The organism is Amycolatopsis iheyensis, from assembly GCF_024703995.1.
Taxonomy (GTDB): domain Bacteria; phylum Actinomycetota; class Actinomycetes; order Mycobacteriales; family Pseudonocardiaceae; genus Amycolatopsis; species Amycolatopsis iheyensis.
In genome coordinates this window covers 1-56420 of the sequence record NZ_JAMXQV010000031.1, presented here as the reverse complement: position 1 = coordinate 56420, position 56420 = coordinate 1, and the positions used below count along the sequence as shown (strand labels likewise).

At 70.8% G+C, this 56420-nt stretch carries 54 protein-coding genes, 4 tRNA genes and 1 pseudogene (1 of these 59 running past the window's edge); 22 read left to right on the top strand and 37 right to left on the bottom strand.

Annotated features, from left to right (window positions below):
• The 3 genes from pdxT to M8542_RS41200 form a co-directional block, all read right to left on the bottom strand.
• Nucleotides 1–204: the 5' portion of a pyridoxal 5'-phosphate synthase glutaminase subunit PdxT gene (pdxT, locus tag M8542_RS41210; protein ID WP_257925816.1), read on the bottom strand. 408 nt of this gene lie to the left of the window's left edge; 204 of the gene's 612 nt are visible here — the first part of the coding sequence; it begins with the start codon at nt 202–204; its stop codon lies off the left edge, out of view.
• A 190-nt stretch (nt 205–394) separates the two neighbouring features.
• Nucleotides 395–715 carry an AzlD domain-containing protein gene (locus M8542_RS41205; RefSeq protein WP_257925815.1) on the bottom strand — a complete coding sequence of 107 codons (321 nt, stop codon included), beginning with the start codon at nt 713–715 and terminating at the stop codon, nt 395–397.
• Nucleotides 715–1407, bottom strand: a complete 693-nt coding sequence (locus M8542_RS41200) for an AzlC family ABC transporter permease (protein ID WP_257925814.1) — start codon at nt 1405–1407, stop codon at nt 715–717. Before M8542_RS41200 ends, M8542_RS41205 begins: the two co-directional genes overlap by 1 nt.
• 69 nt (nt 1408–1476) lie before the next feature.
• Between M8542_RS41200 and M8542_RS41195 the strand changes: the two genes are divergently transcribed.
• Nucleotides 1477–2040 (top strand): helix-turn-helix domain-containing protein, encoded by a 564-nt coding sequence (locus M8542_RS41195; protein WP_086675259.1) that lies wholly within the window; start codon nt 1477–1479, stop codon nt 2038–2040.
• The gene (locus tag M8542_RS41190) at nt 2041–2859 is read left to right on the top strand and encodes a hypothetical protein (RefSeq protein WP_257925813.1); all 819 of its coding nucleotides are present in this window, start codon (nt 2041–2043) and stop codon (nt 2857–2859) included.
• A gap of 136 nt (nt 2860–2995) precedes the next feature.
• On the opposite strand, the gene pdxS is transcribed toward M8542_RS41190, so the two are convergent.
• The 3 genes from pdxS to M8542_RS41175 all read right to left on the bottom strand — a co-directional run bounded on the left by pdxS (nt 2996) and on the right by M8542_RS41175 (nt 6466).
• Nucleotides 2996–3919 carry a pyridoxal 5'-phosphate synthase lyase subunit PdxS gene (pdxS, locus tag M8542_RS41185; protein WP_257925812.1) on the bottom strand — a complete coding sequence of 308 codons (924 nt, stop codon included), beginning with the start codon at nt 3917–3919 and terminating at the stop codon, nt 2996–2998.
• A 90-nt stretch (nt 3920–4009) separates the two neighbouring features.
• Entirely contained in the window at nt 4010–4993 is a 984-nt protein-coding gene (locus M8542_RS41180; protein WP_257925811.1) for an ArsR/SmtB family transcription factor, read from the bottom strand.
• Nucleotides 4994–5023: 30 nt separating this feature from the next.
• Nucleotides 5024–6466 carry an FAD-binding oxidoreductase gene (locus tag M8542_RS41175; RefSeq protein ID WP_257925810.1) on the bottom strand — a complete coding sequence of 481 codons (1443 nt, stop codon included), beginning with the start codon at nt 6464–6466 and terminating at the stop codon, nt 5024–5026.
• A 130-nt stretch (nt 6467–6596) separates the two neighbouring features.
• On the opposite strand from M8542_RS41175, the gene M8542_RS41170 reads away from it, so the two are divergent.
• Nucleotides 6597–8705: an elongation factor G-like protein EF-G2 gene (locus M8542_RS41170; RefSeq protein WP_257925809.1), complete on the top strand. Its 2109-nt coding sequence runs from the start codon at nt 6597–6599 to the stop codon at nt 8703–8705.
• 127 nt (nt 8706–8832) lie between these two features.
• Here M8542_RS41170 and M8542_RS41165 read toward each other — a convergent pair whose 3' ends face one another.
• The 14 genes from M8542_RS41165 to M8542_RS41100 form a co-directional block, all read right to left on the bottom strand.
• A complete protein-coding gene (locus tag M8542_RS41165; RefSeq protein WP_257925808.1) occupies nt 8833–9342 on the bottom strand; it encodes an XdhC family protein in 510 nt (169 codons plus the stop codon).
• A gap of 13 nt (nt 9343–9355) precedes the next feature.
• On the bottom strand, nt 9356–9616 hold the full coding sequence (locus M8542_RS41160) for a hypothetical protein (protein ID WP_257925807.1): 261 nt from the start codon (nt 9614–9616) through the stop codon (nt 9356–9358).
• Between the two features lie 32 nt (nt 9617–9648).
• Nucleotides 9649–9906, bottom strand: coding sequence for a hypothetical protein (locus M8542_RS41155; RefSeq protein WP_257925806.1), 258 nt, complete (start codon nt 9904–9906; stop codon nt 9649–9651).
• The gene (locus M8542_RS41150; protein WP_257925805.1) at nt 9903–10172 is read right to left on the bottom strand and encodes a hypothetical protein; all 270 of its coding nucleotides are present in this window, start codon (nt 10170–10172) and stop codon (nt 9903–9905) included. The genes M8542_RS41155 and M8542_RS41150 overlap by 4 nt, the downstream gene beginning before the upstream one ends.
• 1 nt (nt 10173) lies before the next feature.
• The gene (locus M8542_RS41145; RefSeq protein WP_257925804.1) at nt 10174–10656 is read right to left on the bottom strand and encodes an NUDIX hydrolase; all 483 of its coding nucleotides are present in this window, start codon (nt 10654–10656) and stop codon (nt 10174–10176) included.
• On the bottom strand, nt 10653–11798 hold the full coding sequence (locus M8542_RS41140) for a glycosyltransferase family 4 protein (RefSeq protein ID WP_257925886.1): 1146 nt from the start codon (nt 11796–11798) through the stop codon (nt 10653–10655). The genes M8542_RS41145 and M8542_RS41140 overlap by 4 nt, the downstream gene beginning before the upstream one ends.
• Before the next feature lie 17 nt (nt 11799–11815).
• Nucleotides 11816–12733 (bottom strand): phosphatidylinositol mannoside acyltransferase, encoded by a 918-nt coding sequence (locus M8542_RS41135; protein WP_257925803.1) that lies wholly within the window; start codon nt 12731–12733, stop codon nt 11816–11818.
• Nucleotides 12730–13356: a phosphatidylinositol phosphate synthase gene (pgsA, locus tag M8542_RS41130; RefSeq protein ID WP_257925802.1), complete on the bottom strand. Its 627-nt coding sequence runs from the start codon at nt 13354–13356 to the stop codon at nt 12730–12732. The genes M8542_RS41135 and pgsA overlap by 4 nt, the downstream gene beginning before the upstream one ends.
• An 89-nt stretch (nt 13357–13445) precedes the next feature.
• Nucleotides 13446–13967, bottom strand: coding sequence for a MarR family winged helix-turn-helix transcriptional regulator (locus M8542_RS41125; protein WP_257925801.1), 522 nt, complete (start codon nt 13965–13967; stop codon nt 13446–13448).
• 63 nt (nt 13968–14030) lie between these two features.
• On the bottom strand, nt 14031–14573 hold the full coding sequence (locus tag M8542_RS41120; RefSeq protein WP_257925800.1) for an HIT family protein: 543 nt from the start codon (nt 14571–14573) through the stop codon (nt 14031–14033).
• On the bottom strand, nt 14570–16597 hold the full coding sequence (thrS, locus tag M8542_RS41115) for a threonine--tRNA ligase (RefSeq protein ID WP_257925799.1): 2028 nt from the start codon (nt 16595–16597) through the stop codon (nt 14570–14572). Before thrS ends, M8542_RS41120 begins: the two co-directional genes overlap by 4 nt.
• A 133-nt stretch (nt 16598–16730) precedes the next feature.
• Nucleotides 16731–17345 carry a malonic semialdehyde reductase gene (locus M8542_RS41110; protein WP_257925798.1) on the bottom strand — a complete coding sequence of 205 codons (615 nt, stop codon included), beginning with the start codon at nt 17343–17345 and terminating at the stop codon, nt 16731–16733.
• 222 nt (nt 17346–17567) lie between these two features.
• The gene (locus M8542_RS41105; RefSeq protein WP_257925797.1) at nt 17568–19097 is read right to left on the bottom strand and encodes a sugar transferase; all 1530 of its coding nucleotides are present in this window, start codon (nt 19095–19097) and stop codon (nt 17568–17570) included.
• Between the two features lie 732 nt (nt 19098–19829).
• Nucleotides 19830–19904: transfer RNA gene (locus M8542_RS41100), tRNA-Val, on the bottom strand.
• Between the two features lie 390 nt (nt 19905–20294).
• Between M8542_RS41100 and M8542_RS41095 the strand changes: the two genes are divergently transcribed.
• From M8542_RS41095 to M8542_RS41080, 4 genes are all read left to right on the top strand, one after another.
• Nucleotides 20295–20720 carry an SsgA family sporulation/cell division regulator gene (locus M8542_RS41095; protein ID WP_033293569.1) on the top strand — a complete coding sequence of 142 codons (426 nt, stop codon included), beginning with the start codon at nt 20295–20297 and terminating at the stop codon, nt 20718–20720.
• A gap of 112 nt (nt 20721–20832) precedes the next feature.
• Nucleotides 20833–20905: transfer RNA gene (locus M8542_RS41090), tRNA-Gly, on the top strand.
• Nucleotides 20906–20926: 21 nt separating this feature from the next.
• Nucleotides 20927–20997 (top strand) — tRNA-Cys (locus tag M8542_RS41085).
• A 1-nt stretch (nt 20998) separates the two neighbouring features.
• Nucleotides 20999–21073 (top strand) — tRNA-Val (locus tag M8542_RS41080).
• A gap of 56 nt (nt 21074–21129) precedes the next feature.
• On the opposite strand, the gene M8542_RS41075 is transcribed toward M8542_RS41080, so the two are convergent.
• Nucleotides 21130–21747: a site-specific integrase gene (locus tag M8542_RS41075; RefSeq protein ID WP_257925796.1), complete on the bottom strand. Its 618-nt coding sequence runs from the start codon at nt 21745–21747 to the stop codon at nt 21130–21132.
• A 542-nt stretch (nt 21748–22289) separates the two neighbouring features.
• On the opposite strand from M8542_RS41075, the gene M8542_RS41070 reads away from it, so the two are divergent.
• Both M8542_RS41070 and M8542_RS41065 read left to right on the top strand, forming a co-directional pair.
• On the top strand, nt 22290–22778 hold the full coding sequence (locus M8542_RS41070; RefSeq protein WP_257925795.1) for a beta-class carbonic anhydrase: 489 nt from the start codon (nt 22290–22292) through the stop codon (nt 22776–22778).
• Between the two features lie 333 nt (nt 22779–23111).
• Nucleotides 23112–23882 (top strand): DinB family protein, encoded by a 771-nt coding sequence (locus M8542_RS41065; RefSeq protein ID WP_257925794.1) that lies wholly within the window; start codon nt 23112–23114, stop codon nt 23880–23882.
• Between the two features lie 715 nt (nt 23883–24597).
• Here M8542_RS41065 and M8542_RS41060 read toward each other — a convergent pair.
• From M8542_RS41060 to M8542_RS41050, 3 genes are read right to left on the bottom strand one after another with little or no spacing between them, the layout of a single operon-like run.
• Entirely contained in the window at nt 24598–25311 is a 714-nt protein-coding gene (locus M8542_RS41060) for a hypothetical protein (RefSeq protein WP_257925793.1), read from the bottom strand.
• Nucleotides 25312–25369: 58 nt separating this feature from the next.
• Nucleotides 25370–26710 (bottom strand): sensor histidine kinase, encoded by a 1341-nt coding sequence (locus tag M8542_RS41055; RefSeq protein WP_257925792.1) that lies wholly within the window; start codon nt 26708–26710, stop codon nt 25370–25372.
• A gap of 8 nt (nt 26711–26718) precedes the next feature.
• Nucleotides 26719–27396, bottom strand: coding sequence for a response regulator transcription factor (locus tag M8542_RS41050; protein WP_257925791.1), 678 nt, complete (start codon nt 27394–27396; stop codon nt 26719–26721).
• A 190-nt stretch (nt 27397–27586) separates the two neighbouring features.
• Between M8542_RS41050 and M8542_RS41045 the strand changes: the two genes are divergently transcribed.
• Complete coding sequence (locus M8542_RS41045; RefSeq protein ID WP_257925790.1) at nt 27587–28834, top strand: bifunctional glycosyltransferase family 2/GtrA family protein; 1248 nt, start codon at nt 27587–27589, stop codon at nt 28832–28834.
• On the top strand, nt 28831–30984 hold the full coding sequence (locus tag M8542_RS41040) for an ArnT family glycosyltransferase (protein WP_257925789.1): 2154 nt from the start codon (nt 28831–28833) through the stop codon (nt 30982–30984). Before M8542_RS41045 ends, M8542_RS41040 begins: the two co-directional genes overlap by 4 nt.
• Nucleotides 30985–31118: 134 nt before the next feature.
• Here the strand turns inward: M8542_RS41040 and M8542_RS41035 are convergent, their stop codons facing one another.
• Genes M8542_RS41035 through M8542_RS41000 form a run of 8 tightly spaced genes read right to left on the bottom strand, consistent with a single transcriptional unit; the run spans nt 31119 to nt 38496 of the window.
• Nucleotides 31119–31793, bottom strand: coding sequence for a GntR family transcriptional regulator (locus tag M8542_RS41035; protein WP_257925788.1), 675 nt, complete (start codon nt 31791–31793; stop codon nt 31119–31121).
• Nucleotides 31790–32638 (bottom strand): amidohydrolase family protein, encoded by an 849-nt coding sequence (locus tag M8542_RS41030; RefSeq protein ID WP_257925787.1) that lies wholly within the window; start codon nt 32636–32638, stop codon nt 31790–31792. Before M8542_RS41030 ends, M8542_RS41035 begins: the two co-directional genes overlap by 4 nt.
• 10 nt (nt 32639–32648) lie before the next feature.
• On the bottom strand, nt 32649–33605 hold the full coding sequence (locus M8542_RS41025; RefSeq protein ID WP_257925786.1) for a substrate-binding domain-containing protein: 957 nt from the start codon (nt 33603–33605) through the stop codon (nt 32649–32651).
• A gap of 10 nt (nt 33606–33615) precedes the next feature.
• A complete protein-coding gene (locus tag M8542_RS41020) occupies nt 33616–34419 on the bottom strand; it encodes a substrate-binding domain-containing protein (protein WP_257925785.1) in 804 nt (267 codons plus the stop codon).
• A 1-nt stretch (nt 34420) separates the two neighbouring features.
• The gene (locus M8542_RS41015; protein ID WP_257925784.1) at nt 34421–36064 is read right to left on the bottom strand and encodes a thiamine pyrophosphate-binding protein; all 1644 of its coding nucleotides are present in this window, start codon (nt 36062–36064) and stop codon (nt 34421–34423) included.
• Nucleotides 36061–37101, bottom strand: coding sequence for an amidohydrolase family protein (locus M8542_RS41010; RefSeq protein ID WP_257925783.1), 1041 nt, complete (start codon nt 37099–37101; stop codon nt 36061–36063). The genes M8542_RS41015 and M8542_RS41010 overlap by 4 nt, the downstream gene beginning before the upstream one ends.
• On the bottom strand, nt 37098–37958 hold the full coding sequence (locus tag M8542_RS41005; protein WP_257925782.1) for an HpcH/HpaI aldolase family protein: 861 nt from the start codon (nt 37956–37958) through the stop codon (nt 37098–37100). Before M8542_RS41005 ends, M8542_RS41010 begins: the two co-directional genes overlap by 4 nt.
• Entirely contained in the window at nt 37942–38496 is a 555-nt protein-coding gene (locus M8542_RS41000) for an SRPBCC family protein (RefSeq protein ID WP_257925781.1), read from the bottom strand. The genes M8542_RS41005 and M8542_RS41000 overlap by 17 nt, the downstream gene beginning before the upstream one ends.
• Nucleotides 38497–38817: 321 nt before the next feature.
• On the opposite strand from M8542_RS41000, the gene M8542_RS40995 reads away from it, so the two are divergent.
• The 5 genes from M8542_RS40995 (at nt 38818) to M8542_RS40975 (ending at nt 44536) form a co-directional block, all read left to right on the top strand.
• Nucleotides 38818–39696 (top strand): substrate-binding domain-containing protein, encoded by an 879-nt coding sequence (locus M8542_RS40995; protein ID WP_257925780.1) that lies wholly within the window; start codon nt 38818–38820, stop codon nt 39694–39696.
• Between the two features lie 32 nt (nt 39697–39728).
• Nucleotides 39729–40577 (top strand): amidohydrolase family protein, encoded by an 849-nt coding sequence (locus M8542_RS40990; protein WP_257925779.1) that lies wholly within the window; start codon nt 39729–39731, stop codon nt 40575–40577.
• A 5-nt stretch (nt 40578–40582) separates the two neighbouring features.
• Entirely contained in the window at nt 40583–41644 is a 1062-nt protein-coding gene (locus M8542_RS40985) for an ABC transporter substrate-binding protein (protein ID WP_257925778.1), read from the top strand.
• Nucleotides 41645–41745: 101 nt separating this feature from the next.
• Complete coding sequence (locus M8542_RS40980; protein ID WP_257925777.1) at nt 41746–43419, top strand: ABC transporter permease; 1674 nt, start codon at nt 41746–41748, stop codon at nt 43417–43419.
• A gap of 7 nt (nt 43420–43426) precedes the next feature.
• Nucleotides 43427–44536, top strand: a complete 1110-nt coding sequence (locus tag M8542_RS40975) for an ABC transporter ATP-binding protein (RefSeq protein ID WP_257925776.1) — start codon at nt 43427–43429, stop codon at nt 44534–44536.
• On the opposite strand, the gene M8542_RS40970 is transcribed toward M8542_RS40975, so the two are convergent.
• A complete protein-coding gene (locus tag M8542_RS40970) occupies nt 44533–45210 on the bottom strand; it encodes a GntR family transcriptional regulator (protein WP_257925775.1) in 678 nt (225 codons plus the stop codon). The two genes, M8542_RS40975 and M8542_RS40970, sit on opposite strands and share 4 nt — an antisense overlap.
• 191 nt (nt 45211–45401) lie before the next feature.
• Between M8542_RS40970 and M8542_RS40965 the strand changes: the two are divergent.
• Nucleotides 45402–45630, top strand: a pseudogene (locus M8542_RS40965) (enoyl-CoA hydratase/isomerase family protein); the annotation flags it as partial.
• 4 nt (nt 45631–45634) lie between these two features.
• A complete protein-coding gene (locus M8542_RS40960) occupies nt 45635–45976 on the top strand; it encodes an enoyl-CoA hydratase-related protein (RefSeq protein ID WP_276587807.1) in 342 nt (113 codons plus the stop codon).
• A 48-nt stretch (nt 45977–46024) separates the two neighbouring features.
• On the opposite strand, the gene M8542_RS40955 is transcribed toward M8542_RS40960, so the two are convergent.
• The 3 genes from M8542_RS40955 to M8542_RS40945 form a co-directional block, all read right to left on the bottom strand.
• Complete coding sequence (locus tag M8542_RS40955; protein ID WP_257925774.1) at nt 46025–47899, bottom strand: Calx-beta domain-containing protein; 1875 nt, start codon at nt 47897–47899, stop codon at nt 46025–46027.
• 1292 nt (nt 47900–49191) lie between these two features.
• Nucleotides 49192–51813, bottom strand: coding sequence for an ATP-binding protein (locus tag M8542_RS40950; RefSeq protein ID WP_257925773.1), 2622 nt, complete (start codon nt 51811–51813; stop codon nt 49192–49194).
• A gap of 559 nt (nt 51814–52372) precedes the next feature.
• Nucleotides 52373–52540 carry a hypothetical protein gene (locus M8542_RS40945; protein ID WP_257925772.1) on the bottom strand — a complete coding sequence of 56 codons (168 nt, stop codon included), beginning with the start codon at nt 52538–52540 and terminating at the stop codon, nt 52373–52375.
• A 421-nt stretch (nt 52541–52961) separates the two neighbouring features.
• On the opposite strand from M8542_RS40945, the gene M8542_RS40940 reads away from it, so the two are divergent.
• From M8542_RS40940 to M8542_RS40925, 4 genes are all read left to right on the top strand, one after another.
• Nucleotides 52962–54011 (top strand): type III polyketide synthase, encoded by a 1050-nt coding sequence (locus M8542_RS40940; protein WP_257925771.1) that lies wholly within the window; start codon nt 52962–52964, stop codon nt 54009–54011.
• 128 nt (nt 54012–54139) lie between these two features.
• Entirely contained in the window at nt 54140–54733 is a 594-nt protein-coding gene (locus M8542_RS40935) for a hypothetical protein (RefSeq protein ID WP_257925770.1), read from the top strand.
• Nucleotides 54734–54857: 124 nt separating this feature from the next.
• Nucleotides 54858–55364, top strand: a complete 507-nt coding sequence (locus M8542_RS40930; protein WP_257925769.1) for a VOC family protein — start codon at nt 54858–54860, stop codon at nt 55362–55364.
• A 172-nt stretch (nt 55365–55536) separates the two neighbouring features.
• On the top strand, nt 55537–55791 hold the full coding sequence (locus tag M8542_RS40925; RefSeq protein ID WP_257925768.1) for an alpha/beta hydrolase family protein: 255 nt from the start codon (nt 55537–55539) through the stop codon (nt 55789–55791).
• Nucleotides 55792–55897: 106 nt separating this feature from the next.
• On the opposite strand, the gene M8542_RS50175 is transcribed toward M8542_RS40925, so the two are convergent.
• The gene (locus M8542_RS50175) at nt 55898–56191 is read right to left on the bottom strand and encodes a hypothetical protein (RefSeq protein WP_276587806.1); all 294 of its coding nucleotides are present in this window, start codon (nt 56189–56191) and stop codon (nt 55898–55900) included.
• Nucleotides 56192–56420: the final 229 nt, after the last annotated feature.

Genomic DNA, 56420 nt, shown 5'->3' with positions numbered 1-56420 from the left:
GAGCGGCTCCAGCAGCTCGAACGTCTCGAGCAGCTTCGACATGGTCGTCGACTCGCCGCCGGGCAGCACGAGACCATCCACTTCGGACAGTTCACTCGCTCGCCGCACCGGCTTGGCACGCGCACCGGCTTCTTCCAGCATGGCGACGTGCTCGCGCACGGCACCCTGCATGGCGAGCACACCGATGACCGGCTCAGACGACACCCGACCTCCCGAAAGACCTTCCCACCAGCCTAGACGCACTCCCCCGCCGCCTCCCCGGCAGGTCAACCCCGGTCCCGAGCGCCCCAATGTGGCCTTGGTTGCGTCCGGCGCACCCAATGTGGCCTTCGGTGCGTCTCACGCACCGAAGGCCACATTGGGGCGCTGGCAACTCGCCAACAGCGCGGGCCGGTCAGGGCACTCCGGCCAGCCTCAGCAAGGCCGCCGTCGCCGCCGCGGCGACCACCACCAGGACGAACGGCGCTTTGCGCCACGCCAGCACCCCCGCGACCAGCACCCCGGCCGGCCGCGCGAAGCCGGCGAAACCGTGCCCCTCGGTCAACGCGCTGACCGCGACCAGCGCCGCCAGCAGGACCACCGCCGCCAGTGCCATCAGCCGTTCCGCCCGAGGAGACAATTTCACCCGGCTGCGCAGCACCGGCCCGGCGAACCGGAACGCGAACGTCCCCAGCGCCAGCACCGCCGTGCCGACCAGCAGTTCCACCCCGTCCATCAGGCCACCTCCTGCAGTTCGGGTTCCTTCGCCAGCGCACCCACGACGACGCCGGCCAGGGCGAGCAGCACCGGCAGCCCGGCGGGCAGGAACGGCGTCGCCGCCAGCGCGACCACCACGCCCACCACCACCGGCAGCCGGGCCGCGCGGTCGCGCAACGACGGCAGCACCAGCGCCAGCAGCACCGCCGGGAAGGCGGCGTCGAGGCCGAAGACGTCGGTGTCCTTGATGACCGAGCCGGCGAACGCGCCCGCGACCACGCCGACGTTCCAGCAGACGAACAGGCCGAGACTGCACGCCCAGTACGCCGCCCGGCGGCGGTCGGCCTCGCGCTGGGCCAGTGCGAACGCCACCGATTCGTCGATCATCAGGTGGCTGCCGGCCAGCCGGGCGGGCCACCGCTTGCCCAGGACGTCACCGATCGCGAAGCCGAAGGGCAGGTGCCGCGCGTTGGCCAGCAGCCCGGCGAGCACGGCGGCGAACGGGTTGCCGCCGGCGGCCACGATGCCGATGAACATGAACTGCGACGCGCCGGCGAAGACCAGCAGCGACATCAGCATCGGCAGCCACAGCGGGAAGCCCGAGCTCACCGCGATGGCCCCGTAGGACACGCCCACGAGACAATCGGCCAAGCAGACCAGGCCGATGTCACGGGCGAGGCCCCGATCGAGTGTTCGCCATATCGAACGCATGTGTTCTATGGTGAACACAGGCACCCGTGTTCGTCAAGGCGAACAGAACGACCGATGGAGCGAACAGCAATGTCGCAGGAAACGACGGGCGCACCACTGGAGATCATCGCGGCGTCCCTGCGCCGCGAGCGCACCCGCGCGGGCTTGTCCCTGACCGAGGTCGCCCGCCGCGCAGGCCTCGCCAAGTCGACGCTCTCCCAGCTGGAGTCCGGCACCGGCAACCCGAGCGTCGAGACGCTGTGGGCCCTCGGCGTCGCCCTGGACGTGCCGTTCTCCCGGCTGGTCGAGCCGGAGCGCCCGAAGGTCCGCGTGATCCGCGCGGGCAAGGGCCCGACGGTGTTCGCCGAGCACGCTGACTACGCGTGCACGCTGCTGTCGGCATGTCCCCCGTCCGCGCGCCGCGACATGTACCTCATCCGAGCGGAGCCGGGCACACCGCGACGGTCGGACCCGCACATGACCGGCGTGATGGAGCACATCGTGCTGTGCGCGGGCCGCGCCCGGGTGGGCGTGCTGGAGGCCCCGGAGGAGCTGAACCCCGGCGACTACATCTCCTACCCGGGCGACGTCCCGCACATCTTCGAAGCCCTCGAGCCGGGTACTTACGGTGTCGAGATTTCGGAGTACGTCTAGGTGGTCACCAGCCGCGCTCGGCGGGGCGGTGCGCCTACCGCGAACGAGAGACGAGAGTCCATGACACCGACGCCCGCCGAACCCCGGTCAGCGCTGCACCCCGCCCTGTCCGCGCGCCAAGGTTTCGCCCTCCTCGAAGAGTCGGAGGCTGCGCGAAACCTGATGCGCGACTCGATCCGCGCCATCAGGGACATGCGGCACGTGCGCACCGATGGCGACACAGTCTTCTCGCTCGGGAGCATCGGCACCGAGAAGACGATGAAGGTCATGCTCGGGTGCAAGGCCGTCGAGGACGAAGACAGCTGGCCCACGAACGACCAGCTCAGGCGCTGGGGCCATGACATCGAGAAGCTGAATGCGCTCATGCTGGCAGCGATCAGCGACGGCATGGAGCGATCGGGGGCCCCCGGGGACTCCGCCCGGCTCGGGGAGCGCATCACGGCGAGCAAGGTCATCCCCCTCGTCTTCGCGGTGTTCGCCCGGTACGGGAAGTCCGGGCGCTTCCACCACCTGAACATCCTCGCGACCGACGAGCCCGGCGAGCTCGATCAGCCATCCGAGTACTGGGACCGAGTGGAACTGCACGTCAGGGAAACCCGACCTGAGTTCCAAGAGATCCCGTTCGGCGACGACCGGGCGTTCAACTCCTACCAGGAGCGGCTTCGCGGATTCATCGCGAATGAACTGGACGCCTGGTGGTTCTGCGTCCACCGGCTTGGCGTCCAGGGCTGCTTCGGCGAGCTGGGAAAGATGATCGGGCGGGAGATCTGGGAGTCCGGGCGACCCGAGCCGAGCGCCGTGCGGTACCGGGCCACCTAGTCCTAGTTCCCATACGAGCTCATCGACCTCGTCACGCCCGACCGGATCGATCCCGACCGCGCCGCCGAAACAACCGGGCCCGCGCCGCCGAAGTTCGGCGGCGCGGGCCCGGAAATCGTTTCGCTACAGCAAGAACTCACCAGCCGCGCTCGGCCAGCCGGTGCGGCTCCGGCAGCTCCTCGACATTGATCCCCACCATGGCCTCACCCAACCCACGCGAAACCTTGGCGAGCACATCCGGGTCGTCGTAGAACGTCGTCGCCTTCACGATCGCCTCCGCGCGCTGGGCCGGGTTGCCCGACTTGAAGATGCCCGAGCCGACGAACACGCCCTCCGCGCCCAGCTGCATCATCATCGCCGCGTCCGCCGGGGTGGCGATGCCGCCCGCCGTGAACAGCACCACCGGGAGCTTGCCGTTGGCAGCCACCTCGCGCACCAGCTCGTACGGCGCCTGCAGCTCCTTCGCCGCGACGAACAGCTCGTCCTCGGGCAGCGACTGCAACCGCCGGATCTGGGCGCGGATCTGGCGCATGTGCGTCGTCGCGTTGGAGACGTCGCCCGTGCCCGCCTCGCCCTTGGAACGGATCATCGCCGCGCCCTCGGTGATCCGGCGCAGGGCCTCGCCCAGGTTGGTCGCGCCGCAGACGAACGGCACCGTGAACGCCCACTTGTCGATGTGGTTGGCGTAGTCGGCCGGGGTGAGGACCTCGGACTCGTCCACGTAGTCGACGCCGAGGGACTGCAGGACCTGCGCCTCGACGAAGTGGCCGATGCGAGCCTTGGCCATCACCGGGATCGAGACGGTCGAAATGATGCCGTCGATCAGGTCGGGGTCGCTCATCCGCGCGACGCCGCCCTGGGCGCGGATGTCGGCCGGGACGCGCTCCAGCGCCATCACCGCGACCGCGCCGGCGTCTTCGGCGATCTTGGCCTGCTCGGCGGTGACCACGTCCATGATCACGCCGCCCTTGAGCATCTCGGCCATGCCGCGCTTCACCTTGGCGGTGCCGGTGACGGACTGGACGGTGCCGTTCGAAGGAGTGGTCTGCTGCTCGGACACGACGGGGCCTTTCCACACGGAGAACAGGAGGTGACGAATCCGAGCGTAGGTCGGCGGTGGACCCTTCAAGCAGGCCAGTACGCGGGTATCTCAGCAGTCCACTTCGCCGGTGCCCGCGACCAGGGCTTCCGCGAGCCGGGTGCGCCCGTAGAGCACGTGACGTCCGGCACGGTGGCCGCTGACCAGGCCCGCCGCCTTCAGCGCGCCGAGGTGCTGCGACACCGCGCCCGGGGTCAGCCGGGTGCGGCGGGCCAGCTCCGCGGTGGACGCCGGCGCGGCCAGCTCGGTCAGCAGCATCGCGCGGCCGCGGCCCACGACGGCGGCCAGCGCGGCGGGCGCGGTGGCCGTGCCGGTCTCCCACAGCGTGGCGATCCCGCGCGGCGGATAGCGCAGCACCGGCTGCCAGCGCGGGTCGGTCTTGGAGAACACCCGCGGCCAGACGAACGCCGAGGGCACCAGCACCAGGCCGCGCCCGTCGAGCGGCACCGCCGCGTGCAGGTGCCGGTGAGCCACCGTGAGCGTGCCGCCCTGCCAGCGGACCAGCGGAGTGAGGTCGTTGAACAGCTCGGCGGCGCCGCCCTGGGCCAGCAGCCGGGACCGGTGCAGCACGTCGGCTTCGAGCAGCGCTCGGATCCGCGGCCAGTCGGGCGCCAGGACCAGCTCCCAGTACCGCTCCATCAGCGTCGCGAGCCGCTCGAGACCGGCTTCGGGGTCGCGGTGGAAGCGGTTCAACGCGGGTGAGCGCGGCCCGCTCATCGCGTCCAGCTCGCGCCGGACCAGTCGGCCGGGCACGTCGCGCAGGTCGGCGAGCTCGTCGGCCAGCTCCGGCAACGGCGTCGACGGCGTCCCGGCGAGGAAGCCGGGCAGGTGCCGCAGCGGGACGAGGTCGCGCAGCAGCTCGATGTCGAGCCCGGCCTCGTCGAGCGCCGCGGTGGCGCGTTTGACCCACGGCAGGTGCAGGGCGTGCTCCCCCGGCTGGTTCAGGACGCGGACGCTCGCCACGATCTCCCACGCCGGGGAGAACGCGAACCGGGTGTGCGCCAGGTCCTCTGTGGAGAATGCCAGGTCGAGCACGCGCTGCCTCTCTGCCGGGTTCGGGGCAGTCTAGGTTGCTCCGATGTGGACAGTCGAGCGGGGCGTGGAAAGTCCTTGCGGGAAAGCGAAAATCCCTCGCGGGTCATACTTTCGGGCGACAGCGCGCAACCGCGGCAGGTTCACCCCGTAGTACGCCCGCGCCCAGTCCGGCATCTCCGGGTCGAGGTAGTTGACGTACCCGGTCGCGCCGAACTCCGGCCCGAGCCCGTCACGCACGGCGGCCAGCGAACGCCGCGCCCCGGCTTCGCCGCCGCTCTCCGGCTCCGCGCCGTGCAGGAACTGGAGGCTCGCCAGCGCCGACCGGTACGGGAACGCCGTCTCGCGGGCGCCGACGCGCGCGATCGCGCCGCCCGCCGAGTCGACGATCGTGCGGACCAGCGGGTCGCGGGTGAGCACCTCGACGACCGCGCCCGGGTCGTCGAGCCGCCGGGTCAGCATCCGCGACGTCCCGATGTAGGTCCCCCGGCCCGCCGCGGCCGACGGCCGGGAGTCGTGGTCGTCGAACGTCCGCATCGCGCTCAGGTGGTCCGACACCCGCTGCCGCTGCTCGATCGGCGGGGTGCCGACCCGGCGGACCAGGTCGTCGAGCAGCTCCTTCAGCCGCGATTCGGGCCCGAGGAACGTGCCGCCGAGCGACGCCTCGTTCGCCGCGAGGCCCATCCCCGACCACAGCTCGTCCGGGCCGGTCGGCTGCCACTCCTGCCAGGCGGCGAGCAGGTCGGCCCCGGCGGCCGGCGGGAAGTACAGCTGGAAGCTCGCCACGTCGGCGATCGGCACCGTGCGGAAGGTGAACCCGGTGACGATCCCGAAGTTCCCGCCGCCCCCGCCGCGCAGGGCCCAGAACAGGTCCGGCTCCGCCGTGGCCGAGACCGTGCGCACCCGGCCGTCCGCCGTGACGACGCGCGCCGCCACCAGGTGGTCGCACGTCAGCCCGTACTTGCGGTCGATGACGCCGACACCGCCGCCGAGGGCCAGCCCGGCGATGCCGACCGTGCCGCAGCTGCCCGCCGGCAGCACCCGCCCGGCCGCGGCGAGCGTGGTCGCGATCGGGCCCAGCTGGGCACCGGCGCCGAGCACCGCCTGGCCGCCGGAACGGACCTCGATCCCCGAGAACCGGCTGAGCTCCACCACGATCCCGCCGTCCACAGTGGAGTAGCCGGGATAGCTGTGCCCGCCGCTGCGCGCCGCGATCGGCAGGCCGTGCCGCGCCGCGAAGCCGACGGCCTCCTGGACGTCTTCGACGCGGGCGGCGCCGACCACGGCCGCCGGCATCCGGTCGTCGTACATCGTGAAAAAGCCCTGCTTGGCTTCCGGGTAACCCGCGTCGCCCGGCCGGAACAACGGCCCGCTCAGCCGCCGGCGCAACCGCTCCCAGTCGTCCGGTGGCGGCCACCCGGCCAAGCCCGCCACCGGGACCGCTCCGGAAACCCGCAAGAACGTCCGCCTGTCCATGACACTCCCCCCGCCCCGTGCGCCCCCGGGCATTCGGCTGGTCCCGGGAGCCCTGCCTTGCCGTGACCAGGGTAGCGGGTGTGTGATCGAGGACACATCCCGTACACCAGCCGTTCGCCGAGGAGTCGTCATGGCAGACAAACAAGCCAGGAACGCCGACACCGGGGCCGCCGTCGCTGTGGACGACCCCGCGAAGGTCCGCAACGTCGTGCTCGTCGGCCCGTCCGGCTCCGGGAAGACGACCCTCACCGAGGCCCTGCTCGCCGCGTCCGGCACGGTGCCGCGCGCGGGCTCGGTCGTCGACGGCACGACGGTGTGCGACCACGACCCCGCGGCGGTCCGCCAGCAGCGTTCGGTCGGCCTGTCGGTCGCGCCGGTGCTGCACTCCGGCCACAAGATCAACCTGATCGACACGCCGGGGTACGCCGACTTCGTCGGTGAGCTGCGGGCCGGGCTGCGCGCGGCCGACGCGGCGCTGTTCGTCGTCTGCGCGGCCGAAGGCGTCGACGCGGCGACAGTCGCGGTGTGGGAGGAGTGCGCGGCGGTCGGCATGCCGCGCGCGGTCGTCGTCTCCCGGCTCGACCACCACCGGGCCGACGCGATGGCCGAGATCGCCGCCTGCCAGAGCGCGTTCGGCGCCGGCGTGCTGCCGCTGTACCTGCCCGCCGGCGACGGCCTGGTCGGGCTGATCACCCAGCGGTACTTCGACTACTCCGGCGGGCACCCGCCGAAGATCGGCGAGCCCGACCCGGCCGATCTCGAGCGGATGGCCGAGGCCCGCAACGAGCTCATCGAAGGGATCATCGCCGAGAGCGAGGACGAGTCCCTGATGGACCGCTACCTCGCCGGGGAGGAGATCGCCGAGGACACGCTGATCTCCGATCTCGAGACGGCCGTCGCGCGCGGCTCGTTCCACCCGGTCATCCCGGTCTGCGCGACCAGCGGGATCGGCCTGGCCGAGGTGCTCGACGGGATCGTCCGGGCATTCCCCTCGCCGCTGGAGCACAAGCTGCCCGACGTGACCACGCCCGACGGCGGGCCGCACGCCGCCATCTCCGCCGACCCCGCGGGCCCCCTCGCCGCGGAGGTCGTCCGGACGGCCGTCGACTCCTACGTCGGCCGGGTGTCCCTCGTCCGGGTGTTCTCCGGGACGCTGCGGCCGGAGCGTCCGGTGCACGTGTCCGGGCACGGGCTGGCCGAGCGCGGGCACGAGGACCACGACGCCGACGAGCGCGTCGCGCACCTCTACTCCCCGCTCGGCGCGAACCTCCGCGAAGTGCCCTACTGCGTCGCGGGTGACCTCTGCGCGCTGACGAAGGTCGGCTCGGCCGAGACCGGCGACACCGTCTCCTCGCCGGAGGAGCCGTTGCTGATGGAGCCGTGGGCGATGCCGGAGCCGCTGCTGCCGGTGGCGGTGGTCGCGAAGACCCGCAGCGACGAGGACACGTTGGCGCGCAACCTCTCCCGCCTCGTCGCCGGCGACCCGACGCTGCGGCTGGACCGCAACGCCGAGACCAGCCAGCTGGTGCTGTGGTGCATGGGCGAGGCCCACGCCGACGTCGTGCTGTCGCGGCTGCGGGCGGGTGGCGCGGACGTCGACACCGAGCCGGTGAAGATCAGCCTGCGCTCGACGTTCAGCAAGCCGGCCAAGGGCCACGGGCGGCACGTCAAGCAGTCCGGCGGGCACGGCCAGTTCGCCGTCTGCGACATCGAGGTCGAGCCGCTGCCGCGGGGCGGCGGGTTCCAGTTCGTCGACAAGGTCGTCGGCGGGTCGGTGCCGCACCAGTTCATCCCGAGCGTGGAGAAGGGGGTGCGGGCCCAGCTGCAGAAGGGACTGGCCGACGGGCACCCGGTGGTCGACGTCAAGGTGACGCTGGTCGACGGGAAGGCCCACAGCGTCGACTCGTCGGACGCGGCGTTCCAGACCGCGGGTGCGCTGGCGCTGCGGGAGGCCGCGGCGAGCGGGCACATCACGATGCTCGAGCCGCTGGAGGAGGTGGCGATCCGGCTGCCGGACGAGCACCTCGGCACGGTGCTGGGCGACCTGTCGTCCCGCCGCGGCCGGGTGCTGGGCACGGAGGCCGGCGACGGCGGCCGCACGGTGATCAAGGCGGAGGTCCCGGCGACGGAGCTGCTGCGTTACCTGATCGACCTGCGCTCGATGACCTCGGGCACGGCGACGTTCACCCGCCGCCACGCCCGGTTCGAGCCGATGCCGGAAGGGATGGCGGTCCACTAGCCGCAACTCGCGTGATCGGAGCCGGATCTCGCGTGACTGAGGCCGTGACTCGCGTGATCCGGCGCGGTACGGCTCCGATCACGCGAGATCCGGCTTCAGTCACGCGAGATCCGGGAACCCGCCCGGGTCACAGGCCGAAGTCGAAGCCGCCCGGGCGGTTGTTGCGGTCCGCCAGCAGGCCCGCGAGGGTCGCGATCGCGATCTCCGGCGGGGTGCGCGAGCCGATGTTCAGCCCGACCGGGCGGTGCACGCGGGCGATGTCGTCCTCGCCGACGCCGAGGCCGCGCAGCGCGGCGACGTGCGGGCCGGCGTGGCGCGGGTTGCCGAGCACCCCGACCCACCGCGGCTCCCCCGCCAGCGCCACCTTCAGCACCTCGCCCAGCTCCGGCCGGTGGTGGTCGGTGACCACGACGTCGGCCGAGGCGTCGAGCTCCGGCATCGTCGTGTCCGCCTCGACGCCCTCGGGCCCGTCCGTCGCCCGCGCGGGGTCGGGCTCGTACAGCGCGACGTGGTAGCCCAGCTCCCGGGCGAAGGTCAGCAGGTGCCGCGCGACCGGCGACGCGAACACCGCCACCAGGGTCCGCACGTCCGGGTCGGCCGGCGCCTTGCCGTGGGCGACGTCGCAGGTCTCACTCATGGCACCCAGTTTGTCAGGCCTGTTCGCCCACCGTCACGCGGAACTGCCACAGGTCCAGCTTCCCCTTGACGAGCACCAGATACCCGTCGGTCACGCGCAGCACGAGCCGGCTCTGCGGCGACGACGGCCGCGGTGGCCGGTGCTGCTTGGCCAGCAGCCGGGCGTCGTCCTCCGCGCTCTGGCGGTCCGGGTACGCCGTCGCGTCCGCGACGCCCCAGCCCCGGGTGTCGCCCATGCCGCCCTGCTCTTCGATGACCACCCACCACGCACTCATGCCGGTCCGACGCGGCCGGGCACGAGCTGGTTTCAGGCTTCTTCGAGCACGCTCAGCCGGAAGTGGAACGTCGACGTCCGGCCCTCGACGATCACCAGGTACCCGCCGGGGCCCCGCAGGACCTTCCGCGACTTCGGCGACCACGGGTAGACGGGCTGGTACTCCCGCGAGAGCCGGTCGGCCTCGGCTTCGGCCGTCGCCTGGTCGTCGTAGGAGAAGGTCTCCGACAGCGACCAGCCCCGGCCGTCACCCGCGCCGCGCTGCTCCTCGACGACCACCCACCAGCTCACGCCGGCTCCGCCACGGTCTCACCCAGCGTGACGCGGAAGTGGAACGTCGCGGTCCGGCCGGTCGCGATCACGAGGTAGCCGTCGCCGACCCGCAGCACCTTCCGCTCCTTGACCGCCGCCGGGTGCACCGGCTCGTGCTCGAACGCGAGCCGCCGCGCCACCTCGTCGGCGTGCTCCCGGTCGCCGCCCGCCGGCTTCGTCTTCGTGACGTTCCAGTGGCGCCCGTCGCCGCCGCCGCGCTGCTCCTCGACGACCACCCACCACATCTCAGACCTCCGGTTCGGCGAACTCGAAGTACTCCGGCAGCGGGGCCGTGCCCGCCAGCTTGAAGTACCGGACCTTCCGCCGCCGCCGCAGCCGCAGCGTGTCGCGCACGGCGTCGTTGTGGACGCGCCGGGCGATCACCACCCGGTGCTCGGCGTCGGTCAGCTCTTCGGCCAGCTCGGCCGGCAGGCCCGCCCGGTCGACGCGGCTCAACCGCAGCGTCAGCTCGTTCTCCGCGCCCTCACGATCGCCCCGCGGTGCCGCTTCGGCCTCCTCGGCCAGCGTGCGCAGGCCGGTGTCGTGCCGCACCACCGCGACCGCCCGCGCGACGACCGCGCGCCGGGCCAGCGCCGCGTCGAGGGCGGCCCAGCCGGCGTCCATCCGGACGTGCAGCCGGTCGAGCCGGTTCGCCGTCGCGACCAGGAACAGCCCGCCCAGCACGACGACGAGGGCGAGCAGCGGCAGCAGCCAGCCGAGCACGCTCACCGGGCGAGCTCCCGCTCCGGCGCCGCGACGCGCCGCGGGTCGGCGGCCACGGCCGTCTCGTAGACCCGCAGCACCTGCGTGGCCACCACCGACCAGTCGAACATCGTGACGCGCTCCCCCGCCGCCGCGGCCAGCGACGCGCGGCGCGCCGGATCACCGAGCAGCTCACGCAGCCCGTCCGCGAGCGCCGCGGGGTCGCCGGTTTCGACGAGCATCCCGGCGTGGCCGTCGTCGAGCACGCGGCGGAACGAGTCGAGGCCGCTGGCCAGCACCGGCGTGCCCGCCGCCATCGCCTCGGTCAGGATCATCCCGAAGCTCTCGCCGCCGGTGTTGGGCGCGCAGTAGACGTCGACGCTGCGCAGGGCCTGCGCCTTGACGACGTCGTCGGCCTGGCCGAGCAGCACCAGGTGCGGCGCCAGCTCCGGGCCCGCGTCCCGCAGCAGCTGCTCGGAGTCGCCGCGGCCGACCACCACCAGCCGCAGGTCCTCGAACTCCGGCAGGATCCGCCGCAGCGCCTCCAGGAGGACACCCATGCCCTTGCGCGGCTCGCCGTAGCGGCCGATGAACCCGACCGTGCCGCCCGCCCGCGGATAACCCGGCAGCGGCGTGGCCGACGAGAAGAACTCGACGTCGACGCCGTTGGGGATCTCGACGGCGTCGCCGCCCGCGTGCTCGACCTGGACCCGGCGGGCCAGCGCCGACACCGCGATCCGCGCCGTGATCTTCTCCAGCAGCGGACGCAGCACCGGCTGGAACGCCGACAGCGTGCGCGAGCGGGTGGTCGCAGTGTGGAAGGTCGCCACGATCGGGCCGTCGGCGATCAGCAACGCCAGCAGCGAAAGGCTGGGCGCGGCCGGTTCGTGCAGGTGCAGGACGTCGAAGTCGCCGTCGCGGATCCAGCGCCGGACCCGGGCGTAGGACACCGGGCCGAACTGCAGCCGCGCGACCGAGCCGTTGTACGGGATGCCGAGCGCCTTGCCCGCCGGGTGCACGAACTCCGGCAGGTCGGCGTCTTCGTCGGCGGGCGCGAGCACCGACACCTGGTGCCCGCGGGCGAGCAGCGCCTTCGTCAGGTCGATCACGTGCCCCTGCACCCCGCCGGGCACGTCGAAGGAGTAGGGGCAGACGATGCCGACCCGCATCGGCCGCGTGGCCACCCTCAGCTCGCTTCTTCGAGGCTCGCCTGATCGGCGGCCTCGAGGTCGGCCGGCCAGAACTTCTGCACCATGTGCCAGTCGGCCGGGTGCGCGGCGATGTCGCCGGCGAAGATGTCGGCCAGCGCCTGGGTGGCGGCCGGGACCTCGGCGCGCGCGGTGACGCGGATGCGCGGGTGCAGCCGGATCTGCCAGCCGTCCTCGGTGAACCAGCAGCCGGCCGGGATCAGTGCCGCGCCGGTGGTGGCGGCCAGCCGCGCCGGGCCGCCCGGGAAGCGGGCCTTCTCGCCGAAGAACTTCACCGGGATGCCGCTGGTGGTCAGGTCGCGGTCGCCGACCAGGCAGACGGCCTTGTTCTCGCGCAGCCGCTTGAGCAGCACGCGCATCGCCGAGCTGTCGCCGGTCAGCGGCACGATCTCGAAGCCGAGCGACTCGCGGTACTCGACGAACCGGCGGTAGAGGGACTCGGGCTTCAGGCGCTCGGCGACGGTGGTGAACCCGCCGAGGTAGTCGGCCAGCCAGACGCCGGCGACGTCCCAGTTCCCGCTGTGCGGCAGCGCCATCACCGCGCCGTTGCCCTCGGCGAGCGCCGCGTCGAGGTTCTCCACCCCGGTGATCGAGGCGGCGACCTTGCCGCTGACCTGCTTGTGGTCCATCGACGGCAGCCGGAACGTCTCGTGCCAGTAGCGGGCGTACGACCGCATCGCGCGCCGGGTCAGCTCGTCCATCTCGACCTCGTCCGCCTGGGGGACGACCCGGGCGAGGTTGGCGCGCAACTGCCGCACGCCACCGCCGTCGCGCTTGACGGCGAGGTCGGCGCCGAGCGAGAACACCGTGCCGCCGAAGCCGGCCGGCAGCCAGCCCGCCAGCCGCCAGCCGGCCGCGTAGCCGAAGGCGCTCAACCGCTCGGACAGCCTCGTCATGCCGCCTGCTCCCCCGCGGCGGCCTCGCGGGCCGCCTTCGCCACGGCGGCGAAGCGCTGCAGCAGGGTGATGACCGAGAGCACGGCGAGCAGCCAGAGCGTCACGTCGACGGTGTACGGGATGCCGAAGCCGTGCAGACCGGTGCCGACCAGGGCGATGATCAGCCGCTCGGCGCGCTCGACGAGCCCGCCGTCGACCGGCAGGCCCGAGGCGTCGGCGCGGGCCTTGACGTAGGAGATGACCTGGGCGAGCACCAGGCACAGCAGCGCCGCCGCGGCCGCCGGGTGGTTGTCGTCGACGACGAAGCACCACCAGGCGATGGCGGCGAACAGGGCACCGTCGACCAGCCGGTCGCAGGTCGCGTCGAGCACCGCGCCGAAGGGGGTGCCGTAGCCGCGGGCGCGGGCCATGGCGCCGTCGAGGAGGTCGAGCATGGCGAAGCCCCACACCGTGAAGGTGCCCCAGAGCAGGTAGCCGTTCGGGAAGAAGACGAGAGCGCAGACGACGGCGCCGGCGGTGCCGAGCACGGTCATCACGTTCGGGGTCAGCCCGACGCGGACCAGCGCCTGGCCGATCGGATCGGTGACGCGGGAAACGGAGGCACGCGCGAAGATATTGAGCATCGGTTCGTCTGAGGCACCTGGCTACGAGGGTCGGGTGGGCGAATGCAGCCTATCCACCCACCCCGGCGAACCCGACGCGCCGCCCCGGCTCAGCCCGATTTCGAGAGCTCGCCCTCGTGTTCCCGCGCCTCTTCGGCGGCCTGCGCGGCGGCGCACTTCGGCGAGAGGCGCTGCCGGATCGCGGCGCTGATCTCCCCGAGCGCGGTGACCTGCTCGGGCGTGAGCGGGTCGAAGAGGCTTTCGCGGACGGCCTCGACGTGCCCGGGCGCGGCCGCCTCGAGCGCCGCGAAGCCTTCCTTCGTCAGGACGGCCCAGGCGCCGCGCTTGTCGGTCGGGCACGCTTCGCGGCGGACCCAGCCGTTGGCCTCCAGCCGCGCGACCGCGTGCGAGAGCCGGCTTCGCGACGCCTGCCGGGCGTCGGCCAGCTCGCTCATCCGCAGCCGGCGGCCCTCGGCCTCGGAAAGCGCGACGAGGACTTCGTAGTACGTGTGCGGCATGCCCGAGTCGTGCTGCAGCTGTCCCTCGAGGTGCGCGCTGAGCATGCGGGTGGCCGCGTTGAACTCACGCCAGACGCGCTGCTCGTCGTCGCTGAGCCATCGGGTTTCGGACATAGCCCCATCATACCCGCGGTTGAACACTCAATTACGGTTTGCCGGTTATCGCGGGCGTGCTTTTCACCAGGCGTCGGCGAGCAGGTCCCGCGTTTCGCCCAGCAATTGCGGGAGCACCTTCGTCTGGCCGATGACCGGCATGAAGTTCGCGTCGCCGCCCCAGCGGGGCACCAGGTGCTGGTGCAGGTGCGCCGCGATGCCCGCGCCCGCGATCACGCCCTGGTTCAGGCCGATGTTGAACCCGTGCGCGCCCGACACCGCGCGGATCACCTTCATCGCGTGCTGGGTGAACTCGGCGACCTCGCGCGTCTCCTCGACCGTCAGCTCGGTGTAGTCCGCGACGTGCCGGTACGGCACCACCATCAGGTGCCCCGGGTTGTACGGGTACAGGTTCAGCACCGCGAACACGGACTCGCCGCGCGCGACGATCAGGCCCGTCTTGTCGTCCAGGGACGGGATGCGGCAGAACGGGCAGCCGGTGTCCTCGTCGTCGGCCGGCTTGTCCTGGCCCTTGATGTAGGCCATCCGGTGTGGGGTCCAGAGGCGCTGGAACGCGTCCTGGACCCCGACCCCCTGCTGCTCGACGAGCTCGGGCTCCTCACTCACCGAACGACCGTCTCCAGCGCGTCGGTCGACGGCGAGGCGTTCTCGCGGCGCTCGATCCAGCCGGCGATCGCCTCGACGGCGTCGGCCACCGGCACGCCGTTGATCTGGCCGCCGTCGCGGAAGCGGAACGACACCGCGCCCGCCTCGACGTCCTTCGCGCCGGCCAGCAGCATGAAGGGCACCTTCTGCGTGGTGTGCGTGCGGATCTTCTTCTGCATCCGGTCGTCGCTCGCGTCGACCTCGGCGCGGATGCCCTTGGCGCGCAACGCCTTCTCGACGTCCTGCAGGTACTCGACCTGGTCGGCGGTGATCGGGATGCCGACCACCTGCACCGGCGAGAGCCACGCCGGGAACGCGCCCGCGTAGTGCTCGGTCAGCACGCCGAAGAACCGCTCGATCGAGCCGAACAGCGCGCGGTGGATCATCACCGGCCGCTGACGCGAACCGTCCGGCGCGGTGTACTCGAGCTCGAACCGCTTGTTCTGGTTGAAGTCCAGCTGGATGGTCGACATCTGCCAGGTGCGGCCGATGGCGTCCTTGGCCTGGACCGAGATCTTGGGGCCGTAGAAGGCCGCGCCACCCGGGTCCGGGACCAGCTCGAGGCCGGAGTCGACGGCGGCCTGCCGCAGCGTCTCGGTGGCCTCCTCCCACTCCCAGTCCTCGCCGATGAACTTGTCGGAGTCCCCGCGGGTGGACAGCTCGAGGTAGAAGTCGGAGAGGCCGTAGTCGGCGAGCAGGTCGAGGACGAACTTGAGCAGCGACCGCAGCTCGCCCGGCATCTGCTCCTTGGTGCAGTAGATGTGCGAGTCGTCCATCGTCAGCCCGCGCACGCGGGTGAGGCCGTGCACCACGCCCGACTTCTCGTAGCGGTAGACGGTGCCGAACTCGAACAGCCGCAGCGGCAGCTCGCGGTAGGACCGCCCGCGCGAGCGGAAGATCAGGTTGTGCATCGGGCAGTTCATGGCCTTGAGGTAGTAGTTCTCCTCGTCGAACTGCACCGGCGGGAACATCGTGTCCGCGTAGTAGGGCAGGTGGCCGGAGGTGTGGAACAGCTCGCCCTTGCTGATGTGCGGGGTGTTCACGAACTCGTAGCCGGCCTCTTCGTGGCGGCGGCGCGAGTAGTTCTCCAGCTCGCGGCGGATGATGCCGCCCTTGGGGTGGAACACCGGCAGGCCGGAGCCGATCTCCTCGGGGAAGGAGAACAGGTCGAGCTCGGCGCCGAGCTTGCGGTGGTCGCGGCGCTCGGCCTCGGCGATGCGCTCGAGGTGGGCGTCCTGCGCCTCGGCCGACTCCCACGCGGTGCCGTAGATGCGCTGCAGCTGCGGGTTCTTCTCACTCCCCCGCCAGTACGCGGCGGCGACCCGGGTCAGCTTGAACGCCGGGATGAACTTCGTGGTCGGCACGTGCGGGCCGCGGCAGAGGTCACTCCAGACACGTTCCTTGGTGCGCGGGTCGAGATTGTCGTAGATCGTGAGTTCGCCCTCGCCCACCTCCATCACCTCGGCGGTGTCCACTTCGGACTTGAGGTCGACGAGCTCGAGCTTGAACGGCTCGTCGGCGAGCTCCTTCTTGGCCTCGTCGACCGAGTCGAAAACGCGCCGGGAGAACTGCTGGGCGCCCTTCACGATCTGCTTCATGCGCTTTTCGAGCGCCTGCAGGTCCTCCGGGGTGAACGGGGTGTCGACGGCGAAGTCGTAGTAGAAGCCGTCTTTCACCGGCGGACCGATACCGAGCTTGGCGTCCGGGAACTGCTGCTGCACGGCCTGGGCGAGCACATGGGCCGCCGAATGGCGGATGACGCTGCGCCCGTCTTCGGTGTTCGCGGCGACCGGCTCGACTTCGGCGTCGGCTTCCGGCGCCCAGGCGAGGTCGCGCAGCTTGCCCTCGGCGTCGCGCACGACGACGACGGTGTCCGGGCCCTTGGTCGGCAGGCCGGCCTCGCGGACCGCGGCGCCCGCCGTAGTGCCCGCCGGTACCACCACGCGGGAGGCGGCCACGGGGGAAACGGGGGGCGGCTGCGACACGATCGGCTCCTCGAACTGGAGTGACAAAGACGACGTGGTCGATGCTAGTCGGCGGCCCGAGCGCGCCTGACCGCGCGTCCGGGAACGCCGAACGGGCCGCCCCCGGTTCCGGAGACGGCCCGCCCCGATCGGGTCAGAGCGTTTCGACGACCTGGTCGAAGTCCAGCCGCGGCAGGCGGTCGAACCACGGGTTCTCGCCGGGCTTGCCGACGTTCACGACGACCAGCGAGCGCCACTTCTTGTCCGCGAAGAACTCCTCGTCCACGCCGGCGGCGTCGAAGCCGGTCATCGGGCCCGCGGCGAGCCCGGCCGCGCGAACGCCGATGATGAAGTAGCCGACCTGCAGGAGCGAGTTGAGCTTGCTGAACTCGACGCGGCCCTGCTCGTCGGAGAAGTTGTCCTTCACCTGCGGGGCGTGCGGGAAGACCTGCGGGATGTTCTCGTGGAAGTCGACGTCCGCGGCCAGCACGACGGTCAGCGGCGCGGCCTCGGTCTTGTCCCGGTTGCCCGGGGCCATGTGGGGCAGCAGGCGGGCCTTCGCCTCGGCGGTCCGGAGCACCAGCGCCCGCAGCGGCTGCGTGTTCATCGACGTCGGGGCCCACTTGACGAGGTCGTAGATCGCGCGGACCTGCTCCTCGGTCACCGGCTCGGAGCTGAAACTGTTGGCCGTGCGCGCCTCGCGGAAGAGGAGGTTCTGGACGTCCGCGGGGAGCTGGAGGGCCTCGGTCTGCTCGGCAAAGGTGGTCATGGGGCGGGGTTCCTTCCGTTGGTCGGGTACCCCGTGCAACCAGGTTGAGCGTTTGACTATTTCGCGTTCAACCAGTTGCGTGGATCACAGCCGGCAGGCATTGCGCTACGGCGAGCGAACAACCCTCAGCCGTTCGAGGCAGTCCCCCTCCGCGAATGACACGGCCGCCGACCCCCTCCAGCGGGGTCGGCGGCCGTGGTGCGAAGCGCGCGGTCGGGCGGCTCAGTAGGCGCCCTGGCCACCCATCACCGCGCGGAAGGTCTTCCAGAGGATCACCAGGTCCAGCGCCAGCGACCAGTCCTCCACGTACCGCAGGTCGAGCCGGATGCTCTCCGCCCACGTCAGGTCGCTGCGGCCGCTCACCTGCCACAGCCCGGTGAGGCCCGGCTTCACCAGCAGCCGGCGGCGGGCGTCCGGCGCGTACTGGGCCGTCTCCTCCGGCAGCGGCGGCCGCGGGCCGACGAGCGACATCTTCCCGGACACGACGTTGAACAGCTGCGGCACTTCGTCGAGCGAATACCGGCGCAGGAAACCACCCACGCGGGTGATCCGCGGGTCGCGCTTCATCTTGAACAGCGGGCCCGCGCCTTCGTTGTCCTGCTCGAGCGTTTTCCGGATTTCGTCGGCGTTCGTGACCATCGTGCGGAACTTGAGCATGGTGAACGTCGCCCCGTCGCGGCCGACGCGGCGCTGGCGGTAGATCACCGGGCCGCGGTCGTTGAGCTTGATCGCCAGCGCGATCACCAGCAGCAGCGGGGAAAGCAGGGTCAGGAGGAAGGCGGAGCCGGCGCGGTCCACGATCTCCTTCACCACGCGGCGGCCGCCGGTGAACATCGGCGCGGTGACCCGCAGCAGCGGCATCCCGAGCACGCCGGTCACGTTCAGCCGGGGCCCGGCGACCTCCATCAGCACGGGCGCCACGACCATCTCCGCGCCGGTGCCCTCCATGTCCCAGGCCAGCCGCTGCAGCCGCTTCGGCGTCCAGTACTGGTCGGCGGTGATCGCGACGACGCGGTAGCCGCCGCGGCGCACGTACCGGGACAGTTCTTCGAGCCGCCCGACGACCGGGACGCCGTCGATCTCGCCGCTGTCGCGGTCGGCGCCGTGCCCGGTGAAGGTGCAGGCCGCCTCGACGCGCCAGCCGACGTGGACCTCGGACTTGGTGCGCGCGATGAGGTCGGCGACGGTCTCCGGGCTGCCGGCCGCCATCACCGGCAGCAGGCAGAGTCCCTTGGCGCGCTTGCGGTGCAGCACCTGGCGCAGCAGGTACCGCTGCGGGAACGCCACGAGCGCGATGGCCGGCACGACCACGAACACCCAGACCTGGACCTCGAGCGCGCCGAACAGCAGGCCGCCCAGTGCGACCAGGACGGCCGCGGTGATGAAGCCGCGGCCGAGCGTGCGGTACTCCTCCGCGCCTTCGCCGAGCACGCGCGGGCTCCACGCCCGGCTGACCGGCAGGGAGACGAAGACCGCGAGGATCGTGCCGAAGGCGTGCATGTCGTGCGGGGCCACGCGGTCGATGACGAACGCGCTGATCGCGATCACCAGCAGCGTGACGAACACGTCGCTGCCGATGACCCAGGCTCTGTATCTCGCCTCCCAGGCCGCGGGCAACGCCTTGGGGGACGGGGTGCCGCCCACCTCGCCGCCCGGCTGCTCGTCCCGCTTGGCGGGACGCGGGATGGCCTGAAGGTCGATGTGCGGCGGTGGCTGGCTCACCGTGTACGAAGGCCGCACCGACTCTTCCATCTGACCTCCCGGGAACAGGGATCGGGGTTGGGACCGCGGACACGCAGCGTCACCGAATGTGATTTCGGAGAGTCATCGCGACTCGATCACTCGAGCAGCACCCACGGACGGTTCACACGGCAAGGTATCGGCGACTCTCTCAGCATCGTTACAAGGATTTCCAGCCACATGCTGTGCGACTTCCCCGCCAGAAAATGGCCGCAACATAACAAGATGATGACGATGGGTAATAGTGCGTATCCCCGGAAAAACTACGGTATGTAGCCAAAAGGGCGTTACCCGCACTCGGGTGGACCACGCTGTTCCGAACGGCCGAACGCGGCCGGGAATCTACTGTGGACACTGGGCCGCGCCGGCGGTCCACAGTGGACCACCGCGCGCCGCGGCGGCCGGCGCGGCGGCCGCCGGTGATCACGCAGTGACATACATCGCGAAATCGTCACGCGTGCCGGTTTTCGTCGCACGTCCCCGGCTGCCGCGTGCCGAGGATCACATCGAAGCCTCCCGAGCGGTTCGTTCCACAGAAGACCGCCGCGACGGCAGGCCCCGGAAGCAGATCCAGCGAGCCTCGGCGGCACGGGCGCGAACTGCTCCTGCCAGCACATACGCATGATCCGAACGGATCGTTCACTCCGCTTGGACGCGCGTCGCGGAATCCGGCGCCGACCTGGGCGCGGCACGCACAACAAAGGCCCCGGATCGAGAGATCCGAGGCCTTCGGCGTCGCGGTGCTGGTGGGCGATACTGGGATCGAACCAGTGACCTCTTCGGTGTGAACGAAGCGCTCTCCCGCTGAGCTAATCGCCCGCTCGCGGTGTTGAAGAAACTTTAGCGTACGACTTCAGGACGCCTGCAAACGGGTGGTCTCGACCGACCACACTCCGCTTACCGGCGAGTACGGAACGAACAACCCCGAGCTAGCCGGGGTTGTGCCGGCCGGGGGCCGCCCGACACGACGTTCGACATCCGTGCGACGGTGCTATCGCCCGGCGGCTAAACCGCGCAGTATGGACGAGTGGGCCCTCACGGGGCGCGGCGGTCCATCGCGCGTCGTGGGGTGATCACGGGCGTGGAGGGGGCCGATGAGCCCGGACGGGTGATATGCGGCGCACTCGTGACGGATTCGGCCTCCTGACGCGTCCCAGTGGTGACGCCCTCGGCCGGGCCGGGCCGGGAAGGGAGACGAAGGGTAGGACGATGCGCAACGATCACGTGACGCTCCGCTCGACGGCGGTCTTCGACCTGCTGGCGCCGCGGACGCCCGCGGTTCCGGTCAAGGTGGAACTGCGCTACGACACACGCGACCCGTATGCGGTCGTCGCCGCCTTCCGCACCGGCCGCGCCGGCTGGGTCGAATGGGTGTACGCACGCGACCTCCTCGCGGACGGCCTCCTGGCCGACGCGGGTGACGGGGACGTCCGCATCCGCCCGTCGGTGGAGGATCCCGAGTCGGTGCTGATCGAGCTGAACTCGCCGTCCGGGCACGCCATGTTCGAGGCGTCGGCCCAGGAGCTGGCGGACTTCCTCGACCGGACGTACGACGTGGTGCTCCCGGGCAACGAGCACCTGTGGGTCGACGTCGACGACGCCCTCACCCACCTCATCCCCCACGATTTGGCCTGATGACGAGCTTGCAACGGCGGAGTGACACCCCGGTGTCAAAGCCGGTTGCGGGGTCCGATATGGTTTTCTCACACCACGGCGACGAGGGTTCAGGCCCCTGGAGCTGCGGAATGCGGATGTAGCGCAGCTGGTAGCGCATCACCTTGCCAAGGTGAGGGTCGCGGGTTCGAATCCCGTCATCCGCTCGATAGGCTCTCGAGCCTTGCGGTGGAGTGGCCGAGAGGCGAGGCAACGGCCTGCAAAGCCGTGTACACGGGTTCGAATCCCGTCTCCACCTCGCGCGATTAGCTCAGCGGGAGAGCGCTTCCCTGACACGGAAGAGGTCACTGGTTCAATCCCAGTATCGCGCACCACCTGAACCTGCAGGTCAGAAGCCCTGTCCCTCCCCGGAGGGGCAGGGCTTCAGTCGTCAGATGGCGACGGCACCCGGTACCGGGACGGCCCGCCTGGACCGCAAGTGCGCACCAGCTCGGCCCGCTCCCAGGGGATACAGCGCCGCCGGCGACCGCGGCCAACGCTCCTGCAGGACGTCCAGGATCTGATTCACCATCACATGGTCGTAGACCCGCGCGATCCCTTCCATCTTCTGCCCCAGCCGCGCGCGTCGCGCGACCTCCGGGATCCCGTCCTCGGTCAGCCACGTCGCGTGCGTGTGCCGCCCCTCGTGGAACGTGAACGTCGGCAGGATCGGTGGCCGCCGCTCCCCCGCCCCGGACTCGTCGCCGTCCCACGCTGGCCGCCAGAACCGGATCCGGAAGTTCGACCGCCGCCACGGATGTCCCTCCGGCGTGCACAGCCCAAACGGCTCCCGATGGCTGCCCATCAGCTCCTCGTAGAGCACCGCGACACCCGGCGGCAAGGCAACGAACCGACTCCCCGCAGGGGTTTTCGTCCCACCCTTCTCGGACCGGGTGTTGCCGCGCCGCGTCGGTGGTCGCTGGCGGCCTCCCTTGTAGACCTTCCCCGCCACTTCCTTCAGCGGCGTCCGGATCTCGATCCCGCGCCGCTCGGTGCCGAACTCGCCCATCGACACCGGACCCCGTTGCACGGGTTCGCCGGGATCATCCGCGCCCGCACCGCTCCGTTGAGGATGGTGGAGAACAACGCGAACTACGAGGACACCGACGACTCGGCAAAGTCGTCGTGCATCTCCCACCCCACGCCCCGCCGTTCCGGCCGATCTCATGCCCACCTTCGCGCAGATGGGCCGACTCGACGGCGAAATCGCCGAATGCGGCCAAGTCCGCGCCGGCCGCGACGGGTTCAGCGAACTCCGCCGCGCCGACGAGGCCGTCGACCTGCTCACGGCCCTCGCCGGTACCGACTGGCAGCACGACCAGCGGGTCGCCGCCCTGACCACGGTTCTACGAACGCTTCGCCGACCAGGCCGTCTCCGTCGCCAAGCGCCTGGAGTTCGCACACACCGGCGACCTCCCGAGGCCGTGGGGCGAACGGATTGCCACGGCCGCCCGATCGGGCCGGCAACCGTCCAGTACATGGGCAGAATTGCGCATAGGTGCATGCAGCGATCCACTCGGCGCATCCCATTCAGCTGAGAAAGGATCGCTCATGTCAGTCACCGACGAGTTGCTGACGAACAACGCCGAGTACGCCGCGACCTTCACCGGGCCACTGCCGCTGCCGCCCGCCAAGCACGTCGCCGTCCTCGCCTGCATGGACGCCCGCATCAACGTCTACGGCGTCCTCGGCCTCAACGAAGGCGAAGCCCACGTGATCCGCAACGCCGGCGGCGTCGTCACCGAAGACGAAATCCGCTCCCTGGCCATCAGCCAGCGCCTGCTCGGCACCGAAGAGATCATCCTCATCCACCACACCGACTGCGGCATGCTCACCTTCACCGACGACGACTTCAAGCAGTCCATCCAGGAAGACGTCGGCGTCAAGCCCGCCTGGGCCGCCGAAGCCTTCGGCGACCTCGACGAAGACGTCCGCCAGTCGATCGCGCGGATCAAGAACAGCCCGTTCATCCCGAAGAAGGACTCCGTGCGCGGCTTCGTCTTCGACGTCGCCACCGGCAAGCTGACCGAGGTGAGCTGAGCAGCGGCCGCCGCACGGACGAGCCGGCCGTCAGGCGAGTGACGGCCGCTCGGCCGTTCTGGCGCGCAGGTCCGCCCACACCTCTCGACGACGACTCCGCGATCGAGCGGTCCGACAGGCGGACCAACCCGTCGGTGATCCCGCGAACCTCGAAGTCCGCGGGCGACAGACTTCGTGTCCTCGGATTGGCTCGCCCGCCGCCCGCACCCGCCGACCCATACAGCAGCGCATCCCAGCCCAGACACCTCCGCACACGATCTCTCAGACGACAATTTTCCGACGCGTTGGCACGAAACTGCGGCGCGGGCGAGCCGGATGGGCGAGGCTGCGTCGATGGCTTCCGACTACGCCCACAGCGACCAGTTCCGCGGTGCCCGCATCCACCTGTGCAACCTGGCAGGTCTCGAGATCCGCGACTGCGACGTGAACGGCCTGAAGATCGTCGACTGCTACGGCAGCAACGTCTACCTCGGCGGTGACTTCGAACGCGTCGTCGTCAACGACGTCGACGTGACCGCCTACGTCGAGGCCGAACTCGACCGCCGCCACCCCACGCGGGCACTGGCGCGGGACGCGACGTCCATCGAGGACTACCAGGCCGCCTGGGCGGCCATCGAGACCCTGTGGACCGCGACGCTCGAGCGGGCGAAGCAGCTGCCCGAGGCCACACTGCACGAGCAGGTCGACGGCGAGTGGTCATTCGTCGAGACGCAACGGCACCTGCTGCTCGCCTCCGACGCCTGGCTCGGCAACGCGGTGCTCGAAGAGGACGCGCCCTACCACCCGCTGGGCTACCCCCACGGCGGGATGCCGCCCGAGCAAGCGGCAAAGCTCGGCCTCACCCTCGACGCCACCCCGACGCTCGCGGAGGTGCTCGCACCGCGCCTCGCCCGCATGGCCACGATGCGGCGCGCCGTCGACGGACTCACCGCGGCCGAACTCGACCGGGTCTGCGGTCGCAAGCCGGCAGACCCGTACCCCGACCAGCAATACATCGTCCGACGCTGCCTCAAGGTAGTGCTGAAGGAGGAAGCCGAGCACCACCGCTACGCGGTGCGCGACCTCGCGACGCTCGAAACAGGCGTGCCTGAACGGCACCCCTGACTCCGGGACGAGGAAGCGCCACCGGGCGGGGTTCCGGAAATCCGTACTGAGGCCGGCCCTCGACCGGGTGGCCGCCCTCGCGCGATCATGCAAGCCAACGCGACGATGATCGTTGTGACCGGGATCGCGCCGCCGACCCTCGCCGCCGAGACCGCTGGTCGCCCGCTCCCGCCGCTCATTGGCGCGGTGGCTCGGTGGGCTCGACCTGGTGCCCCCCGGCGTCGCGATCGCCAACGTCGAGGAAGTGCAGGAACCAGGTCGACGACGAGGTCCTGAGGTTGGAGACCAGTAACCGCATCCCAAGGAGATTCTTGAGTCGAGCCGACATCGACGACCAGGGTCACGTACTGGGTGCCGATGCGCGAGAAACCGGGCTACCGTCCAGATCCGGATTGCTTCTTCGCCAGTTCTCTGGCCTTCACAAGACGTTCGCCGAGTTTCGGCTGCAAAGCACCCGGCCCGCGACGTTCCGGTGGGCAAGCCGCTTGCCCTGATTCGACTTCGCCGCCCTTCGCCAGTTCTTCGACGTAGCGAAGCCAGTCCCCCATCGGCTCGCCGAGGAAGTTCCCCAGCCGGTCACCGAAGTTCTCGCCTTCCGTCAGCTCGCGAATCTTTCGATCGAGGTCGACCCTGCTCGCGACGTTCTTGACCGCCGAGAGCCGTTCGTTCTCGGCGCCCGCGTCGCGAATCCGAAACCACGCGCGAGCGATGTCTTTCAGGCGCTCGACCTCGACTGCTGGGTACGATCGGCGCTCGCGCAGTCAGCCTTGTCCGTCGGCAACAGAGGAACATCGAAGGCGGCCGGCAGCGGACGGGACGGCCGCTCAGGGTCCATCCCGGCAATCCATCGGCAGTGAGCAAGCCATGTGGCCTCGGCCGCAAGATCGCCAGAACGCTTCCTTTCGACAACGGCCCGCGCCTTTGCGACATCCGCCGCAGGAACGAGGCGAACGATCACCTCGAGAGAGTCCACGCCGAATTCGTTGACGTACGCATTCGCGCCGACGGCGCCTACGATCACGGTCGTGGGGCCGTCAGCCCCCTCGACGACCGCCCACTGTCCCACGGACGGAGGCACGGAGAGTCCCCAGCGGTAGGCATAGGCGTGCTCAGGGCTGAAATTCCTGAGCGGCTGAGGATTTGTCAAGTCGCGAAACGAACACAGGACCGCAGTCTGGCACACCGCAGGCCGCCTTCGTCGGGACCAGGAGCGCCAAATGGACACTGACCGAGCCGATCGAGCAGCAGCGGCACTCACGGCCGCCGTCAATCCCGCCGCGCCGACGGGGTCGGTGGTCACCTCGCCGCCGGCCCCCGCGATCACCTCCAGGATGCGCTCGAGCTCCGCATACGGGATCGCCATCATCCGTTGCGTGAATGCCGTGGCCGCCGGATTGCCCTGCGCGTCACGCCGTCGTCCTGGCTTCACCGATGAAGACCCCGGCGCCGATGCCGTGATGCGGGCCCGGCATACCGACCTGCGGCGACTACCTGGGCGGCAGCTCGGCTACAACCAGCGCGCCCCGGCCCGACGGCGGGTCCTCGAACCGGACAGTTCCCCCGTGGGCGGCCAGGGTGTCCACGACGATGGCCAGTCCCAGGCCCGATCCCGGCAGGGATCGCGCCTCGGGCGCGCGCCAGAACCGTTCGAACGCCGACCTCCGATCGGCCGGCGCGACGCCGGGGCCCTCGTCGGCGACGGAAATCCGGCCGGGCGTGGAGCGGACCGTGACCACTGATTCCGCGGGCGAGAACTTGATCGCGTTGTCGAGCAGGTTGAGCACCATGCGCTCCAGCGCGCCCGCGTCGCCGTGCACCACCCACTCGGCGTTCTCGACCTCGAACGTGTGGTCGCGGGCCCGGCTCGACGCCCGTCGGACCGCCTGCTCGACGACGGCGGCCACGTCAACCTCGGTGTGCTCGCGCTCGCGCTCGTCGCGGGCGAGCACGACCAGCTCGGTGACGAGGTCGCTGAGCTCCTCCGCCTGCACCTGCAACCGGTCCAGCGTCCGGGCGCGCTGCCCGTCGGCCAGCAGGCGGCCGGTGTGCTCGCTGCGGGCGAGCAGGTCGACGTTGGTCCGGAGACTGGTCAACGGCGTCCGCAGCTCGTGGGCCGCGTCCGCCACGAGCGCCTGCTGACGCCGCCGAGACTCGGCGAGCGCACCGGTCATCGCCGCGAACGCCCGCCCCAGCCTGCCGACTTCGTCGCGGCCGGACACTTCCACGGGGAGGTCGAGGTCCTGCGTCCGGGCGATCTCCTCGGCCGCGCCGGTCAGCCGCGCCATCGGTTCCAGGGTCCGGCGGGTGAGCACCAGCCCGGCCGCGGCCGCGAGCGCCGCCCCGAAGATCGACACGATGAACAGGACGTTGGCCAGCCCGTTGAGCGTGTTCTCGACCTCGGCCAGGCTGCGCGAGATGGCCAGCACGTTCCCGTCGCCGACCGGGCCCAGCAGCACCCGCACCGGCGTGCCGGACTGCGTGTAGCCGTCCCGCAACGTCACCGCGCCCACGGTCCGGTCGGTGTCTTCGAGCACGACCGAGTCCACGCCGGCGGGCGAGCACGTCGTCCCATCGGCCTTGAGCAGCTGCACGCCCTCCAGGAACCGCTGCAGCGGACGGCCCCGGTTCACCGCCCGGCACAGGTCGGCCCAGTCGGGCTTCGGCGCGTCCGGGTCCTGCGCGCCGGGCGGCGGCCAGCCGCCGAGCAGCGTCTCGTCCAGCTGCGCGCGCAGGTTGTGCTGGGTGGACACGTAGGTGACGGTGCTGATCGAGGCGATGGCGAGCGCGACGATGACCGCGGTGATCAGGGCGACGCGGCTGCCCAGCATCCGGGGTCTCACGGCGCCCGCAGCACGAACCCGACACCGCGAACGGTGTGCAGCAGCCGGCTCGCGCCGCCGGCTTCGGTCTTGCGCCGAAGATACCCGACGTAGACGTCGAGGTTGTTGGTGCGGCTCGGTTCCCGGCCCCACACCGCCTGCCGGAGCTGGTGTTTGGTCAGCACCTTGCCCGGCGCGTCGAGGAACACGGTCAGCAGGTCGAACTCGGTCGGCGTCAGCTCCACCTGCCGGCCGTCACGGGTGACCTCGCGGGTGCCGGGATCGAGTTCGAGGTCGCCGAAGCGGCGGACCTGCGGCACGTATCGCCGCCCGCGGTTCTGCTTCAGCAGGGCACGGACCCGGGCGAGCAGCTCCTCCAGCGCGAACGGCTTGACGAGGTAGTCGTCGGCCCCCGAGTCGAGGCCGGTGACGCGGTCGCCCAGCGCGTCGCGCGCGGTGAGCATCAGCACCGGCAACCGCTCCCCCGCCTCGCGGATCCGGCGGCACGTCTCCAGGCCGTCGACCTCGGGCATCATCACGTCGAGGATCACCAGGTCCGGCTTCGCCTCGCCGGCCACCGCCGCCAGTGCCGTCGTGCCGCAGGTGGCCGTGCCGACGTCGTAGCCCTCGAATTCGAGGCTGCGCTGAAGGCTTTCCCGCACGTCGGGATCGTCGTCCACCACCAGCAGTCGCACCGGGCCGAGGTTACGCGGTGAATCTGTGTACCGGCCGTCGGTCTCACCGGGTGAGGTGAAAGATCCACCTCTCATGATTCTCTCAGGTTAATTCCAGGCCATTCTCACGACCGGTAGCCCACCGTGAGAGCCACGTAACCGGTCACACAGCGTCGTGCTCGACCGCCGGAAGACCCAGAACGGAGGAAGCATGTCGGTCGGCGCGACCGGAGGCCTCAGGACCTCCCCCGAACAGCGTGCTGCGACAGCCACGGTGGACATCGTCGTCCCGGTCTACAACGAGGAGCGGGCCCTGCCGGGCTGCGTGCGGGTGCTGCGGGAGTTCCTCCGTGACCAGTTCCCCTTCGGCTGGACCATCGTGATCGCGGACAACGCCAGCACCGACCGGACCCTGGAGGTGGCCGAGGCACTCGCCCGAGACGACGAGTCCGTCCGCGTGCGCCACCTCGACCGCAAGGGCCGCGGCCTGGCCTTGCGCGAGACCTGGCGGGCCAGCACCGCCGACGTCGTCGTCTACATGGACGTCGACCTCTCCACCGGGCTCGACGCGCTGCTGCCGCTGGTCGCCCCGCTGGTCAACGGCCACTCCGACGTCGCCATCGGGTCGCGGCTCGCCCCGGGCGCGCGCACGGTCCGCGGGCCGAAGCGCGAGTTCGTCTCCCGCTGCTACAACGGCCTGATCCGGCTGACCCACGGCGCCCGGTTCTCCGACGCGCAGTGCGGGTTCAAAGCCGCACGCACCGACGTGGTCCGGCCGCTGCTGGACCACGTCGAGGACGACGCCTGGTTCTTCGACACCGAACTGCTGCTCCTGGCCGAGCACAACGGGCTGCGTGTGCACGAGGTCCCGGTCGACTGGGTCGAGGACACCGACAGCCGCGTCGACGTCGCCAAGACCGCCCTCGACGACATCCGCGGGCTCGTCCGCGTCGCCCGCGCGAAGGCGGCCGGCACCGCGCGGGTGCCGGACCTGCCCCGCCGTCCGGCGCCGCGGGCCGCGCACCCGGACGCGGTGCTGGGCGCGCCGAGCGGTGGCCGGCTGTGGGAGGTCCTGTCGTTCGCGGCGATCGGTGTGATCTCGACGGTCGCGAACCTCGTGCTGTACGGACTGTTCCGGCTGTGGTGGCCGGTGCTGGTGGCCAACCTCGTCGCGCTCGTCGTCACCACGCTCTTCAACACCGAAGCCAACCGCCGCTTCACCTTCGCCGGTGCGAGCGTCCCCCGCCGCAAGGCGCACCTGCAAGGGTTCATGGTCTTTGGTCTCTACTACGCCTTCACCTCCGCCGCGCTGCTCGCCCTGCACGGGTTCGACCCGGCCCCGGGGCGCGCGCTGGAGCTGACCGTGCTGTTCGCGTCGTCGGTGCTGGGCACCGCCGGCCGGTTCGTGCTGCTGCGCAGCTGGGTCTTCCGCAAGAACAACCGAGAGGACGAAGAATGACAGTCGCCGCCGACCAAGTGGCATCGGCCGGCCGCGTCGCCGCCCCGCGCCGGACGCGGTGGCAGGTGTGGGCGCTCGCCGGGATCTGCGTCGCCGCGGGTGTGCTCTACGCGTGGCGGATCGGCGCGGGCCAGCTGGGCAACACGTACTACTCGGCCGCCGTGAAGTCCATGACGGACAGCTTCACGAACTTCCTCTTCGGCTCGTTCGACCCGTACGGCGTGTTCACTGTGGACAAGCCGCCGATGTCACTGTGGCCGCAAGCACTTTCGGTCATGGTCTTCGGGTTCCACGGCTGGGCCCTGCTGCTGCCGCAGGTGATCGAGGGCGTCGCGGCGGTGTTCCTGCTGCACCGCACGGTCCGGCATTGGGCGGGCGAGAACGTCGCCCTGCTGGCCGCGCTGATCCTCACGCTCACCCCGATCACCGTCGCGATCAACCGCGACAACAACCCGGACACGCTGCTCGTACTGCTGCTCATCGCGGCGGCGTACGCGTTCACCCGCTCGGTGAAGGCGGACACGAGCCGTGCGCGGACCCGCTGGCTGCTGTGGTGCGCGTTCTTCATCGGCTGCGGGTTCGTCACCAAGATGATGCAGGCGTGGATCGTCGTCCCCGGGTTCGCGCTGGCATACCTGGTGGGGACGAGCGCGCCCGTCAAGCGGCGGATCTTCGACCTGCTCGGGGCCGGCGTGGTGCTGTTCGCCTCGTCGTTCTGGTGGGTGGCGCTGCACGACTGGTGGCCGGGATCGAAGCCGTACATGGGCGGCAGCACCGACGGCACCGCGTGGAACCTCATCTTCGGCTACAACGGCTTCGGCCGGATCTTCGGCGACGAAGGAAACTTCGGTCCCGGCGGTGGCGGCGGTGGGCCTCGGCCCGGCGGGATGGACCTGCCCGAGGGGATGTCCCCACCGGCCGGGATGGGCGGTGGCATGTTCGGCGGCGACACCGGTCTCGGCCGGATGTTCGGCCAGTCGGTCGGTGGGCAGATCTCGTGGCTGCTGCCGCTGTCGCTGTTCGTGCTGGTGGTCGTCGCCGTCCAGGGCGTGCGGGCGAAGGGACCGGGCGACCCGGCTTCGCGTGCCGGCTGGTTCGTATGGGGCGGCTGGCTTCTCGTGACGGGGATCGTCTTCAGCTACGCACAGGGCATCTGGCACCCGTACTACACGACCATGCTCGCCCCGGCGATCGCGGCGATCTCAGCCGCCGGGCTCGCGCGGCTCTGGCGCACCTACCGCGGCGACGGGGCGGCCTCGTGGCTGCTGCTGCCCGCCGCCGTCGCGCTCACCACGGTGTGGGCGTTCGTGCTCGCAGGCCGCGAGCCGTCGTGGCACGGCTGGACCCGCTGGGCGGTCCTCGTCGCGGGCGTGGTCACCGTGGCCGCGCTGCTCGGGGCCCGGCTCGTCGAGACGCGCCGGCTGGTGGTTTCGCGGGTGTCGCTGGTGTTCGGGCTGGTGACGGTGCTGCTCGTGCCCGCGGTGTGGTCCACGGCGACCGCGGCGACCGGCGAGAACCTCGGCGTGATGCCCGCCGCGGGACCGAGTGGCGGCGGCTTCGGCGGCATGCGCGGGGGCGGCCCGGGCGGCTTCCCCGGCGGCAGCGGTGCCATGCCGCAGTTCCCGGGCGGCACCGGAGACCTGCCGCAGATGCCCGGCGGGACCGGCGGCTTCCCCGAACTGCCGGGCGGCCCGGGCCGCGGCCGCGCGGGCGGCGGCTTCGGCGGCATGGACGGCAAGCTCACCGACGAGCAACGCCGCGTCCTCGACTACGCCCGGCAGCACAAGGGAACCGCGGAGATCACCCTGGCCGTCGACGGCTCGGCGACCATGGCCGCGGGCTTCATCATCGGCTCCGACGAGACGGTCATCGGCATGGGCGGCTTCATGGGCAGCGACGACTCGCCCTCGGTCGACCAGCTCCAGCAGTGGACCGCCGAAGGGAAGCTGAAGTTCGTTCTCGGCAACGGGTCCGGCGGACGCGGCGGCGGCATGCCCGGCATGAACGGCGGAGCCGGACAGCAGCGGCAGCAGTGGATCGCGCAGCACTGCACCGAGGTCGACCCGGCGGCTTACGGCGGGCAGGCGGCACAGCAGGACCAGCAGGCGGGACCGATGGGAGCGCAGACCCTCTACGAGTGCCGCGCCTGAGTCGCGGTGTCGGACGGCGCGGCCGCGCCGTCCGACACCGGGCGAGAACGGCCGAAGCCGGCATCTTGATCGAATTGTGCGCGCCGTCGCGGATGACTCCGGGTGCCGCCATCCGTGCCTTTCGAAGCGCCCGATCACTCCGCGCCGTCGCCGGCCGGGACTACGACTCGGGCACCTCCGGGCTGTTCGAGCAGCAGTGCCCGCCGGGCCGAGCCGACGTGGTGGCGCATCGCCGCCGACGCGGCCTCCGGGTTGCGCGTGACGATCGCCAGCAGGATCGCCCGGTGCTCGGCCAGCGAACCCGCGCGGGGGTGGCGGGCGGAGATGTTGCGGTATTGGCGCATCACCAGCGGGTAGAGCAGCGTGTCGTACGTGCGCGCCAGCGTCGCCTGGTGAGCCGCCGCCTTGACCTGCTGGTGGAACGCCCGGTTGCCCGTCGAGTACGCGGCCTGGTCGCCGCGTTCCTGCGCCCGCTCCATCGCCTCCAGCGTACGGCGCAGGCCGAGGATCTCCTCATCGGTCGCCCGCTCCGCGGCTTTGCCCGCCAGCGCGGCTTCCAGGGTCTCGCGGGCCTCCAGGATGTCCGCGGCCTCCGCCAGGCTGAAGCTCCTGGTGCGGACGCCGCGGTTCGCTTCGCTCGTGACGTACCCCTCCTGCGCCAGACGCACCAGCACCGACCGGATCGTCCCGCGCGACACGGCGAACCTGCTGGTCAGGTCCGACTCCGTCAGCCGCGTGTTCGGCTCGTAGGACCCGGACAGCAGGAGCGTCCGCAGGTCCTCGTAGACCTGGCTGTAGCGCGTGGTCAACCCGGCAGCCCCGGGTACAGCCGGCGTGCCGTCCCGGCGAAGATCTCGCGCCGCTCCGCCTCCGGGACCTCGGCCAGGACGTCCTGGGCCAGCGCCACCAGCTCGGGCAGCGACTGCTCGGCCGCGGGCAGGTTCGAGCCCCACGCGATCCGCCCGGCGCCGAACGACGCCAGCACCGGGTCGAGGAACGCGGCGGCCTCCTTGCCCGCGGCCTGCAGCGGTTCGAGGGTGCGGTGCGTCAACTTGAGGTGCAGGCCCGGGTGGACGGCGAGCTTCGCGACGTCGGCGCCCGCGTCCGCCGGGGACTCCGCGACCGCCGGGTAGCCGAGGTGGTCCAGCAGCACCCGGACCGTCGGGAACCGCTCCAGCAGCGCGACGAGCTGCGCGGTCGCCGGGCCGAGCCGCATCTGCAGGCACACCGGCACGCCCAGCTCGGCGGCCTTTTCCCAGAACGGGAACGACTCCGGCGCGGCGAACCACTCCCCCTGCGTCGGGACCGTGCTGCCGCTGGTGAACAGCCGCACGCCCGACAGGCCAGCGCTGGTGACGGCTTCGAGGTGCGCGGGCGCGTCCGACCGGAGCGGGTCCACGGTCCCCACGGCGAGGAACCGGTCAGGCCGCTTCGCCCGGCTGTCGAGCACGTAGGAATTGTCGTAGCCGTACGCGGTGGTGGCCTGCACCAGGACCGCCTGGGCGATGCCCGCCGCGTCCATCCGCTCGGCCATGCCGTCGGCGGTCACCGGCCGGGTAGTGGCCCAGCTGGACTGCTTGCCGCCCAACGGCGAACGCGGGTAGCGCGCGAGGTCGTCGGAGACGATGTGGCAGTGGGTGTCGACGATGTCCATGGGGTTCCTCTCAAGCGTCGGGGTAGTCGCCGGCCGCGAACAGCTGCGCGGGCTCGGCGTCGAGCAGGCCCTGCTGACGTGAGAACGCCACGAGGGCCCGCAGGCTCTTCTCGTTGGCGGCCAAGCCGTACGGGATCGGGTCGGTGCCGAGCTGCCGCGCCTGCTTGCCCAGCCGCGGCAGTGCAGTCCACTCCGGGTCCGCCGAGATCTGACGCCGCTTGCTTTCGGCGAACGCCGCATAGAGCACGCTCGGCAGGTCCGGGTCCTTCTCGACGAGCTCGCGGCGCACCGCGATCACCGAGTGCAGCGGGTAGATCCCGGTGCGCAGGAACCAGTCGGTGGCGAGCACTTCGTGGTCGGGGAACAGCGGGTACGGGCCGTCGCCGAGCTGCTCGGCCGTCCAGCCGGCCCGCGGTGCGCCCGCCCGTCCGGTGCCGGCGTTGCCGCTCAAGGCCGCGTCGATCTCGCCCGCGCGCAGTAGAGCGCCCAGCGAACGGCCGTCGGTGACGCGCTCGACGTTTGACGGCGCCCGGCCCTCGATGTGGTCTTCGTCGTCCACGACCCACGTCACCGAGCCGAGGTCGAGGCCGTACTCGTCGTGCAGGATGCCGCGCACCCACACGCCGGTCGTGACGGTGTAGGCGCGCACGCCGATCCGCTTGCCCGCCAGGTCGCCGGGGACCCGGATGCCGGACGCCGCCGCGCACTGGACGTCGGCGTGGTGGAACCGGCGGTTGAGGAACACCGGGATCGCGGTGAGCGGCACCCCGGCCTGCAGCGCCATCAAGTAGGACGTCGGCGCGAGCTCGCAGACGTCGAACTCGAGGTCGCGGATCATCCGGCGGTACGCGCCGATCACCGGGCTGACCTCCACCGGTTCTACCGCGTAGCCGGGGATTTCGACGTCGCCGCTCAGCAGGGCGCGCCCGTGCGCGTAGTCCCCCAGGACCATGGAAAGCTTCTGCATGACTTACCTTTCAGCCGAGTCGGGAAGCGCTTACACCGAGGACCGAGCAGGTGCGGTCCACCAGTTCGCCGAACGAGACCTCGCGCGGCAGCACCTGCTGTTCCCACGCGTAGCGCGCGACCTCGGTGACAGGGCCGCGCAGCGCCTCGAACCCGGCCAAGACCTTGGACGCCAGTGCGTCATAGACCGCGAGCACCTCCTTCGCGTCCGCCTCCGGCGAAAGAGCGACCACGTGGTTGACCGGCGTGAACCCCTTGCGCGCGGCCCATTTCTCCGCGACGTCGAGCGCGTCCGGGATGGCCGTGCGGATCCGATCGTCGGCCGGCAGCTCGTTGCCCAGGATCCCGAAGTCGACGTTCCCCGCGAGGAACTCGGCGGGCAGCTTAACGCCCTCCGGAGCCCGCCGCACCCAGTCGGGATCGGTGTATTCGGGCAGGTGCCCGTCTTCGTAGGTGACCCAGTCCACTTCGGACAGCTCGACGCCGTACTGCTCGGCGAGGAACCCGCGCACCCACACCCCGGTGGTCTGGCTCCACGAGCGCACGCCGACGGTGTGGCCGCGCACGCCCTCGATTCCCGCGTCGCCCAAGGTGACCAGGGTCTGGTGCTGGTGCCGTTCGAGCGCGGCGATCGGCAGCAGCGCCACCGGCTTGCCGTAGGCGACCGCCTGCAGCAGGGTGACGATGGCCAGCTCGCAGACGTCGGCGACGCCGTCGTCGAGGAACGGGCGCGACGCCTTGTGCACCGGCCGGATGTCGAGGCGTTCGCCGCCGGCGGCCGCCGCGAGGGTGTCGTTTCCCAGGATGATCTTCATGTCACACGTCCTCGCCGTACTGGATCCGCCGATAGGGCACGCTGAGCACGTCACGGGTGATCCGGACGTCGACGACGGTCGGCCGCGGCGCCCGGACGTACTCGCCCAGCGCGGCCCGCAGTTCCTCGACCGTGCGGACGGTCGCTCCCCTGCCGCCCAGCGCCCGGGCCACCGTGCCCAGCTCGGGCGTCGGGATCACCGCGAGGGCCGGGTCGAGGCCCTTGGCGGCGGCCTTGTGGTACTCCGCGCCGAGGCCTTCGTCGTTCATGACGACCACCAGCACGGGCAGCCCGTAGCGGCAGGCCGTCTCGAACTCCGGCAGGTGCATGAGGAAGCTCGCGTCCCCCTCGACGACGAACGTCGGCTCACCGGTGGCGACCGCCGCGCCGATGGTCAGCAAGGGTGCCTGCCCGATCGCGCCGAACATGCCGTAGTTCGACGTGACCTCGCGGGACCGCTGGAACAGCATGGTGCCGAAGTCGGTCTGGTGCCCGCTGCCGAGGACCAGACCGATCTCGCCCGGCAGTTCGTCGTCGATGACCGCGATCGCCTCGCGCGGGTCGATCAACCCAGGTTCGCGGCGGTAGTCGGCGGGGTCGACCAGCGGCGCGGTGAGCCGACTGTGCACGTCGGGAGTGTGGAAGCCTTCGCCGGCAAGGCCGTCAAGAGCGTCGGTCAGCGCGGTGAGCCCGGTGATCGCGTCCGCCTGGAGGTAGCAGTCGGCGACGCGGCCGTTGCCCATCACGACGTGCGGCGCGGTGTCGATCTGCACGAACGTCGCGTCGGGGAACAGGTAGCCGCTCTCGATGGTGTAGTGGTTGAGGCTCGCACCCACCGCGATCACGCAGTCGGCTTCCTGCAACAGCTCCATCGCGACCTTGCTGCCGAACAGCCCGGCGATCCCGACGTGGTAGTCGGTCCGGCCGTAGAGCCAGTTCTTGGCCTGCAACGTCGTCGCGAGCAGGGCGCCGGTCCGCTGCTGGAGGGCGAGGACCTCGTCGTCGGCCCCGGCCTGGCGCGCGCCGCGGCCGGCGATGATCACCGGGCGCTTGCTCGCCGCGATCAGCTCGCGGGCCTGCTCGATCCGGTCCGGGTGCGGGAGGATCGCCGACGTGCGGAGCAGCTCGGTCGACGGCGAGTACGGCATGACGTCCTCGAACTCCTGCAGCTGGACGTCGATCGGCGCGCTGATCATGACGGGCCGGGATTCGGTGCGGGCCAGGTGGAACGCGCGGCGCACGACCTCCTCGGCGGCGTCCGCCTTGGTCACGCGGAGGAACTCGCACTCGATCGCGGCGGCGAACCGGCGCTGGTCGAGGTACTGCACGGCGGACTCGTCGCCCAGCGGGGTCTCGCCGCAGAACGCGACGAGCGGGATGCGGGCGCGGGCGGCCACGATCATCGACGTCGCCAGCTGCGCGACGCCCGGCCCGCTCGTGGTCGTCACGACCCCGGGCCGGCCCGACGCGCGGGCGAACCCGTGCGCCATGCTGAGCCCCGCGCCTTCGTGGCGCACCTCGTAGAGGCGCGTGCCGCGCTGGGCGAGGGCGTTCATCCAGTGCATGTTGGCGTCGCCCATCATGCCGAACACGTCCGTGGTGCCCTCGGCGGCGAACGCCGCGGCCAGTGCTTCGTAGACCTTCATCGCACGGCCTCCTTTTCCTTGTCCTGGAGGCGGGCCACGAGCCGCGGGAAGACGCGCAGCGCGTTGCCGCCGTAGATGGCCCGCCGGTCGTCCGGGGCGATCGACGGGATGGCGTCCAGCAGGGCCTTCGTGTCGTCGAACCGGTGGCCCGTCTCGGGATCGACCGCGCGGACGGCGCCGATCATCTCCGAGGCGAACAGGATGTTCGCGGCCGGGACGACGTCGGTGAGCAGCTCCAGGCCGCGCTTGTGGTAGACGCAGGTGTCGAAGAAGACGTTGCCCAGCAACGACTCCTCCAACGGCGGCCGGCCCCGGTCGAGCAGGAAGCCGCGGTAGCGGCCCCAGTGGTAGGGCACCGCGCCGCCGCCGTGCGGCAGGATCAGCCGCAGCGTGGGGAAGTCGCGGAAGAGGTCCGACTGGCACAGCTGCATGAACGCCGTCGTGTCGCCGTTGAGGTAGTGCGCGCACGTGCCCTGGACGGCGTCGTTGCGGGACATCGCGACGTGCACCATCGCGGGGACGTCCAGCTCCACCAGCTTTTCGTAGAGCGGGTAGTAAACCCGGTCCGTCAGCGGCGGCGCCTGCCAGTAGCCGTCGGAGGGGTCCGGGTTGAGCAGGCAGCCGACGAACCCGAGTTCGGTGACGCAGCGCTCCAGCTCGGCGGCCGACGCGGTCAAGGAAGCACCCGGCGACTGCGGGAGCTGGCAGACGGGCGCGAAGTTGTCCGGGAACAGGCCGCAGACGCGCGCGATGAGGTCGTTGCTGACCCGGGACCACACGAGGCTGGTCTCGGCGTCGCCGTAGTGGTGCGCCATCTTCCCGGCGCCGGGCGAGAACAGGGTGAGGTCGGTGCCGCGTTCGCGCTGCAGCTTGAGCTGGCCGTTCTCGATCGCGGCGCGGATCTCGTCGTCGCCGATGCGCAGCTCGTCGGGCGAGACGCGCGCGCCCGAGCCCTCGAACGCCTTGATCTGGCGTTCGCGCCACTGGCCGAGCGCGGGCGGCGCGGTCGTGAAGTGACCGTGACAGTCGATGATCATGAAGAGGTCCTCCCGGTGAGTTCCCGGCCCCGCTCGAGGCCGGGGTAGCCGCGGACCGGCGCGGTCATGAGGAAGCGGTAGCCCTCGGCGACGACCTGCTCGGCGTTGCGGGCAGTGACGTGCGGGTGCCCGACGACGACGTCGTGTTCCAGGCACGTCTTCACGATCCGGGCCCGCGCTTCGACCATCAGCGGGTGGTCGAGCTGGCGCGGCACGCCGAGCTCCTGGCTCAGGTCGCCTTCGCCGATGAGGATCAGGCCGATGCCGGGTACTTCGTCGAGGATCGCCGGCAGGTTCTCGATGCCGAGCTGGTCTTCGATCTGGATCACGACCAGGATTTCGCCGTCCGGGGCGAGCGGCCAGACGTCGGCCTTGGCGTAGTAGTCCTGAGTGGACAGACCCCAGTACCGCGCGGCCGCGGCGGGAGCGTCCCCGCGCAGGCCCGCAGGCTCGAAGCGGCCCGCTTCCGGTTGCCGCGGGTAGCGGCAGGCGGCGACGGCGTTGCGGGCCTCTTCGACACGGGAGATGTGCGGCCACACGATCCCGTACGCGCCGAGGTCGAGGGCCTGTTTCGCGTGCCACTGACCGTGTTCGGCACCGTTGACCGGCACCCGGACGAACGGCGTGGGTGACGGCGCGAGCGTGTCGCCTTCGAAGATGCGGCGGCGGTCGAGCAGGTACTGGAGGCTGTCGCGCAGGTTCGCGGCGTCCCACGGCTTGTGCTCGGCCTCGAAGACCAGGCCGTCGTAGTCCGAACCCGCGAAGTCGAGGGCCGCGGCCGGCTCGGGGGCGGCGAACGCCGCGAAGGCGTGCTGCCCGGATTCCAGCGCGCCGATGACGCTATTGAGCCTGGCCACTGCGCACCTCGCTCCTCTGTCGCTTGAGGACGGTCGTGAGCCAGGCCTTCACCCGGGCCCACACCGAACGACGGGGCTCGGCCACGACGACGTCGCCGGCGCACCGGCGGACCAGTTCGGCCGCGAACTCCTTGGTCATCCGGGAAACCACGGCCCCGGCGCCGGCTTCGATCAGCGACGCGAGCTTGCCGGCGAGGGTCACCTCGCCGGTGACGCGGACCCAGCAGCCGCCGGCGTCCTCGGTCACGTGGAAGGTGGCGTGCGCGGAGAAGCGCGTGGCGCCCTGGCCGTCACGGCCCTTCGCCGACAGGCGCCCTTCCCGCGCGGGCTCGTCCAGGTCGAGCGACACGCGAGCGCCGAAACGCACGCGGACGGCGCCGAACTTGACGACCAGCGTGCCGTCGAAGGAACCGTCTTCGTGGGACTCGCCGAGTTCGGCGCCGCTGATGCAGGACACCACTTCGGCGGGGTCGGACACGACCTCCCACACCCGTCCCGGCGACGCGGGCACGGGGATCTTCTCGTCGATTTCGATCAAGGCTGCGACCTCGCTTGGCGATGGGTCAGATTGTTTAACAACTTGCTCCGGCAACGTAGCAGCGCGCCTGGCTGCTCGACAAGACGTGCAGGTGAGCGACTTCAGTCACCGGCGCTCGCGACCAACTTGTTAAACAATTTTTGCCGATCTTCGCCCCAGTCCGGAAACCGCCCATGACCTGGGCATCCTCGCGCGAGCAGCCAGTACGACAGGGGCAGATTCGCCCGGATTGTTCTACGATCTGACCGTCAGGACCCTTGAAACCCCAGGAGACGCCGCGTACGTTCGCCAACACTGTTGAACATTCCGGAGGAGTTGTCCATGGCCGGACCCCTGTCCATCGCGGTGAAGTCCTACCCGCACACGGCGTTCCTGACCGATCCCGCCTTCACCGCCGGCGGCCGTCCCGTGTCCGTCGACGCGGCCGACCCCATCTACCGCGCGTTCGCCCCGATGGTGCGCGAGCTGCGCTACGACGTCAGCGAGCTGGCGATCGCCACGTTCCTGCAGGCCCACGAGGCCGGGGCGCCGATCGCCCTGCTCCCGGTGGTGCTCAGCGGCGACTTCCACCACCACTCGCTGACCCGCTGGCCCGGCTCGCCCGAGATCGCGCCGGGCGACCTGGCCGGCCGCCGGATCGGCGTGCGCGCCTACAGCCAGACCACCGGCCTGTGGGTCCGCGGCATCCTGCAGGAGGAGTACGGCCTCGACGCCAAGGACGTCACCTGGGTGACCACCGAGGAGCCGCACGTCGCCGAGTACGTCGAGCCGCCGAACGTCGAGCGCACGACCGGGAAGCTCCTGGAAGTGCTGCGCCGCGGCGACGTCTCGGCCGCCGTGCTGGGCCCGCCCGCGCTCGACAGCGCCGAGGGTCCGCTGGTCCCGATCATCCCCGACTGGCGAGCGGCCGAAGAGGCGTGGGGCGTCCGGCACGGGACCGTGCCGATCAACCACATGCTCACCGTGCGGCGGGACCTCCTCGAGCGCGAGCCGCAGGTCGTCACCGACCTCTACCAGGCGTTCGGCACCCGTATCGAGGAACGCAAAGCGGCCGAGGACGGCCCGCGCGTGCGGGCTCTGCGGTTCGGCGTCACCGACGAGCTGGTCGCCGGTCTGCAGGTCGCGATCGACTACGCGCTGCAGCAGAACGTGATCCGGACCCCGGTGACCGTGGCCGAGCTGCTCGGCGACTTCGCCTGATCCCCGCTCATCTTTCCCAGACCCGAGGTGCCATGTTCAGCGTCGACACGCACACCCACATCATCTCCCCGGACACCACCGCGTACCCCGCCGCGCCGCTGGGCGGCCACCGCTCCGAGTGGTCGCGCGAGCGCCCGGCCGACATCGACGCGCTGCTGCGCGAAGCCGACGCCGCCGGCGTGGACCACCTGATCCTCGTCCAGGCGTCGACCGTCTACGGGTTCGACAACAGCTACGTCGCCGACCAGCTCGCCCGGCACCCCGACCGCCTCAGCGGCGTCTGCTCGGTCGACTTCCTTTCCCCGAAAGCCGTCGACGACCTGGGCCACTGGATCGACGAACGCGGCTTCCGGGGGGTCCGCATCCGCGCGGCGGACGGCACGACCGCCGTCCCGACGCCGGGCCGCGGGCTCGACGACGAGCGCATGACGCCGGTCTGGGAGTTCCTGTCCCAGCGCCGGGTGCCCGTCTGCATCCAGATGCACGCGAAGCACGCCCCGATCCTGGCCGACCTCCTGGAGCGCTACCTCGGGCTCACCGTGCTCCTCGACCACGCCGCCCGGCCGCGGCTCGGCGACGTCCAGCCGTACCCGGAGCTGTCCCGGCTCAGCGGGACCGGCCGTGTGTTCGTCAAGCTCACCCCGCCGGCCGTCCTGCGCGCCGGGCAAGAAGCGGCGCCGCTGTTCGCCAAGCTGGTCCGGGCCTTCGGTCCCGGCCACGTGCTGTGGGGGTCCAACTTCCCCGCGTCGGCGGGCACGCTGGCCGACCTGGCCGACCTCGTCCAGGCGCGGCTGCCCGAACTGGGCGACGCGGACCTCACCCTGATCAGGGGCGGGAACGCCGCTCGGCTTTACGACGTCACCGTCGCGGAGGGACAGTGAGGCCCATGACCACGACCCGGAAGCTCCGCCTGGCCGCGCTGGCCGCTGTGGTCGCTCTCCTCGGCTCGGCCTGCAACTCCGCACCGCCGGTGCCCGACACCAAGAACCTCGACGAGCTGTACCAGGCCGCCAAGGCCGAAGCCCAGGTCATCTGGTTCGCCCCGAAACCCGAGGCGCAGATGCGGCCGGCCATCAAGGCGTTCGAGAAGAAGTACCCCGGGATCACCGTCCAGTACACGAACAAGAAGGCCCCGGACCTGGTCACCCAGCTGAACGTCGAGCAGGCCGCGCGCCGCGTCAGCTTCGACGTCTCCAACGCCGGCGGCCTCACCGTGCTGCCGTCCCTCGACATGGCCGCGCCGGTCGACTGGGCTGCCTACAAAGTGCCCGGCGACCAGATCTTCAACGGCAACTTCGTCTACGTCTGGGCGGTGCCGAAGGTCTGGGCGTACAACACCGACGCCGTGCCCGCCGGTTCCGCGCCGAAGAACTGGGACGACCTGCTGAGTCCACAGTGGAACGGCGGCAAGCTGACGGTCGAGTCGCGTGGGTCGTTCATGACGGTGTGGGCCCAGGACCCGAAGCTGGGCACGAAAGCCGGGCTGGACTACGCCTCCCGGCTGCGGCAGCTGAGCCCGCACTACACCGACAACACCACGCAGGCGCACACCAACATCATCTCCGGGCAGACCCCGGCCGGCACCGACCTGATCAACCTCGTGCTCGCCGACCGCGCCAAGGGCGCCCCGATCGCGGTGGCCCCGGTCGGCCCGACGAACGCGAACAAGGCGTACCTCTTCGTGCCCACCGGCTCCCCGCACCCGGCGGCCGGCCGCCTGCTCACGGCGTTCCTCGCGTCGAAGGAAGGCCAGGCCGCCCTGGTCGGCAGCTACAACTCGATCATCCCGGAGAACACGGACTGCGCGAAGCCCGGCGCGAACAAGGTCGTCGCGGCCCTTTGCCAGGCCGGCGTCCAGTGGTTCAGCGAAACGAACATCCAGCAGTACCAGCAGTTCTCCGACTTCTTCCCCCAGGTCGAGCAGGCGCTGGGCACCGACGTCAACTGACGCCCTCTTTGGAGACTCCGACGATGCAGTCCGCCACCCGGGTCGCTCCCCCAGCGCCTCCGCCTCCCGATGACCTACCCCGCCCGCACCGCCGGGACCGGGTGCTCACCGCCGTCAACATCGCCATCGGCGTGCTGCTGGCCTACCTCGTGCTGTTCCCGCTGGGCATGCTGGTCTACAGCAGCCTCAAGGACAGCGAGCTGAAGCTGCCGTTCCAGATCCCGGGGTTCACGCTCGGGAACTTCGAGAAGATCTTCTCCTCGCCGCGGGTGCTCCAGGTCGCCGTGAACTCCGCGATCTTCGTGGTCGGCACGGTGGCGTTCGCGCTGATCGTGAGCGTCAGCCTGGCCTACCTCTTCGAACGGACCGACATCCCCGGCCGCCGGTTCCTCGCACCGAGCACGCTGGCGCCGATGGCCGTGCCGGCCACGGTGATGGCGGTGGCGTGGGTGCTCGCGGCCAACCCCGCCAACGGTCCCCTCGCGATCCTCGTCAAGCGCGTCTTCGGGCTTTCGGTGGACATCTACTCGCTGCCCGGCATGATCCTGGTGGCCGGGATCTTCGGCGTCCCCGGCATGTACCTCATGCTGGCGCCCGCGTTCGCCCGGCTGAACGTCGAATTCGAAGAGGCCGCCGCCACGTCCGGCGCCGGCTGGTTCACCCGGACCCGCAAGGTCGTCCTGCCGCTCACGCTGCCCGCGATGAGCGCGGCGGCGATGCTGCTGGCGGTGATCGCGCTCGAGGAGTTCGCGATCCCGTCGATCCTGGGCACGCCGGACCAGATCTTCGTGTTCAGCAGCCTCGTCCAGGCCGCGCTGCAGCCGCCGTCCGGCCAGTCCGACTACGGGCGGGCGAGCGCGTACGGCGTCCTGCTGGTGCTGCTGTCGCTGGTGATGATCGCCGTCTACCGGCGCCAGACGCGGGAGTCACACCGCTTCCGCGTGGTCAGTGGCAAGGGCTACCGCACGACCCGGGTGAAGCTGGGCCGCTGGCGGCTCCCGGTGGCCTGCCTCGTCGGGCTGTACGTACTCGTCGCGATCGTCATCCCGATCCTGAGTCTGGTGTGGACGAGCCTCACGCCGTTCCTGCAGCCCATCAGCCTGAAGAACCTGGGCGAACTCGGCGTCGGCAACTACGGCGCGATCTTCACCAACCCCAGCCTGACCCACGCGGTCGTCAACACCCTGGTGATCAGCCTGGTGACGGCGACGCTGACCGCGGGCTTCGGTCTGTGGCTCGCGCTGGCCTCGACTCGCGGTGGGCGCGCTGGGCAGGCGCTGTTCGACCTGTCGTTCCTGGTGTTCGCCGTCCCCAGCGTCGTGCTGGGCGTGGCGGTGCTGTTCCTGTACCTGTTCCTGCCGCTCCCGGTCTACGGCACGATCTGGATCATCGTCATCGCGCTGACGACCCGGTACATCCCGCGTGCGTCCCGGATGATCCAGACCGCGCTGCTGCAGCTCGACGGCGGCCTGGAGGAGGTCGGCCGCGTCTCCGGCGCACGCCGTGGCACGGTGCTGCGCCGGGTGGTGCTCCCGCTCGCCGCCCCGGCGGTCACCCGCACGTGGCTGTGGGTCTTCGCGAACGCGCTGGGCGAGCTGCCCATCGCGCTGCTGCTCTCCAGCTCCGACAACCGCACGATCGTGGTGCTGCTGTGGGACATGATCGGCGAGAGCGCCAACTACCCCGAGGCCAGCGCGCTGGCGGTGCTGCTGCTCGCGCTTTCGGCCGGCTCCGTCTGGTGGGTGAACCGCCGTGGCTTCCAACAACACATGTGAGGTGCTCATGTCCGCGCAGAACCTCGACTCCGCCGTCGCGATCTCCGGCCTGGAGAAGCGCTTCACCCGGCACAACAGCCTCGCTGTCGACGACGTCGGCTTCACCGTGCCGCGCGGGAGTTTCTTCACGCTGCTCGGCCCCAGCGGCTGCGGCAAGACGACCACGCTGCGCTGCCTCGCCGGGCTGGAGAGCGCCGACCGCGGCGAAATCTCCATGAACGGCAAGGCCGTCTTCTCCAGCGCGTCACGCAGGGACGTCGCGCCGGAGGACCGGCCGATCGCGATGGTGCCGCAGTCCTACGGGATCTGGCCGCACATGACGGTGTTCGACAACGCCGCGTTCCCCTTGCGCTACGGCCGCAAGACGTGCTCCCGCGCCGACGTCCGGACCCGCGTCACGGCGATGCTGGAGCAGGTCGGGCTGGCGGACTACGCGGGCCGCTGGTCCACGCAGCTCAGCGGCGGCCAGCAACAGCGGCTCGCACTGGCGCGGGCTCTGCTGTGCGAGCCGGAAGTGCTCTTGCTCGACGAGCCACTGTCCAACCTGGACGCCAAGCTCCGCGCCCAGCTGCGGGCGGAGCTGCGGTCGTTCCAGCAGAAGTTCGGCGTCACGACGATCTACGTGACGCACGACCAGGGCGAGGCACTCGCGATGTCCGACACGATCGTCGTGATGAACCGGGGCCGGGTCGAGCAGATCGGGACTCCCGCGGAGATCTATGACTCGCCGGCGTCCCGGTTCGTCGCCGACTTCGTCGGCAGCGCCAACCTCATCCCCGGAGTACTCGACCGGCGCGCGGGAGGCGTCGTCGAAGCGAAGACGTCGATCGGCGTCCTGCGCTGCGAGCGGTTCACCGCACCGCCGGAGTCGTTGGTCCCGGGCGGGGAGCTGCAGGTGTGCGTCCGGCCCGAGCACGTCCGGGTCGTCCCGGGGGTGGCGGACGGGTTGGCCGCGCGCGTCACGGCGACCGAGTACCTGGGCGATCGCCGTGAAGTCGTCGTCGCGGTGGACGACGTGGTCCTGCGCGCGCACGCGGACGCGCACCTGGACGTCCGGCCCGGTGACGAGGTCGGGGTGGTGCTGGATCCGAAGTGGACGATCGCGCTCTGGTCCTAGGCCGGGCCCAGCTGGAGCGCGCGCCGGACCGCGGACAGGTGGTGGCGCATCGCCGCCGCCGCCGCGTCCGGGTTGTGGGTGATGATCGCGGCGAGGATCGCCTCGTGCTCGTGCAGGATCGTGTCGCGTGAGCGCGGGCGTTCCATGTCGCGGAACTGCCGGAGCACCATCGGGTACAGCAGGCTGTCGACGAACCGGGTGAGCGTCGCCTGCCGCGCCATGGCCCGGACCAGCTCGTGGAACCGGCGGTTGTGGGCCGAGGACTCGTCCCGCCCGTCGGATTCCCGGCCGGCCCGCATGCGCTCACAGGTCTCGGTCAGCGCGGCGATGTCCTCCTCGGTGGCTCGCTCCGCCGCCTTGGCCGCCAGTGCCGCCTCGAGCACCTCGCGGGTCTCGAGGATCTCGACCGCCTCCTCCTCGGAGAAGGAGCGAGTGCGCGCGCTGCGGTTCGCCTCCGCGGTGACGTAGCCCTCCTGGGCCAGCCGCGCCAGCACCGAGCGGAGCGTGCCCCGGGAGATCTCGAGCCGGGCGGAGAGCTCGGTCTCGGTCAGCCGCGAGTTCGGCTCGTAGTCACCCGCCAGGATCTGCGCGCGAAGGTCTGCGTAGGCACGCGAGGCCCGGGTGGTGTCCGGGCTGTCGCCCGGCGGCGCGAGCTTGCCGCTTTCCACCGCCATGGCAGCGACCACCTCCGCTTCGTCAAGTGCGCCGATCCGGTCCCGAGGATCTTACGACGGGTGACCGGCCGGCATCGACGAACCGGGTCACGCGCCGGTGTGGCGATGAACCGGGCGGCTCCTTCGCCAGTTCTTTTGCCTCACGAGACGTCGGGCGAGCTTCGGCTGCAACCCACCCGGCCCAAGGCACCGAACCACCGCCGCCGAGCACGCTGGGCACGTGGATCGACCACTGCTACGCCGCCGACACGGTCGAAGAGATCCTCGACCGGCTGCGCGACGGCGGGGACAGGGATCCGCGCGCAGGTCATCGACAAGGACCGCTCGCCGCGGTGGACGCCGCCGACCCTGGCCGAGGTCGACGACGACCTGGTCGACAGCTACTTCGCCGAGCTGGTGCCGGCGAATGGACGGGAGTGACCGCATGACCATCGCCTTCCTCGGGCTCATCCCCGGCATGGGCGGCTCCCAGCGGCTGACCCGCGCGATCGGCAAGGCCAAGGCGATGGACCTGATCCTCACCGGCCGGATGATCGACGCCGGCGAGGCCGAACGCGCCGGGCTGGTCTCCCGGCTCGTCGCGGCGATGTCCAAGCCCGCGGCGATGCTGGCCAAGGAGGCGGTCAACCGTGCCTTCGAGAGCGGCCTCTCCGATGGGCTGCTGTTCGAGCGGCGGCTGTTCCGCTCGACGTTCGCGACCCACGACCAGAAGGAAGGGATGGCGGCGTTCACCGAGAAGCGGCCGCCGGAGTTCCGCCACGCGTGAACCGCGGCCGGGGCGGGATCTCGCCCGCCCCGGCCACGGCTCACCGGATCACCGTCGGCAGGGGTTGCCGGCCGGGTGCGCGGCGGTTCCGTGCACGTCGGCCTGCGATTCCGCCAGCACGATCTTCGCCAGCGCGGTGTCCAGCGCCACCGCCTGCTGCTTCACCACACCGCCGGACACGGTCTGGCCGTTCAGCTTCAGCGAGCCGATCACCAGCGGGATCGTCAGCGGCGCCGAACCGACCGTCACCGAAACGCCGTTGATCTTCAGCGAGGCGACGTTCGAGCTGCCGGTCAGCACCGGGGCGAGCCCGCCCGTGGCCGGCTGGCAGGTCGCCGCCGCCTGGGACTGGATCACGCCCAGCTCGATCGTCAGCCCGACCGTGCTGATCACCGTCTTGTCGATCTTGGCCGACGCCTGCGCGTGGTCACCGGCCGCCGGGGCCGCGGACTGGTTGTCCGGGCTCAAGTCCGTCGACGACGTCAGCGCGTGCGTCTGCACCTTGATCAGCCCGGCGTTCAGCGTCGCGTCGAGGACGGTCTTGCTGTCGTCGGCGCAGGGCAGGTTCTGCGGGTTCGCCACGGCCGCGGTGACGCCGAGGACGTTCGCCGCGGTGCCCGTGCAGGAGAACGCGCCGTCACGGTCGTCGTCGACGATCGTGCCGACCCCGGTCGGGTCGACCAGCCCGGCGCCCACCGGGGCCGAGAGGGTCACGGTGAACGTCTCGTCCGGCTCATCGACGGTGTCCGGGTTGACCAGCACCGTCACCGGCCTGCTCGTCTCCCCCGGCGCGAAGGTGACGTCGCCGCTGGTGGCGGCGTAGTCCGCGGGCGCGGTGGCGGTGCCGTTCGCGGTGGCGTAGTGGACGCTCACCGAGTTCGGGCTCGCGCCGCCGAGCAGGGACACGGTGAAGGTGGCGGGCACCTGGGCGCCGCCGGAGCCTTCGTTCACCGTGACGTCGTTGATGGCCAGGCCGAGCACGCGCACGGTGGTCGTCTCGACGAAGCCGCGGGACACGCCGTCGACCAGGTAGTCGACCGAGCAGTGGTAGGTGCCCGGGGCGGCGTCGGCCGCGGCGGCAATCGTCTCGGTGAACGTCGCGACGTCACCGCTGGTCACCTTGGCGCTCGCCGGGGCGTTCGTGAGCGTCAGCTGCGGGTCGCACGTGGTGACGTGCGGGGTCACCGTGACCTCGATGGACTTGATGCCGGCCAGGATGGCCTGGGACACCTGGTTCGAGGGCACGTTGTTCAGCAGGACACCCCCGGTGGCGTCGGCGATCGCCGTGGCCTGCCCGTCGGCGTCGAGGTTGCCGACGTTGACCGCGACGACGCGGATGTTCGCCGCTTTCAGCGCGGCGATCGTGTCGGCCAGGGAGTGCCCACCGCTCGGGTCGTGCGACGGTGCGTCGCCGAACCAGGCGACGATGCGGGTGCCGTCGGGGCGGAAGGTGACCGCGCCGGTGGCCAGCTGGTAGAGCGCGTTGAGGTCGGCTTCGGGGAAGTCGCCGCCGCCGGAGGCCAGCCACTGGTCCGTGCCCGCCTGGACCGCGGCGGTGTCGCCGGTGATGCCCTGGTTGACCTTGAACGGCACCGAGTCGGTGAAGTCCTTGTACTCGGCGACGCCGAACTGGGCGGTCGGCTGCGCGGCGAGCACGTCGCCGGTGATGGCGTTGGCGTTGGTCCGCACGTTCGCGATCGCGCCGCCCATGCTGCCGGTGGTGTCGGCGAGCAGGACGAGATCCGGGTTCGGCGGGACGGCGGAGGTGGTGACGTGCTTGGTGACGGTGGCGCTCTGCCCGGCGCTGAGCGTGAGGTCGACGGTGGCCGGGTCGACGCCCGGCGGCGCGGCGGCCGCCACCGCCGTCGGGGCGAGCAACGCGCCGACCGCGACGAGGCCGACGAAAACTGATCTTCGTGACATGGGCTTCCCTTCGGGCACCCGGCGGACGGCCGGATTCGGTGTGGGGTGCCCGTGAAGAGACGGAATACGCGGGAATTCGTTAGCCGGTTCCGGAAACGTCACTCGGAACGCCCTGCGTCAAGGCGCTCAACGGGCTACCAGCGGGCGCACAGGACCACGGAGATCATGGCCGAAATGCGCTGAAAGATCGAAACCAGGGAGAATCCGTCACACTTCGGAGTGACAGAGATTGCGTTTTCCGGAACAGCGAGTGTCGGCTTTTCCGCTGATGCGCCGGTTTGGCGCGAGAATTGAAACCGGATGTCGTAGTGCGGACGCGGTCCCGGCCGGCCTCGTGCAGGGCCGGCCAGGACCGGAGGTCACGTCGTCACGGACACGTGAGCGTCGGCTCCGCGGCCGCCGAACCGGCCGCGGTCAGCTGGGCGAGGCCGCGGCCGCCGAGCCCGAGGACGGCCTGCGTCGTAGCGCGCACGACCGTGTCGGCGTCGTAGCCCGTCGCGTCGTAGGCGATCGCGCCGCGGGATCACCGGAACCCACGGAGATACCGCCATTGGCCTGTAGCTTGCCGGCCAGCCAGGTGAGGCCCTGCTGGGACTTGCCGATCCGGCTGGCAGCCTGCAGCGCCTGGGCCACCATCGCCGTCGAGTCGGTGTCGCTCACGCACGGCGTCGCGCCGAAGTCCAACGGGAAGCCGCCGTCCGCGCACTGGGTGCCGGCCAGGAAGTTCACCGCCGACGCGGGCGCGTGGCCCGGGGTGCGGTCGAGCGCGATGATCGCCAGGGACTGGGAGAAGGCGTTGCTGAAGTCCCCGTACTGCGATTTGTCGGAGAACCGCCCCGACGGGGTGAGCAGCGCTCGCAGCCGCGTCGACAGGTCGGTGCCGCCGAACGACGCCGGGTTCAGGCCCGCACTTCGGCGGCCAGCCCGGCCTTGGCGGTGGCGCCGCGCACCACCTCGCCGACAACGGCGATAGGCAGGCCGTTCTCGAGTTGACCAACCAGCTAGACGAGCACGGGCAGCTCGAGGAGCTGGAACGGGCGCGGTCGCCGCACTTCGCCGTGTACGACCCGAAGCGTCAACCCACGGCGACTGACAGCTGGAGCGTGAACTTCGCCCCCCGGCCTACTGCAGCCGACGTCGGTCTGCGCGCAGTGCTCTTCTCAGACGCTGCGAGACGGCCAGTGCAGTTCGGGCGTCCTGCAAACCGATGCCGTGAGCGCGTCAGCCGCCAGTGACCTCGGTCCAGGCGGGTCGATCGCGGAGCCGGGCCGGGCGGCGCCCGGACCGAGCCCTTACAGAGCGCCGAGAATGTCCAACGCGCGGGCTTCGCCAGGGCGGTGTCCGACTTGGCGGTGGATCTCCAGTGCTTCTTCGGCCAGGACGCGTGCGGTCCCGCCGCCGCCGTCGCTGACGTGGATTTCGGCGAGGACAGTGAGCGCCATGCCGGTGCAGGCTCGGTACTGGCACTGCCGCGCCAGCTCCAACGCGGTTTGTGCGTGGCCGAGGGCACGCGCGTGTTCGCCACGGGCGTTCGTGATCGCGGCGAGTTCGATCATCGCGTCCACGTAGGCGCGCCGATAGCCGGTGCCGTCGGCGATGCGTACTGCTTCGTCGATGTGCTGCGCCGCCTGGTCGGGCTGGTCGAGCAGCAGGTGCGTCCTGGCGAGGACCGTGTGGGCGAGGCTGGTGCCGCGCGTGTCGTTGAACTCCTCGGCCAAGGTGCGGGCTTTGTGCGCGTACTCCAGCGCTTCCGGGTGGCGGCCGGTGTCGCGGTAAGCGCCGGCGATGCAGCTGAGTACCGACGCTTCGTTGTAGCGGAAACCCGTTTCGTGGTACATCGCCAAGGCGGTGATGCCGTCGTCGAGAGCCTCGTCGAAACGGCCGAGCTCGGTCAGGGCGAGCGCTCTGATGTGCAGGGCCGCCGCCTCGCACAGCCGGGCCCCGACTTCGCGGTGGAGGACCAAGACCTCGCTGGTGTGCTCAAGCACTTCGCCGAGCCGCCCCCAGTCCAGGTAGGACAGTGCCATGCCGTTGACGCAGACCAGTTCGCAGACGCGGTTGCCGATCTTCCGATAGAGGTCCCGGCCCCGGGTGAAGTTCTCCAGCGACTCGGCGAGCCGCCCCAGCAGCCAGTAGGTGTGCCCGAACTGCTTGCAGATCTCGGCTTCGGTACCGGGGTCGTCCGCCTGTAGCAGGAGATCGCGGCCACGCAGGCCGTACTCGAGCCCCGTGTCGTAGTCGCCGAAGGCGAAGTGAACCCGGTGCAGCACGTGCATCATCGTCGCTTCGGCGGTTCGGTCATCGGCCTTCTGAGCGACCTGCAGGCCGAGCTCGGCCACTTCGAGCCAGTCCGACCGGTGCATGCCGCCGTAGAAGTACGGGGTCAGGACCGCGGCGAGGCGCCACGTCACCTCCGTCGGTCCGTGCTCTGCGGCGTGCCGCATCACGGCGACAAGGTTGGGCCGCTCGACGTCGAGCCACGACTTGGCTCGGGCGAAGCCCGGGAAGCACAGCGATCGCTCGCCGGAACCGGCCAGGTGCGACAGGACCGGCACACTGGTCGGGTACGCCAGTGTCGTCGCCGTTTCGGCTGTGTGCAGATACATGTCGAACAGCCGCCGCAGGGCGGCGTCACTCTCCCCGAGGTCGTCCTCGGCGGTTGCTCGTTCGGACGCATAGAGCCGAAGGAGGTCGTGCAGCGCATACCGTCCCGGCCGCGGCGACTCGATCAGGTGTGCTGCGGCGAGGCGGTCCAGGAGCCGCGCCGCCTGGTCGGCGGAGGCGTCGATCAGTGCCGCGGCCGCAGCGACTCCGAAGTCGGGCCCGGGCGCGCAACCGAGCCGGCGGAACAGGCGGGCGGTCGGGACGTCGAGTGTGCTGTAGGACAGCCCGAACGACGTGCGGACGGCGGCATCCCGGTCCTGCCCGATCGCCAGCCGGCTGAGCCGGTCGCCCGCGCCGAGCCGGGCGGCGTAGCCGGAGATGGTTGCGCCGGGATCGCCGGCCAGCTGGGCGGCGGCGATCCGCAGGGCCAGCGGCAGGTACCCGCAGAGCCGGGCGAGCGTGCCGGTGGCCCCGGGTTCCGCCGCGACCCGATCCGCACCCAGGATCATGGTCAGCAAGGCCCGCGCCTCCCTGGCGGGAAGCACGTCGAGAACCAGGCGATGGGCATCGTGGAGGGCGGTGAGCCCGAGCAGGTCGGCCCGGCTGGTGACCAGCACCGTGCAGGCCGGGCTGCCGGGCAGCAGCGGCCGGACCTGCTCGGCGCTCGCGGCGTTGTCCAGCACGACGAGTGCTCGGCGGCCCGCGAGCAGGGACCGGTACATCGCCGTCTGTTCAGCCTCGGTGACCGGGATCGCGGCTTGGGCCACACCCAGCGCACGCAGGAACATGGGCAGCACGTCGGCGGGCGTCATCGGCGGATCCACGGCGTGACCGCGGAGGTTGACGTAGAGCTGGGCATCCGGATGCCGGGCGGCGACCCGGTGCGCCCAATGCAGGGCGAGCGCGGTCTTGCCGACCCCGCCGACGCCCGCGATGGCGGAGATCACCACGGCGGGCCGCTGCCGGCGGTCCAGCAAGGCGTCCAGCCTGCTGAGGTAGTCCTCGCGCCCGGCGAAGTTGACCACGTCGGCGGGCAGCTGCCGCGGCACGAACGGCGGATCCACCTCCGTCCGCTGTGGACGGTCGGCGCCATCGCCCATGGCCGCGGCCAGCAGTTGCTCGCGTTCGTCGGTGGAAAGGTTCAGCGCGTCGGCGAGTCTTTGCAGCGACGAAAGCTGGGGATTGCGTCGTGAGCCGGTCTCCAGCCCGCGAATCGTGCGCACGGAGACCCCGGAACGCGCCGCGAGCGCCTCCTGGGTCAGCCCCGCCCGCAACCGCAGTCGTCGTGCCACCCCGTTGTGCCTGGCCATCACGCCGGTCTCCCCCCGGTTATGACTCCCGCAGGCCCATGGTAGCGCGCGACCGGTCACACATGGCCGGTCCGTGACCTGGTCCGGGGCCCGCCCCGGTCGCAAGCTGGACATCACTTGGCCGCCCGCGACCGACCCTCGGGAGGAAGATGTGCGACGAATTCACGTGATAGCAGGCCTTTTCGCGCTTGGCGTGGCCTCGCTGACCATGGGAGGCGCCGCGACCGCGAGCCCGGCACGCGCCGAGCGCATCACGGTCGCCGGGGCCGCGGCCCCGCAGTGCGTGGGCAACTGCCCGCAGCAGGCCCCTGACTGCACGGGACTCTGCTCCGACGAGCAGCCGATCTGCCAGCCACCAGGCTGCTGGAACAAAACTCCGGAACTGACCCCTCAATGCTCGGGGAACTGCCCGCAGCAGACGCGTGCCGACGTTGTCGATTGCGCCGGCGTCTGCTGCGAAGCACCGCGCCCCAGCGGGACGGTGAGCTCACATCCGCGGCAAGCGGCGTGCTACCAGCAGTACGTGCCCGACCGGTTGCGCGCCGGCTGAGCCGAAGAGTCAGCCGTGCTCGCGTTCCTCGCTCTGGCCGTGGCACCGATTACGGCCGGGATTGTTGTCGGCCAGTTGACCGGTGGACGTCTTTCGGTGCCGGCGGAACAATTCCGTCACCCGTTCCTGCAGACCGCGTCCCCGGAAATCCGGCAAGCCGTCGAGGCTGCGCTGCACCTCCCGATGGTCCTGGTGGTCTCGGCAGTCGGCGTGTGGTGGCTGGTGCTCAACTTGTTCCGGTGGTCGCCGGGTATGCGCCTGGCCCTACTCCGCCGCGGCAGCGGAGATCATCGGACTCGCGCCGGGTGCCACGACACCGAAGAACCAACCGGCGACCGGGGAAAGCCGCGTGGTGTTCCTGGCCGACGTCATTCCCCTGCCCTGGCTGCACAAGATCGTCAGTATCGGCGACGCGAGTTAAGGAGGTGAACCATGCGGCGGATCCGGGCCCGCTTGCTCCTGGCGGCGTACGCGACCTTGACCCTGGCAACGCTCCTGTACACGATCGGCGCGCCTTGGGAGGCCAGCTGAACCCTGCGACGTCTGTCGACTGTGGACAGAAGCAGGATCACGACGTTCACTGAAGGAGAACACTGCGATGCCGACCATCGCCCGCCCGCACATCATCCTGCCCGACGACCGGGTCGCTCTCGAGGACGTGCTCACCGAGACCGAGCTCAGATACCCGGGCCACCCACGCCTCGGCGCCGTACTCGGCGCCATGAGGGCGACCGATGTACGGACCCGTGGCCTCGCCATCCCACGCGGCGCCCTCGACGACCCGCAGCTCCTACCCGGCGAGCGCGCCCGCCGGCATTTCGAGGCAGCCTGCGATCTCGCCGGCCAGGCGGCGCGTGACGCGCTCGACGAAGTGGGCATTTCCCCGGCCGAAGTCGACGGCCTGGTCTGCGCCAGCACAACCGGATACACCATGCCGGGGCTCGACGTCGCGCTGGTCAACCAGCTCGGCCTCGCACCCGGCGTCATTCGGGTGCCGGTGACCCAGCTCGGGTGCAGCGGTGGCTCCTGGGGGCTGGCACGCGCGGCCGATCTCTGTGCCAGGCCGGAGGTCGGCAACGTCCTCGTGGTCGCGGCCGACCTGTTCCCGGCCTATGTGCACCCGTCGGACCTCGCCATGGACGCGATGATCTCCCGCGCCCTCTTCGGTGACGCGGCGGGAGCCTGCGTGGTGCGTGACACGCGGTCCGAACCGGGCCCGAGCATCGAAGAGACCTGGGACTACACCGTTCCCGGCACCGCGGACATCGTCGGCTACCGTTTCCAGGACGACGGATTCCACGGCCACAACTCGCCCCGCCTCTTCACCGCCATCGGCGACGCCGTCCAGCAGCTCCTTCCCTGGCTCGGAAAACTTCCCGGCATCGGCGAGACCGGGATCGACTTCGTCGTCGCCCACCCGGGCGGCCCCCGCATCATGGACCGGCTCGTCGAGGAGCTCGGCTGTGATCCGGGACTGCTCGGCCCCTCCCGGGAAAGCCTGCGAGAAGTGGGCAACACCGGTGCCGTCTCGATACTGGACGTCCTCGCGAGGACGTACGCCACGCCACCGCCGCCGGGTGCACACGGCCTGGCCATCGGGATGGGGCCTGGCATAACCGTGACCGCCGCGCACCTCATCTGGAGATAAGGCGCATCCCGCCTGGTGGACGCTGACGCGAACACCAACGGCACCAAGCCCAACTGTGGCAGAACCTTGGTGGCTCGAACCAGCACTGGTACTTCGAGCTCGTGCAGGCACCTTGGTGAAGTGGTGCCGTGGCCTTCCGGCCCGGCATCGTCGAGCCCGCCTCGGAAACCGAAAGGATCATCAGTATGCGCAAACGGAGATTCCTGCTCACCCTTGCCGCGCTCGTCTTCGGCGTCGGCATGCTTTCCGCGCCGGCCGCGAGTGCGGCGGGCAGCTCACCGGCGGCGGCCATCGGGACCGCTACAACGACCAAAGTCGCCTGGGTGCACCAGTGTGCGGCGATGCACTGCGGGTATCACGAGGTCCCGGCCGGGCAGTACGCCTTCGTATACTGCGCGGCGACCACCGACGAAAACTTCTGGAACCTCATCGTCACCGCGAGTCCGTGGGACAGATCCCTGACCATCGCCGGCTACGTTTCCACCGACGCGCTGGACGCCCCGATATCGAGCCCCCGGTGCGGCAACTACCTCGGGAACCCGGCACCGACCGAGTACTGGGCGCACAGCTGCCCGCTGATGAGCTGTGGCTACGGCGTGATCAGAAAGGGTGACAACTACCGGCGCCTCGACTTCGTAACGGCGCCGAACGGAGAGCTCTGGTACTTGGCCATCGATCTCAGTTCCCCGGACTACCTTCTCGCGGGGTACATCAAACCCTAGGACGCGTACTGATCCGATTTCCCGGCGACCGGCGTCACACCGGGCAGCCACCGACAGCGGTCAGAAACTGACCTGTATCCGGGGCACAGTCGAGGTGAACCCGGAACGAACCGCAGGAGTTTCCATGGCCGTCAGCACGCTCACCCACCTCAACTTCACCGGCAACGCCCGCCCCGCGTTGGAGTTCTACCAGTCCGTCTTCGGCGGTCACCTCATGATCATGGCGCACGGCACGCAACTCGAGAACGACGCCGACGGCCGCGACACCGGCTACGTGCCGATGGCCGCCGACGACCCCGACGCCGAGCGCGTCGCCTTCGGCATGGTGGTGGCCGAGAACGGGTTCCGCATCGCCGCCTACGACGTCCTCGGCAGCACCGCCGCGACCGGGGGCATCGCCGCACCGGCGGGCCCGGCTTCTCCGCGCGCCCAGGGCGTCACCCACACCGAGCCGTTCTACGTTCTGCTCAACGGCGGCTCCCTCGACGAGCTGACCCCGTTGTGGCAGGGACTCGAGCAGGGCGGCACCGTGATCGCGGAGCTCGGTCCCGCGCCGTTCGCGCCGGTCTACGGCATGGTCACCGACCGGTTCGGCGTCACCTGGGTCTTCGGGCTCGCCCAGGGCGGGTGATCCCGGGCCCGGCTCGATCAGTGGGTTGCCGTGCCGACGACCTCGACCGCATCGGCATCGCGGGCTGGTCACTGGGTGGCTACTTCGCACCACGCGTCGCTGCTTACGAGCCGCGGTTCGCGTTCTGCGCCGACGTCAGCAACAGCTCGCCGAAGCGCCGGCCGAGAAGTCGGTGCCGCACTTCTGGGCGCACGTGCTCTGGACCTTCGGCCAGACCTCGATCGAGGAACTGGCGCGGTTCACCGCCCGGATGAACCTCGTCGAAGACAGCGCGCGGATCAGGATGCCGTTCCTCGTACTGCACGGCAGCAACGACCGCCAAGTCCCGGTCGAGATGGCCCGACACCAATACGACGCCGCGACCTACAGCGCCGACCGGGTTGCCGACGTCGTCTCGACTACGAAGGAGCTCTGGGAAGGATCGTGACCGCTTCGATCGAACCGGGGACACTGACGGGTTGTGCGCGGGACGAGAGCACCACCGCCTGCACGCACCACGCCCGAGCACACGTCGGCAACCAGCGCGATACCGCTCAACTCGGCGAACGCACTCGCCGGCGCACCAGCCCCACCACCCCGACCACCAGCAGGACCACACCCAGCACGCCCAGTGCAACGACCGTTGTCACCGTGCCGTCGGTCAGCTGCGGCGGATCACAGGTCAGCTGCCCCGCACGCTCGTACGCGCACCACGACAGGCCACCCCGGGACGACGTCACCACCTCCGGCGCCTCACCCAGCGCGCGCTCAGCCGACCACCACACCAGACCCGCCGCTGCCAGCAGAACCACACCCGACGCCACGAGCGACGCCCACAGCCCGCGCACGAATCCACCTCCGAACGCCGGCACACCCTCCGCGCAGTCTATCGACTACCCAGTGTGATGCACTAGTCCGTACGGCGCCCACACCTCAGGGAGCTGTCGTCGGGGGGACTGTAAAACGAGCGGTGTAACTCCCGATCATGGAAGTGCACCTGATGACCGACATGATGTCCGGCGTGGAGAACGCTGAGGACTCGAAGTCCGAGACGGGGCTGGACGGCCTGGACGAGCA

Excerpts from the sequence above, each read along its gene's own strand:
- M8542_RS41205 (WP_257925815.1), bottom strand. The coding sequence starts at position 715 with ATGGACGGGGTGGAACTGCTGGTCGGCACGGCGGTGCTGGCGCTGGGG.
- M8542_RS41200 (WP_257925814.1), bottom strand. The coding sequence starts at position 1,407 with ATGCGTTCGATATGGCGAACACTCGATCGGGGCCTCGCCCGTGACATC.
- M8542_RS41195 (WP_086675259.1), top strand. The coding sequence starts at position 1,477 with ATGTCGCAGGAAACGACGGGCGCACCACTGGAGATCATCGCGGCGTCC.
- M8542_RS41175 (WP_257925810.1), bottom strand. The coding sequence starts at position 6,466 with ATGGACAGGCGGACGTTCTTGCGGGTTTCCGGAGCGGTCCCGGTGGCG.
- M8542_RS41170 (WP_257925809.1), top strand. The coding sequence starts at position 6,597 with ATGGCAGACAAACAAGCCAGGAACGCCGACACCGGGGCCGCCGTCGCT.
- M8542_RS41165 (WP_257925808.1), bottom strand. The coding sequence starts at position 9,342 with ATGAGTGAGACCTGCGACGTCGCCCACGGCAAGGCGCCGGCCGACCCG.
- M8542_RS41160 (WP_257925807.1), bottom strand. The coding sequence starts at position 9,616 with ATGAGTGCGTGGTGGGTGGTCATCGAAGAGCAGGGCGGCATGGGCGAC.
- M8542_RS41150 (WP_257925805.1), bottom strand. The coding sequence starts at position 10,172 with ATGTGGTGGGTGGTCGTCGAGGAGCAGCGCGGCGGCGGCGACGGGCGC.
- M8542_RS41140 (WP_257925886.1), bottom strand. The coding sequence starts at position 11,798 with ATGCGGGTCGGCATCGTCTGCCCCTACTCCTTCGACGTGCCCGGCGGG.
- M8542_RS41135 (WP_257925803.1), bottom strand. The coding sequence starts at position 12,733 with ATGACGAGGCTGTCCGAGCGGTTGAGCGCCTTCGGCTACGCGGCCGGC.
- pgsA (WP_257925802.1), bottom strand. The coding sequence starts at position 13,356 with ATGCTCAATATCTTCGCGCGTGCCTCCGTTTCCCGCGTCACCGATCCG.
- M8542_RS41125 (WP_257925801.1), bottom strand. The coding sequence starts at position 13,967 with ATGTCCGAAACCCGATGGCTCAGCGACGACGAGCAGCGCGTCTGGCGT.
- M8542_RS41110 (WP_257925798.1), bottom strand. The coding sequence starts at position 17,345 with ATGACCACCTTTGCCGAGCAGACCGAGGCCCTCCAGCTCCCCGCGGAC.
- M8542_RS41105 (WP_257925797.1), bottom strand. The coding sequence starts at position 19,097 with ATGGAAGAGTCGGTGCGGCCTTCGTACACGGTGAGCCAGCCACCGCCG.
- M8542_RS41095 (WP_033293569.1), top strand. The coding sequence starts at position 20,295 with ATGCGCAACGATCACGTGACGCTCCGCTCGACGGCGGTCTTCGACCTG.
- M8542_RS41075 (WP_257925796.1), bottom strand. The coding sequence starts at position 21,747 with ATGGGCGAGTTCGGCACCGAGCGGCGCGGGATCGAGATCCGGACGCCG.
- M8542_RS41070 (WP_257925795.1), top strand. The coding sequence starts at position 22,290 with ATGTCAGTCACCGACGAGTTGCTGACGAACAACGCCGAGTACGCCGCG.
- M8542_RS41065 (WP_257925794.1), top strand. The coding sequence starts at position 23,112 with ATGGCTTCCGACTACGCCCACAGCGACCAGTTCCGCGGTGCCCGCATC.
- M8542_RS41055 (WP_257925792.1), bottom strand. The coding sequence starts at position 26,710 with ATGCTGGGCAGCCGCGTCGCCCTGATCACCGCGGTCATCGTCGCGCTC.
- M8542_RS41045 (WP_257925790.1), top strand. The coding sequence starts at position 27,587 with ATGTCGGTCGGCGCGACCGGAGGCCTCAGGACCTCCCCCGAACAGCGT.
- M8542_RS41040 (WP_257925789.1), top strand. The coding sequence starts at position 28,831 with ATGACAGTCGCCGCCGACCAAGTGGCATCGGCCGGCCGCGTCGCCGCC.
- M8542_RS41030 (WP_257925787.1), bottom strand. The coding sequence starts at position 32,638 with ATGGACATCGTCGACACCCACTGCCACATCGTCTCCGACGACCTCGCG.
- M8542_RS41025 (WP_257925786.1), bottom strand. The coding sequence starts at position 33,605 with ATGCAGAAGCTTTCCATGGTCCTGGGGGACTACGCGCACGGGCGCGCC.
- M8542_RS41020 (WP_257925785.1), bottom strand. The coding sequence starts at position 34,419 with ATGAAGATCATCCTGGGAAACGACACCCTCGCGGCGGCCGCCGGCGGC.
- M8542_RS41015 (WP_257925784.1), bottom strand. The coding sequence starts at position 36,064 with ATGAAGGTCTACGAAGCACTGGCCGCGGCGTTCGCCGCCGAGGGCACC.
- M8542_RS41010 (WP_257925783.1), bottom strand. The coding sequence starts at position 37,101 with ATGATCATCGACTGTCACGGTCACTTCACGACCGCGCCGCCCGCGCTC.
- M8542_RS40995 (WP_257925780.1), top strand. The coding sequence starts at position 38,818 with ATGGCCGGACCCCTGTCCATCGCGGTGAAGTCCTACCCGCACACGGCG.
- M8542_RS40990 (WP_257925779.1), top strand. The coding sequence starts at position 39,729 with ATGTTCAGCGTCGACACGCACACCCACATCATCTCCCCGGACACCACC.
- M8542_RS40985 (WP_257925778.1), top strand. The coding sequence starts at position 40,583 with ATGACCACGACCCGGAAGCTCCGCCTGGCCGCGCTGGCCGCTGTGGTC.
- M8542_RS40975 (WP_257925776.1), top strand. The coding sequence starts at position 43,427 with ATGTCCGCGCAGAACCTCGACTCCGCCGTCGCGATCTCCGGCCTGGAG.
- M8542_RS40970 (WP_257925775.1), bottom strand. The coding sequence starts at position 45,210 with ATGGCGGTGGAAAGCGGCAAGCTCGCGCCGCCGGGCGACAGCCCGGAC.
- M8542_RS40960 (WP_276587807.1), top strand. The coding sequence starts at position 45,635 with ATGACCATCGCCTTCCTCGGGCTCATCCCCGGCATGGGCGGCTCCCAG.
- M8542_RS40955 (WP_257925774.1), bottom strand. The coding sequence starts at position 47,899 with ATGTCACGAAGATCAGTTTTCGTCGGCCTCGTCGCGGTCGGCGCGTTG.
- M8542_RS40950 (WP_257925773.1), bottom strand. The coding sequence starts at position 51,813 with ATGGCCAGGCACAACGGGGTGGCACGACGACTGCGGTTGCGGGCGGGG.
- M8542_RS40940 (WP_257925771.1), top strand. The coding sequence starts at position 52,962 with ATGCCGACCATCGCCCGCCCGCACATCATCCTGCCCGACGACCGGGTC.
- M8542_RS40930 (WP_257925769.1), top strand. The coding sequence starts at position 54,858 with ATGGCCGTCAGCACGCTCACCCACCTCAACTTCACCGGCAACGCCCGC.